48 protein-coding genes (1 of these 48 running past the window's edge) are annotated in these 57,671 nt (G+C 45.7%); 8 read left to right on the top strand and 40 right to left on the bottom strand.

Annotation, left to right across the window (positions count from 1 at the left end; genetic code table 11):
* From AAGC78_RS15530 to AAGC78_RS15495, 8 genes are all read right to left on the bottom strand, one after another.
* On the bottom strand, window positions 1–1,136 hold the 5' portion of the coding sequence (locus AAGC78_RS15530; protein WP_435785013.1) for a tetratricopeptide repeat protein. 124 nt of this gene lie to the left of the window's left edge; 1,136 of the gene's 1,260 nt are visible here — the first part of the coding sequence; its start codon is at window positions 1,134–1,136; its stop codon lies off the left edge, out of view.
* A 51-nt stretch (window positions 1,137–1,187) separates the two neighbouring features.
* The gene (locus AAGC78_RS15525) at window positions 1,188–1,610 is read right to left on the bottom strand and encodes an ExbD/TolR family protein (RefSeq protein WP_435785012.1); all 423 of its coding nucleotides are present in this window, start codon (window positions 1,608–1,610) and stop codon (window positions 1,188–1,190) included.
* A gap of 29 nt (window positions 1,611–1,639) precedes the next feature.
* A complete protein-coding gene (locus AAGC78_RS15520; protein WP_435785011.1) occupies window positions 1,640–2,059 on the bottom strand; it encodes an ExbD/TolR family protein in 420 nt (139 codons plus the stop codon).
* 83 nt (window positions 2,060–2,142) lie between these two features.
* Window positions 2,143–3,108 (bottom strand): MotA/TolQ/ExbB proton channel family protein, encoded by a 966-nt coding sequence (locus tag AAGC78_RS15515; protein ID WP_435785010.1) that lies wholly within the window; start codon window positions 3,106–3,108, stop codon window positions 2,143–2,145.
* 91 nt (window positions 3,109–3,199) lie between these two features.
* The gene (locus AAGC78_RS15510; protein ID WP_435785009.1) at window positions 3,200–3,820 is read right to left on the bottom strand and encodes an energy transducer TonB; all 621 of its coding nucleotides are present in this window, start codon (window positions 3,818–3,820) and stop codon (window positions 3,200–3,202) included.
* 757 nt (window positions 3,821–4,577) lie between these two features.
* Complete coding sequence (locus AAGC78_RS15505) at window positions 4,578–5,354, bottom strand: ferredoxin--NADP reductase (protein ID WP_435785008.1); 777 nt, start codon at window positions 5,352–5,354, stop codon at window positions 4,578–4,580.
* A 23-nt stretch (window positions 5,355–5,377) separates the two neighbouring features.
* Window positions 5,378–6,310: an electron transfer flavoprotein subunit alpha/FixB family protein gene (locus AAGC78_RS15500; RefSeq protein ID WP_435785007.1), complete on the bottom strand. Its 933-nt coding sequence runs from the start codon at window positions 6,308–6,310 to the stop codon at window positions 5,378–5,380.
* Complete coding sequence (locus AAGC78_RS15495) at window positions 6,307–7,056, bottom strand: electron transfer flavoprotein subunit beta/FixA family protein (protein ID WP_435785006.1); 750 nt, start codon at window positions 7,054–7,056, stop codon at window positions 6,307–6,309. The genes AAGC78_RS15500 and AAGC78_RS15495 overlap by 4 nt, the downstream gene beginning before the upstream one ends.
* A 109-nt stretch (window positions 7,057–7,165) precedes the next feature.
* Between AAGC78_RS15495 and AAGC78_RS15490 the strand changes: the two genes are divergently transcribed.
* Together AAGC78_RS15490 and AAGC78_RS15485 are read left to right on the top strand one after the other, a co-directional pair.
* Entirely contained in the window at window positions 7,166–8,092 is a 927-nt protein-coding gene (locus tag AAGC78_RS15490; protein WP_435785005.1) for a LysR family transcriptional regulator, read from the top strand.
* A 7-nt stretch (window positions 8,093–8,099) separates the two neighbouring features.
* Window positions 8,100–9,752 (top strand): 4Fe-4S dicluster domain-containing protein, encoded by a 1,653-nt coding sequence (locus AAGC78_RS15485; RefSeq protein WP_435785004.1) that lies wholly within the window; start codon window positions 8,100–8,102, stop codon window positions 9,750–9,752.
* A gap of 62 nt (window positions 9,753–9,814) precedes the next feature.
* Here the strand turns inward: AAGC78_RS15485 and msrA are convergent, their stop codons facing one another.
* The 7 genes from msrA to AAGC78_RS15450 form a co-directional block, all read right to left on the bottom strand.
* Window positions 9,815–10,456, bottom strand: coding sequence for a peptide-methionine (S)-S-oxide reductase MsrA (gene msrA, locus AAGC78_RS15480; protein ID WP_435785003.1), 642 nt, complete (start codon window positions 10,454–10,456; stop codon window positions 9,815–9,817).
* 55 nt (window positions 10,457–10,511) lie between these two features.
* Window positions 10,512–11,594: a protease SohB gene (gene sohB, locus AAGC78_RS15475; RefSeq protein ID WP_435785002.1), complete on the bottom strand. Its 1,083-nt coding sequence runs from the start codon at window positions 11,592–11,594 to the stop codon at window positions 10,512–10,514.
* A 45-nt stretch (window positions 11,595–11,639) separates the two neighbouring features.
* Window positions 11,640–12,293 (bottom strand): cation/multidrug efflux pump, encoded by a 654-nt coding sequence (locus AAGC78_RS15470; protein WP_435785001.1) that lies wholly within the window; start codon window positions 12,291–12,293, stop codon window positions 11,640–11,642.
* 27 nt (window positions 12,294–12,320) lie between these two features.
* The gene (nudC, locus tag AAGC78_RS15465; RefSeq protein WP_435785000.1) at window positions 12,321–13,196 is read right to left on the bottom strand and encodes an NAD(+) diphosphatase; all 876 of its coding nucleotides are present in this window, start codon (window positions 13,194–13,196) and stop codon (window positions 12,321–12,323) included.
* A gap of 2 nt (window positions 13,197–13,198) precedes the next feature.
* Window positions 13,199–14,905, bottom strand: a complete 1,707-nt coding sequence (locus AAGC78_RS15460) for a pilus assembly protein (RefSeq protein ID WP_435784999.1) — start codon at window positions 14,903–14,905, stop codon at window positions 13,199–13,201.
* A 209-nt stretch (window positions 14,906–15,114) separates the two neighbouring features.
* Window positions 15,115–15,828: a DNA polymerase III subunit epsilon gene (gene dnaQ, locus AAGC78_RS15455; protein ID WP_435784998.1), complete on the bottom strand. Its 714-nt coding sequence runs from the start codon at window positions 15,826–15,828 to the stop codon at window positions 15,115–15,117.
* Between the two features lie 18 nt (window positions 15,829–15,846).
* Window positions 15,847–16,728, bottom strand: coding sequence for a methyltransferase domain-containing protein (locus AAGC78_RS15450; protein ID WP_435784997.1), 882 nt, complete (start codon window positions 16,726–16,728; stop codon window positions 15,847–15,849).
* A 137-nt stretch (window positions 16,729–16,865) separates the two neighbouring features.
* Here AAGC78_RS15450 and gloB point away from each other — a divergent pair, with 137 nt between their 5' ends.
* Both gloB and AAGC78_RS15440 read left to right on the top strand, forming a co-directional pair.
* On the top strand, window positions 16,866–17,657 hold the full coding sequence (gene gloB / locus AAGC78_RS15445) for a hydroxyacylglutathione hydrolase (protein WP_435784996.1): 792 nt from the start codon (window positions 16,866–16,868) through the stop codon (window positions 17,655–17,657).
* A gap of 290 nt (window positions 17,658–17,947) precedes the next feature.
* Entirely contained in the window at window positions 17,948–19,501 is a 1,554-nt protein-coding gene (locus tag AAGC78_RS15440) for a LysM peptidoglycan-binding domain-containing protein (protein WP_435784995.1), read from the top strand.
* A gap of 58 nt (window positions 19,502–19,559) precedes the next feature.
* Here the strand turns inward: AAGC78_RS15440 and ypfJ are convergent, their stop codons facing one another.
* Entirely contained in the window at window positions 19,560–20,447 is an 888-nt protein-coding gene (gene ypfJ / locus AAGC78_RS15435; protein WP_435784994.1) for a KPN_02809 family neutral zinc metallopeptidase, read from the bottom strand.
* Window positions 20,448–20,725: 278 nt separating this feature from the next.
* Between ypfJ and pgm the strand changes: the two genes are divergently transcribed.
* A complete protein-coding gene (gene pgm / locus AAGC78_RS15430; RefSeq protein ID WP_435784993.1) occupies window positions 20,726–22,366 on the top strand; it encodes a phosphoglucomutase (alpha-D-glucose-1,6-bisphosphate-dependent) in 1,641 nt (546 codons plus the stop codon).
* Window positions 22,367–22,458: 92 nt separating this feature from the next.
* On the opposite strand, the gene AAGC78_RS15425 is transcribed toward pgm, so the two are convergent.
* Both AAGC78_RS15425 and AAGC78_RS15420 read right to left on the bottom strand, forming a co-directional pair.
* Window positions 22,459–23,316, bottom strand: a complete 858-nt coding sequence (locus AAGC78_RS15425) for a pirin family protein (protein ID WP_435784992.1) — start codon at window positions 23,314–23,316, stop codon at window positions 22,459–22,461.
* A 52-nt stretch (window positions 23,317–23,368) separates the two neighbouring features.
* The gene (locus AAGC78_RS15420; RefSeq protein ID WP_435784991.1) at window positions 23,369–24,271 is read right to left on the bottom strand and encodes a LysR family transcriptional regulator; all 903 of its coding nucleotides are present in this window, start codon (window positions 24,269–24,271) and stop codon (window positions 23,369–23,371) included.
* A 139-nt stretch (window positions 24,272–24,410) separates the two neighbouring features.
* Between AAGC78_RS15420 and AAGC78_RS15415 the strand changes: the two genes are divergently transcribed.
* Window positions 24,411–25,442 carry a zinc-binding alcohol dehydrogenase family protein gene (locus AAGC78_RS15415; protein WP_435784990.1) on the top strand — a complete coding sequence of 344 codons (1,032 nt, stop codon included), beginning with the start codon at window positions 24,411–24,413 and terminating at the stop codon, window positions 25,440–25,442.
* Window positions 25,443–25,460: 18 nt separating this feature from the next.
* On the opposite strand, the gene AAGC78_RS15410 is transcribed toward AAGC78_RS15415, so the two are convergent.
* The 8 genes from AAGC78_RS15410 to AAGC78_RS15375 all read right to left on the bottom strand — a co-directional run bounded on the left by AAGC78_RS15410 (window position 25,461) and on the right by AAGC78_RS15375 (window position 33,013).
* Window positions 25,461–25,859 (bottom strand): OsmC family protein, encoded by a 399-nt coding sequence (locus tag AAGC78_RS15410; RefSeq protein WP_435784989.1) that lies wholly within the window; start codon window positions 25,857–25,859, stop codon window positions 25,461–25,463.
* Window positions 25,860–25,877: 18 nt separating this feature from the next.
* A complete protein-coding gene (locus AAGC78_RS15405; RefSeq protein ID WP_435784988.1) occupies window positions 25,878–26,210 on the bottom strand; it encodes a glutaredoxin family protein in 333 nt (110 codons plus the stop codon).
* Window positions 26,211–26,213: 3 nt separating this feature from the next.
* Entirely contained in the window at window positions 26,214–26,693 is a 480-nt protein-coding gene (locus AAGC78_RS15400) for a pilin (protein ID WP_435784987.1), read from the bottom strand.
* An 18-nt stretch (window positions 26,694–26,711) separates the two neighbouring features.
* A complete protein-coding gene (locus AAGC78_RS15395) occupies window positions 26,712–26,966 on the bottom strand; it encodes a GNAT family N-acetyltransferase (protein ID WP_435784986.1) in 255 nt (84 codons plus the stop codon).
* A gap of 102 nt (window positions 26,967–27,068) precedes the next feature.
* Window positions 27,069–28,472: a 30S ribosomal protein S12 methylthiotransferase RimO gene (gene rimO / locus AAGC78_RS15390; protein WP_435784985.1), complete on the bottom strand. Its 1,404-nt coding sequence runs from the start codon at window positions 28,470–28,472 to the stop codon at window positions 27,069–27,071.
* Window positions 28,473–28,640: 168 nt separating this feature from the next.
* A complete protein-coding gene (locus tag AAGC78_RS15385; RefSeq protein ID WP_435784984.1) occupies window positions 28,641–30,563 on the bottom strand; it encodes a methyl-accepting chemotaxis protein in 1,923 nt (640 codons plus the stop codon).
* Window positions 30,564–30,753: 190 nt separating this feature from the next.
* Window positions 30,754–31,701 (bottom strand): hypothetical protein, encoded by a 948-nt coding sequence (locus AAGC78_RS15380; RefSeq protein ID WP_435784983.1) that lies wholly within the window; start codon window positions 31,699–31,701, stop codon window positions 30,754–30,756.
* 136 nt (window positions 31,702–31,837) lie between these two features.
* On the bottom strand, window positions 31,838–33,013 hold the full coding sequence (locus tag AAGC78_RS15375) for a MalY/PatB family protein (RefSeq protein ID WP_435784982.1): 1,176 nt from the start codon (window positions 33,011–33,013) through the stop codon (window positions 31,838–31,840).
* 121 nt (window positions 33,014–33,134) lie between these two features.
* Between AAGC78_RS15375 and AAGC78_RS15370 the strand changes: the two genes are divergently transcribed.
* A complete protein-coding gene (locus AAGC78_RS15370; protein WP_435784981.1) occupies window positions 33,135–34,091 on the top strand; it encodes a substrate-binding periplasmic protein in 957 nt (318 codons plus the stop codon).
* A gap of 84 nt (window positions 34,092–34,175) precedes the next feature.
* Here AAGC78_RS15370 and AAGC78_RS15365 read toward each other — a convergent pair whose 3' ends face one another.
* The 3 genes from AAGC78_RS15365 to AAGC78_RS15355 all read right to left on the bottom strand — a co-directional run bounded on the left by AAGC78_RS15365 (window position 34,176) and on the right by AAGC78_RS15355 (window position 39,455).
* Window positions 34,176–35,816: a PQQ-binding-like beta-propeller repeat protein gene (locus tag AAGC78_RS15365; RefSeq protein ID WP_435784980.1), complete on the bottom strand. Its 1,641-nt coding sequence runs from the start codon at window positions 35,814–35,816 to the stop codon at window positions 34,176–34,178.
* Window positions 35,817–36,337: 521 nt separating this feature from the next.
* Window positions 36,338–38,512 carry a 5-histidylcysteine sulfoxide synthase gene (gene ovoA, locus AAGC78_RS15360; RefSeq protein ID WP_435784979.1) on the bottom strand — a complete coding sequence of 725 codons (2,175 nt, stop codon included), beginning with the start codon at window positions 38,510–38,512 and terminating at the stop codon, window positions 36,338–36,340.
* A gap of 88 nt (window positions 38,513–38,600) precedes the next feature.
* A complete protein-coding gene (locus tag AAGC78_RS15355) occupies window positions 38,601–39,455 on the bottom strand; it encodes an ATP-binding protein (protein ID WP_435784978.1) in 855 nt (284 codons plus the stop codon).
* Window positions 39,456–39,577: 122 nt separating this feature from the next.
* Between AAGC78_RS15355 and AAGC78_RS15350 the strand changes: the two genes are divergently transcribed.
* Window positions 39,578–40,255, top strand: coding sequence for a response regulator (locus AAGC78_RS15350; RefSeq protein ID WP_435784977.1), 678 nt, complete (start codon window positions 39,578–39,580; stop codon window positions 40,253–40,255).
* A gap of 24 nt (window positions 40,256–40,279) precedes the next feature.
* Here AAGC78_RS15350 and AAGC78_RS15345 read toward each other — a convergent pair whose 3' ends face one another.
* From AAGC78_RS15345 to AAGC78_RS15295, 11 genes are all read right to left on the bottom strand, one after another.
* Window positions 40,280–43,936 (bottom strand): ATP-binding protein, encoded by a 3,657-nt coding sequence (locus AAGC78_RS15345; RefSeq protein WP_435784976.1) that lies wholly within the window; start codon window positions 43,934–43,936, stop codon window positions 40,280–40,282.
* Window positions 43,937–43,938: 2 nt separating this feature from the next.
* Window positions 43,939–44,694, bottom strand: a complete 756-nt coding sequence (locus AAGC78_RS15340; protein ID WP_435784975.1) for a DUF4194 domain-containing protein — start codon at window positions 44,692–44,694, stop codon at window positions 43,939–43,941.
* Window positions 44,687–46,195: a Wadjet anti-phage system protein JetA family protein gene (locus AAGC78_RS15335; protein WP_435784974.1), complete on the bottom strand. Its 1,509-nt coding sequence runs from the start codon at window positions 46,193–46,195 to the stop codon at window positions 44,687–44,689. Before AAGC78_RS15335 ends, AAGC78_RS15340 begins: the two co-directional genes overlap by 8 nt.
* Window positions 46,196–46,257: 62 nt before the next feature.
* The gene (gene hemB / locus AAGC78_RS15330) at window positions 46,258–47,241 is read right to left on the bottom strand and encodes a porphobilinogen synthase (RefSeq protein ID WP_435784973.1); all 984 of its coding nucleotides are present in this window, start codon (window positions 47,239–47,241) and stop codon (window positions 46,258–46,260) included.
* A 64-nt stretch (window positions 47,242–47,305) separates the two neighbouring features.
* Window positions 47,306–47,731, bottom strand: coding sequence for a hypothetical protein (locus tag AAGC78_RS15325; protein ID WP_435784972.1), 426 nt, complete (start codon window positions 47,729–47,731; stop codon window positions 47,306–47,308).
* Between the two features lie 51 nt (window positions 47,732–47,782).
* Entirely contained in the window at window positions 47,783–48,394 is a 612-nt protein-coding gene (locus AAGC78_RS15320; protein ID WP_435784971.1) for a hypothetical protein, read from the bottom strand.
* Window positions 48,395–50,437: an NAD-dependent DNA ligase LigA gene (gene ligA, locus AAGC78_RS15315; RefSeq protein ID WP_435784970.1), complete on the bottom strand. Its 2,043-nt coding sequence runs from the start codon at window positions 50,435–50,437 to the stop codon at window positions 48,395–48,397. It lies immediately after the preceding gene.
* Window positions 50,438–50,540: 103 nt separating this feature from the next.
* On the bottom strand, window positions 50,541–51,749 hold the full coding sequence (gene zipA / locus AAGC78_RS15310) for a cell division protein ZipA (protein ID WP_435784969.1): 1,209 nt from the start codon (window positions 51,747–51,749) through the stop codon (window positions 50,541–50,543).
* A gap of 28 nt (window positions 51,750–51,777) precedes the next feature.
* Window positions 51,778–55,287: a chromosome segregation protein SMC gene (smc, locus tag AAGC78_RS15305; protein ID WP_435784968.1), complete on the bottom strand. Its 3,510-nt coding sequence runs from the start codon at window positions 55,285–55,287 to the stop codon at window positions 51,778–51,780.
* A 288-nt stretch (window positions 55,288–55,575) separates the two neighbouring features.
* Entirely contained in the window at window positions 55,576–56,856 is a 1,281-nt protein-coding gene (gene ccmI, locus AAGC78_RS15300) for a c-type cytochrome biogenesis protein CcmI (RefSeq protein WP_435784967.1), read from the bottom strand.
* Window positions 56,856–57,383: a cytochrome c-type biogenesis protein gene (locus tag AAGC78_RS15295; RefSeq protein ID WP_435784966.1), complete on the bottom strand. Its 528-nt coding sequence runs from the start codon at window positions 57,381–57,383 to the stop codon at window positions 56,856–56,858. Before AAGC78_RS15295 ends, ccmI begins: the two co-directional genes overlap by 1 nt.
* Between the last annotated feature and the right edge of the window lie 288 nt (window positions 57,384–57,671).

Below are 57,671 nucleotides of genomic sequence, written 5' to 3'. Positions count from 1 at the left end.
CCCAAATTGATATTTACGTCATCCTGAATCTTGATGCCACCTTTTGCCAACCCTTTAGTGAAGGCATTAACAGCATTTTGAAATTGACCGTGACCAAGGTAGGCTTCGCCCATTTTCACAAGAGCTTCACCATTTGGCTTAGCCAATGCTTCTTTTTCAAGTGCTGGCAACAAGGCTACGTCTTCTGCAGCTTGCTTCTTTGCAAGAGCCAAAAGCTTAACTTCGCGATCTTTAGTTGCACTAACACCCAACTTACCTTTTGCAAAACCATCCTCAAGGAAGAATTTAGCATCGCCCGGGTTAGTAGTTGCGAGAGCAAGTTCAGCTACTTCTACATATTCACTTTCACCCATCAAGCCTCTTGCATGCAATAAACGCAAATACATAATGATTTGACGATCACTGAAAGATGAGTCTGAAGCGTATTTAAACATGTTTGACCAATATTGGTCAGATGGATAATTTGCAAGCAAACTCTCCAAAGTAGTAACAATTTCCTTATTTTTGTCTTGATTGTATTGGGCGCTCAACAAAAGCTTCAACCAATCTTCTTTTGCAGCAGTACCTTTAGCCTTTCCAGCATTAATCAACGCTTGAGTAGCTTGTTCTGACTTTGCAAAATTATTTTGCAAATAATATGCTTCCGCAACCTGACGCATCACTTCAAGATCATTTGGGCTTTCTTTCAAATAACGCTCACTATACTGGATAGTTTTAGGGTAATTTTTCAAAGAAAAGTACAACTGGGAGATGGTCAATAAACGCTTCGGTACTTCTTCAGCTTTGAACTGATTAGCTGCCAACATCGTTTCATAAGTTGATGCCGCACCTGCATAATCTTTGAGATTCATCATGCAGTACGCAAGCATTTCATTAATAATTGCGTCTTCAGCGGGGGTTTTTCCAGGAATTGCTGCTGCTTCTTTGGTCTGGGCAAGAGCCTCTTTCCATTTTTTTGCAGCCATCAATTCTCTTGCTTTTTTCAGTGGCTTACCCACTTTTGCACTCACTTGTTGAGTTTCAGCTGCCTTGGCTGCATAAGCAGGCACAGAGCCGGAAACTGAAACAACAGCGTATGAACAAACGCTAATTAAGCCAACCTGCAAAAAAGTGCGAAAATGCTTAGTAACTTGCATAAACATATTATCCGTTGAAGTAACTATTAACAAAATCGGAAGCAATATTGCTTACTCGAATTTTTCGTTGCCTATAATGCCGATATTATCCAAACCTAAACGCTGTGCAGTCGCAAGAACCTGAGCAACAACATTATATTTTGCCAATTTATGCGGCTTCAAATGAATCTCTGGTCTCGGCTCGGTTTGAGCTGCATGAGTCATATAGCTTCTCAGCATCTCACCATCGCGAACCACATTACCATCCCAACGAATAACACCGTCAAAATCGATTTCGATAGAGACAATTACAGGTTTTTCAGTCGAAGGCGGCGTATTGTGGACTGGCAAATCCATTTTCACTGCGTGAGTCTGAACTGGCAGTGTGATAATTAACATAACAATCAGAACAAGCATCACGTCGATGAGTGGAGTGGTGTTCATCTCCACCATTACTTCATCATCACCTGACGAATTACCAACATTCATACCCATATTATCACCTCAGGTATTAAGAGTTCGAATTAACGGGTAGGTTCAGTAATAAAACCTATTTTACTAATACCAGCGCGCTGACAATACAAAACCAGGCGACCTACGTGCTCGTAACGACCATTTAAATCACCACGAATATGAACCTCTGGCTGAGGCTTCATCATCGTAATAGTTTTCAGCTGAGCAAGTAGTGCAGCTTTATCGGATAACCGAGAGTCATTCCAATAATATTCACCCTCTTTTGTGACGGCGATTACAATGTTTTCTGGCTTGGTTATTGTAGGCGTGTTGGAAACATTAGGCAGCTCTACCGGAACCGTCTTGATTACAACTGGAATAGTAATCAAGAAGATAATCAACATAACCAACATAACATCTACAAGCGGAGTTGTATTGATCGTTGAGTTGAGCTGGTCGTCACCATCACCAGACGATATATTCATGCCCATGATATGGCTCGCTTTATTTGAGTTACTTGCTGCACTCAAGCTTAAAAAGTTGAGCGCAGCAAAAAAATTAAATCAAAATATAATTAATCGTTCTGACCGCCACGCACGCCCATAGTCAATTGGGCATGAATATCAGCAGAGAAGGTGCGCAGATTATCAACAATCACTCTATTACGACGTACCAGCCAGTTGTAACCAAGTACCGCAGGTACCGCTACACCCAGACCGATTGCAGTCATGATGAGAGCCTCACCCACTGGACCAGCAACCTTATCAATACTCGCCTGACCAGACAGACCGATTGCGATAAGTGCGTTATAAATACCCCATACGGTACCAAACAGACCCACGAATGGAGATGTTGAACCAATGGTTGCCAAAACAGATAGACCGGTTTGCAATTGAGCAGTAACACGTTCTACTGAGCGTTGCAGCTGAACCCCCATCCACTCAGGGAAATCAATTTTATCGCCCTGACGTGATGCATGTTGTTTAGCAGCCAGAATGCCGTCTTCAGCAACAGAGCGGAAAGCGCTGTTAGCTTTGTAAGTATTCAAACCGTCGTTCAGATCTTTAGAATCCCAGAACTTACGAGTCAATTTAGCTTGATTCAACAAAACTTGTTGTTGAATCAACTTGGTCACCAAAACATACCAAGTTGCAGCTGACATGATCACCATAATGATCAAAGTACCACGTGCAACAGGGTCACCTTGTGCCCACAATTCTTTCAGACCGAAACCATGCGCAGCTTCTGCAGTAGCAGATTCTGCAGCAGACGCTGCGTTAGATGCGTCATCAACAGGAGTATCAACTGCAGCTGGATCAACTTGATCAGTAGGAAGTGAACCATCAACAGAAGCATTTGGATCAACTGGTGCAGCGCCATCTACCGGAGCAGAACCGTCAGGAGCAACAGATGCATCCTGAGTAACTGCCGCTGGATCAGTTGCAGTCGCATCCTGAGCAAAAGAAGAAGTGGCAAATGTTTGCGCACCTACAAGCAGCGCAAGCTGTAAAACAAAAAATGAGGAAATCTTTGCTTTCATTTTTAATATCCTAGTGTTGAACATAATTTTTTTGATAATTTCAGAGCAAGCCCTGTAACTACCAGGTCTAAAATTGCAATCAGCCTAAAAGTTATCGACCTTTTTCGTCTGAAATTTTGAAACGGAAATTCATGCGATACCAACATGCAGTAGGCTTATCGCCAATCATACAAGGTTCAAATCTCCAAGAACGAATTGCATGTTTAAGAGCCGCTTCATCCAAACGCTCGAAGCCACTTGAAACCGCAACCTTACCTTCCTGAACCTTACCGTTTTCACCCAAATAAAGTGACAAACCAACCAAACCTTCTTCACCCAAACGCAACGATGATGATGGATATGGAGGACGACTCAATCCCTTTTTGGGGATGCGAGGCGGCGTCGCTTTAGGAGCTTCAACTACTGGAGCCTGTTTAGTAACAGTAATCGCATTAGTATTAGCTGGAGCAGCTTCTGCAGTGAATTCGATATCCGGCGGAGGAACAAAATCCGGTGGTGGAGGAACGAATTCCGGTGGTGGTGGTGGTGGTGCTTCTTCTGGAGGAGGTGCTTCTTCTTCAATAATTTTTGCATCGATTTGCTGCTTGACTATGTCCATAGGATCATGGTTCAAACCCACCATCAATGCATAAATTACGACCAAGTGAAACACCACAACAGTGATTACACCACTAGCTTTTTCGACAGCACTTTTTTCTGGTTTATATGACATAGCTTGCACATCATCTTGTAAGTTAAAAAAACTAAATTAAGCCACTCAATCCCGTACAAAACTTCCGTACGAGTGCAACAACTAGTTTTGTTTATGCACTTTTGACGCCACTTTTACACTTTTTATATAGCAATAGACATATGAATTATGTGCCTTGCTTTTTAAAGCTATTTCCTTGAAAACAAAGAATAAATCCGTGCTTTATTATTTAGCTATCAGCGCCGCGAAGCCTACAATGAAGCGCTTCAATTAGCGAAGATAAACTACTAGCAAAAGTTTAAATTTTACGAAATATTTACAGTTCATTTTTATAGCCGCCTCTTCATTAAGTCGAGACATCAATAAACCAAACAGTAACAACATCAACATAAAAGCAATTATTTCAGTTATAAAAGTATAAAAACTTGCTATGTTGAGCAACATTCTATGACTTATTTTGCGCCAAGTACGTTAATAATTCGTAAAGCCTTCCAGCAAATTCAAGCAAGTTTTGGTCGCTTTTCAGCCAAAAGATTGGTTTTTGATCGAGCAAGGCCACTTGTGATGGGCTAATGCAGCAATTGATATAATCAAGTCTCTGTTTAAGCTCGATTACATTCAAGCGACCGGATTAAATAGCAATAAGAAATGAAATGCAAGAATTGATAGCCACCTAAATCAACAGATGGCTATCAGAGGGATAGCAAAAGAAAATGAAGTGTTAAAAACCGAAAAGACCTATAAAAAATTTCGGTTTTTACAAAAGGTACAATTTGAATTATTTTTCAACAAACGCACGTTCAATAACATAATCGCCAGCGATTCCAATGCGTGGGGAAACTTTCAAGCCCGCTGCATCCAGGATCGCACAAGTGTCATCCAGCATTCCAGGGCTACCGCACAGCATTGCGCGATCAGTTTCAGGATTCAGAGGCGGCAAGCCTATATCACTCAGCAATTTGCCACTCTGAAGCAAATCAGTCAGTCGCCCTTGGTTTTCAAATGCTTCACGAGTCACGGTTGGGTAATAAATTAACTTGGCTCGAGCATCTTCACCTAAAAATTCGTTTTCCAATAATTCTTTTGTTATGAAGTCACGATAAGCCAAATCATCAACCTTACGCACACCATGAACAACAATTACTTTTTCAAATTTTTCGTAAGTTTCAGGATCCTGAATCAAACTGATAAATGGAGCCAACCCTGTTCCAGTAGACAATAAAAATAAATTTTTACCTGGGTTTAAATCCGACAACAGCAAGGTGCCAGTTGGCTTACGACCAACCAAAATAGGATCACCTACTTTAACGTGTTGCAAAAGTGATGTGAGCGGACCATTAGGAACCTTGATGCTAAAAAACTCCAAGTGTTCGTCGTAATTAGGGCTTGCAATACTGTATGCGCGCAACAAAGGCTTATCATTTACGGTCAAGCCAATCATTACAAACTGGCCATTTTCAAAACGGAATGACTCATCGCGTGTAGTTGTAAAGCTGAACAAGCTATCGTTCCAGTGTTTTACTGTGAGAATTTTTTGCGTATTAAATGCGCTCATGGTTAAAAAATTTCCTTGGTTAATTAACGTTGCTGCAACGCGCTGTTTAGCGCTGGCAATGCTGTAAATAAATCGGCAACCAACCCATAGTCGGCATGCTTGAAAATGGGAGCATCGGGATCGTGGTTAATAGCAACTATTATCTTGCTGTCTTTGATTCCTGCCAGATGCTGCATAGCACCAGAAATTCCAACAGCGATGTACAGCTCTGGGGCAATAATAGTGCCCGTCTGCCCTACTTGCATATCGTTAGCCGCAAAACCTGCATCTACACATGCACGGGTTGCGCCCACAGCAGCTTCAAGATGTTCTGCAATTGGATTTAACAATTCATCGAATTGCTCGCCAAGACTACGCCCACCGGCAATAACAATGCGCGCCGAGTTTAACTCTGGTCGATCTGAATGATTAAGTGCTTCACTCACCCAACTACTAATACCGCGTGATGCAGGAACAGTAACTGATACTAATTCCGCATTACCACCACGCTCAGCAGCACGAAACGCTGTTGCACGAACAGTAACAATCTGCACCTGTTCGTTGTTTTGAATAGTCGACATTATGTTGCCCGCAAAGCTTGGGCGCACATATGTTGCAGGTGCCTGAATTTCCACTACATCAGTGATTGGTGCAATATCAAGGCGTGCAGCAAGGCTTGGGATCAAGCTTTTGCCGAAAACACTGTGCGCTGCAAGAATTACGCTGTATTCGCCAGCAATGCTGAGCCCCAGATCGAGCACATCCTCAACCAGCGGGTGCTGTAAGTGCTCGGCCTTTGCCACTAAAACACGACGAACGCCTGCTATCTGAGCTGCTTCAGTTGCTGCTGGCTCGACATTGTTGCCATAAACCAACAGATCAATAGGAAGATTCCATGCAGCAGCGGCGGCTACAGTATGTAAGGTTGATGGACGCAATGCCTTACCATCCTGCTCGGCAAAAATTAAAATGCTCATACCAACACCTCTGCTTCACGCAATCTTTCAACTAGTTCCTGCACGCTGGATAACTGAATAGCTCCCGGTCTCTGGGCTGGCTCATTTGCTTTCACCATATTGAAGCGCGGAGACAAATCAACACCTAAATCAGCAGCACCCAGTGATTCAATCGGCTTTTTCTTGGCCATCATCAAGTTAGGTAGCTTGATAAAGCGCGGCTCGTTCAGACGCAAATCAGAAGTAACAACAGCAGGCAGTTTGAGGCTAACAGTTTGTGTTCCCTTATCAACTTCGCGGGTTACCTCAATGCGATTATCATTAAGGGCAATAGCAGAAGCAAAGGTACCGATACCTGCGCCCAACAGGGCTGCCAGCATCTGGCCTGTTTGGCCGTAGTCCTCACCAACAGCTTGTTTACCCAAAAAGATCAGACTTGGCTGTTCGCGATTCACCACTTCCTTTAGTATTTTTGCAACACTTAGTGGTTGCAATGAAACATCAACCTCAATGTGCAACGCGCGATCTGCGCCCAGCGCGTAAGCGTGGCGCAAGCTATCTTTAACATCCGCCGCACCTATGGCAACAGCCAGAATTTCCGTAACCTGCCCGCGCTCTTTGAGGCGCACAGCCTCTTCGAGTGAAATCTCGTCAAAAGGGTTGATGGCTTTTTTGACATTCGCCAGATCCACCTGCCCTGTATCTGCATCGATATTGGGTTTTACATTGTGGTCGATGGTGTGTTTGACCGCGACAAGAACCTTCACCTTGAGCCTCCGCTATGTACATTCGACATTGAACTTGATGACCATTGTACTAATGGTTAGTATATTTGTTAAATTAATAATTTATATTTTCCATATTCACAAAACAGATATGCGATATACATTACGCCAACTAGAGATTTTCGTCGCCATCGCCCGCTCCGGCAATGTGTCCAGAGCGGCTGAATGGGTATCCCTTTCGCAATCTGCCGCGAGTACCGCATTGGCTGAATTGGAAAAGCAATTTGATTGCCAACTCTTTGATCGCAATGGAAAAGTGCTTAAACTTAACGCCCTTGGGAAGACCCTGCTCCCTATTGCCAGCGGCTTGTTAGCCCAAGCGAGTGAGCTTGAGCAATTGCTTGAGGGTAAATCCGCACTGGGAGATATCAATGTCGGAGCAACACTCACCATTGGTAACTATTTGGCAATTATGATTATTAGTGAGTTTATGCAGCACCATGTTGACTGCCATATCTCACTGCAGGTGAAAAACACCAATGCAATACTCCAACAGGTTGCAGGATACGAACTGGATCTGGGGCTTATCGAGGGAAGTTGCCATCATCCTGATCTGATTGCCGAACCCTGGATTGATGATGATCTTGCGGTGTTTTGTGCCCCATCACATCCGCTCGCAAAATCAAGCTCTGCAACTATGGAGGAGCTTATAGCGGCAACCTGGATTTTGCGCGAACAAGGTTCAGGAACCCGGGAGACATTTGATCAAGCTATGCGTCACCATTTGACCGGCTTGAATATTCGCCTTGAGCTTGAACATACCGAAGCAATTAAACGCGCAGTGGAATCAGGCCTTGGCATCGGCTGCATTTCACGCTTGGCATTACGCGATGCGTTTCGCCGCGGTAGCTTGATTGAAATAAAAACACCAATGCTGGATTTACGCCGGCAATTTATGTTTGTGTGGCACAAGAGCCGCTATAGAACACCATCGGTAATCGCCTTTCTCGACTATTGCCGAAAATTGACTGTGAACCTTAAACGCAGCGACGATATTAACCTACCGAATATAGCCTGAGCCTGTTATGACCCAACGAGACCAAATGAACTACGACGTAGTAATTGTCGGTGCCGGCCCTGCAGGGCTTTCTGCCGCAATTCGTCTGAAGCAACTTGCAGCAGAGCAATCTCGCGACATTAGCGTTTGCGTGTTAGAAAAAGCCGCTGAAGTCGGTGCACATATTTTATCTGGGGCGGTAATTGACCCTGTTGCGCTCACTGAGCTAATACCAGATTGGAAAAACAAAAATGCACCCGTAAAAACGGAAGTGAAAAAAGATAAATTCCTATTTTTAACAGAAAAAAATAATTACACAATTCCTGAATTTTTAATGCCACCCATGATGAACAATCATGGCAACTACATTATCAGTCTTGGCAAGCTGTGCCGCTGGTTAGCCACTCAGGCAGAAGAATTGGGAGTTGATTTATTTCCCGGCTTTAATGGTAGCGAAATATTGTATGCAGAAGACGGTAGCGTGAAAGGCGTTGCCACCGGCGACATGGGCATAGCGCGCGATGGCAGCCACAAAAATACCTTTTCCGCAGGAATTGAACTTCTCGCGAGCTATACCTTAATCGCCGAAGGAACACGCGGCTCACTTGCAAAATCGATTGAACAAAAATTCAATTTACGCGCAAACGCTGAACCTCAAAAATACGGTTTGGGCTTTAAAGAAATTTGGAAAATTGACCCACAACTTCACAGCGAAGGCTCAGTGTTGCATACACAAGGCTGGCCATTGGACAACCAAACTGGCGGCGGTGGATTTTTGTATCACCTTGAAGACAATAAAATTGCCTTGGGCTTTGTGGTTCATTTGAATTATAAAAATCCATATTTGAATCCATTCGAAGAGTTCCAACGTTTCAAAACCCACCCTACCATTCAGCCACTGCTGACTAACGCCCAGCGTCTCGCTTATGGAGCGCGTACAATCAACGAAGGTGGTGTGCAATCCTTACCTGAACTGGTTTTTCCAGGCGGAGCATTAATTGGCTGCTCTGCAGGATTCGTGAATGTGCCCAAAATAAAGGGCTCTCACAATGCGATGAAATCCGGCATGCTTGCCGCTGAAACAATTTTCGATGCGCTCGCAAAAGAACAATATGAACCACTACTGACGGCTTACCCGGAAAAAGTTCGCGCATCCTGGTTATGGAAAGATTTATATGCAGTGCGAAATATTAAACCAGCGCTTTCAGCATGGGGAAATATTGTGGGAACCCTGTACAGCAGTGTCGATATGTGGGCTCACTCGCTTGGCATCACTCTACCTTGGACGCTAAAGCATAAGCGCGCGGATCATGAAACCTTGATACCAGCACAACAAGCAACACCCATTACCTACCCGGCACCGGATGGAAAAATCACCTTTGATCGCCTGTCATCAATTTATTTATCCAACCTTGACCATGATGAAAATCAGCCGATTCATTTAACACTTGCTAATGCTGATATTCCAATCACAAATAACCTCGCCATTTATGCTGCACCCGAGCAGCGTTATTGTCCGGCTGGTGTTTATGAGATTGTTCAGAAGGATGACAGCAGCAAGCTACAAATTAATGCAGCTAACTGCGTACACTGTAAGGCGTGCGATATTAAAGATCCTTTGCAAAATATCACTTGGGTTCCACCGCAAGGTGGTAGTGGCCCCTACTACGAAGCCATGTAACTTTGGCTTTCAAAAAGCAAGGTTTCAACCCAAGGAAAGTAAATTTCTAGTTCTATACGAAACTAAAAATCATCTGCGTAACAAACCCCGGTGCCGCCTAGCCCGCAGTAGCCACCGGGGTTTTTATGCAAATACTGTTGATGGTAGGTTTCAGCATAATAAAACTCATCAGCTGGTAAAATTTCTGTTGTTATTTCACCGATATTTTTTTCATTTAACGCGAGCTGATAGGCAGCTCGAGTTTGCTCCGCCAACTGCTGTTGCGCCTCATTAAAATAATAAATCCCTGAGCGATATTGTGTACCGCGATCATTTCCCTGCCTCATGCCTTGGGTTGGATTGTGTGCTTCCCAAAACACTTTTAATAATTTTTCCAGCGATGTTTCCGCAGGATTAAACACCACCAAAACCACTTCGTTGTGCCCTGTTAAACCACTACACACTTCTTCATAGGTAGGATTCGGGGTATATCCCGCAGAATAACCAACTGCTGTGGTATACACACCCGGTTGTTGCCAGAACTTACGCTCCGCGCCCCAAAAACACCCCAAACCAAGCACAATTTGCTCGCTGCCTTCAGGGAAGGGCGGCTTAATCGGTACCTTTTTTACTGCATGCTGATTGTCAACCTGCAAAGCATCAGCCCTGCCCTTCAGTGCTTGCTCAGGTGCAGGCATTTGGAGTTTTGTAGTAGAAAAAATCATAAATTGCTCCAGATGTAGCTAGAAATAAAAACGGTGCCATTAGGCACCGTTGCAACTAAAACCAGCGGCTTATATTAAGCCGTTCCCACCAGGTCATTAATAGCCGGTCAACAGCTGCTTGTGCTGCAAAACCTAACTTCTCAGCAAGGGATTTTTTGTAGGTAAATTCAACCTCATAGATGTCCGCATTCTCGGCTTGAGCAAAAAGATACTCATCGCTTGTTTGCAGTTCATCAATCAATTTAACATCGATAGCACGTCGACCGAACCAGACTTCTCCGGTTGCGACTGCAACAACATCAACTTGCGGGCGATGCTCGCTCACAAACTCTTTGAAGAGCACATGAGTATCTTCCAGCTCTTCTACAAATTTTGCGCGGCCTTTCTCTGTATTCTCACCAAACATAGTGACGGTGCGCTTGTATTCGCCGGCAGTAAACATCTCATAGTCGATATCATTTTTCTTTAATATCTTATGAAAGTTTGGCAGCTGGGCAACAACACCAATAGAACCGAGAATTGCAAAAGGCGCAGCAACAATTTTATTGGCCACACACGCCATCATATAGCCACCACTGGCCGCGACCTTATCAACGCAAACAGTAAGTGGAATATTTTTATTGGTAATTCGTGCCAGTTGGCTTGATGCCAAACCATAGCTATGCACCATGCCACCACCGCTCTCTACTTTCACCACAACTTCATCAGTGGGTTTGGCAAGCGTTAGCACTGTGCTAATTTCTTCACGCAAAGATTCAACTTCAGATGCTTTTATATCACCGTAGAAATCGAGCACAAATACTCTTTTCTTTTCGGGTGCTTCAGCGGCGGAGTCATTGTCGCCTATTGTTTTCGCAACATCTTTAGCCGCTTTTTTCTTCTGTGCTTTTTCTTCTTTTAGACGTTTCTTTTCGGCTTTCTCGTATTCTTTATATTCTTCATCATCCAGCATTGCATCACGAAGCGAGTCGCGCAAATGATCAAACTTTTCATTCAGTTTGGTGACTTCAATATGACCTTTATCAGATTTTTTATTGCGCCCGCCCACAGATACAGCAACTACCACAACAACTAGAATAGCCACAACGAAAGTAATCGTTTTGGCAAGAAATAAACCGTAATTTGTTAAAAATTCCAAAGGGTAAACTCCGTACTACTTTAATGAAATAAACAAGCAAAAGAATCAGTTAAACTCGGCTACTGCTTCGCGACCAGCAGCATTGATCGGACGAGCAACCAAGCCTGTATTGGATAAACTAATTTCAAACAGTGCGCCATCTTTCATCGGCAAATAGGTAGCCGATCCGTAGACCGCATCGATAACGGGAACCCAGTCGGGATTGGAGTTAAAAATCTTCCAAATGTCGACGCCATACAAACTGCTGTGCACGCTGTGTGCTGTGCGTTTGCCCGTGGTTTCCTGCTCGATATCGTAATAGCGGCCGCTCAAGCGCTCAAGCCTGAAAGCAGGCTTAATGCCAAAACTTGCGAGATAGCCCTGCCACTTGACGATGCGCGCATCTAATTGCCATTGATCGCCACGAAGCTCCACACGCTGCTCTTTACCGTCTTTATCGGCGAGCACTGCAAAATAATGCTGATCTTCGATTTTGTCGAAGTTAATCGTGGCAACCACTTGCTCTTGCAAAACTTGCTTGTAACTGAAGACATCAAATGCAGTCAATGCAACCAAGGCGCCGACAGCCAGTAACGCCAAACCAAAAAGCCCGCGGCAAAAACCGACAAACCAGGAATTCTGCCACAAAAAGCGCCCTGCTTTGTACGCGATATAGAGAGCGATAAGGGCAATAAAAATGGCCAGTAAGGTAAAAATCATAACTTTCCTACCTGCATTAACAGCTTGTTATTGTTTATGGTGAGGGTTGATTTGGCGCAAATGCTCTACGTAGTGAGCTATCAATTGACCCGCTACAGTAGCTTTTGCTGGCACCTGAGGCAACTGATCGTAGCGGAACCATTTCGCATCCACAATTTCAGTGGGATCGATTTTGATCTCGCCAGCTTCATATTCAGCAAAAAAGCCTAACATCAATTGATTAGGAAACGGCCACGGTTGACTGCGAAAGTATTCCAGCTTACCAACACTAACCCCAACCTCTTCCATGATCTCACGCTTGATACAATCTTCCACACTCTCCCCAACTTCCACAAAACCGGCAAGCGTGGTGTACATCACGCGCGACGCGCGGTGATGATGAGCCAGCAATAATTCTTCACCACGAGCAACCAGGACGATCATACAGGGCGAAATACGAGGGTAAAAGCGCAGTTCACAGGAGCTGCATACCTTGGCCCGGTCGATTTGATCCTGCATCGTTGGTTGCCCGCAGCGGCCACAAAAACGATGATCATAAAACCATTGGGCGACCTGCAGTGCACGACCAGCCAATTGAAACGCATCTACAGAGAGTATTTCCAATTGCGAGCGCAAACCCAACCACTGATGATTAGCAGGCAATTCGCCCTGCTCAAGCACCCTCACCCATAAATCATCACCAGCCAATACACCCAAATAATGTTCGCTGCTAATGGGCAGATTTAATTCAGCTGCCCCAGAATCATCTGCAATAAACAGCTGCCCTTGAGCATCGCACAACAATTGATCGCAGCGGTAAGACTGTGTGGCACCCACAATAATAAAACGCCGGTTGCGTGAAGCAACCGGCGTTACAGAAGAGGCGTGGAATTCAAACGAGGATAAATCAAAACCAGCCGACATAATTAGACGTTGTACCCCAGCGCCTGCAGGCTTTCTTCCGCTATTTGTAACACACTGGTATCGGCAGCTTTATCCAATTTAATCGCATCAAGATAATATTCGAGACTGATAACCGCATCGGCAAAAGTTTCAAGCAAATGTTGAACTGCAGGGTGCTGATCGGAAGCTAACAAATCTTCATCGACAAAACGCATACAACCTGCCAATACATTTGCAGCGCGAGTCAGCCCTAACAAAAACATTCCTCCGCGCACCGAGTCCAAAATACCGGTGATATTGCGGATATGGCCTTTATCGTAATTGGATTCTGCAAACGCAGTAAGCGCGCGCTTGACCATCGATAAGCCAGCTTCGGCTTCATCGATAACAATTTTTTCTGCCTCGGCAATTTGGTTATTCGCCATAGCAGCATCACGCGAAAGCGCATTGATTTGCGCAACTTTTTCATCGGAAAGGTTGGCATTGTTGAGCCCTGCGATAGTGCTCTCAACATACAAAAGAGTATCTGCAACCACTAATAATTCGTCAGGTGTGACAGGTGTGTGATTCGATTGCCATACCGCTATTTTTTCAATTTCCTGTTTTAGGCTATTACTTGGCGCAACCAGGCCAACAATCGATAAAATATCGGCAACCTTCTTCAAGGTTTCTAATAATTCAGGTGATTCGCTTAGCAGCTCAGCGCCACCCTGTGCAGCACGTTCGAGGATATTTTTTGTGCTGTGCAATTCATCGGTCAACACCGCCACCATCGAGCTAATGGTGTTAGCGCTCGGACCATTGAGGAATTCCATTTCGCGGGCAAGTTCTGCCTCGGTGTACGCTAATGACTGAACGTCATATGCAGACAATACCGCTTTCGACAATTCTTGTTCTGAATGAGAAAGTGCAAGTAGATATAGCAACTCTTTTTGGAGTGTTGCATCAACTTCACGCGTTAAAACGGCGCGCCCTTCAAATTGAAAACGTTTTATTTCACGCTCGATTGCACTGAATAGCATTTTGCGACTTTTGGTGAGGCGCATATTTTTTTCAGCCATGGCCGTCAGTACTGCGCTGCTCAACCACCAAAAGTTACTGAGCGTGGATCCGGTGGCGGCATTATCCAAACGTTGTAGGGCGCGAGTCATCATTCCCAAAGATGCTTTTGGCTGCACATTTTTTAAAACATTCAGCAAAGCAGTTTGATACATGTGACGCAAGCGGCGAACTAAAACGGTTAGATCTTCCGGTAATTGTTGGTTGGCAGCCTTGGGGGCACGATTGGCTTTTACAGTAGCAAGCGGATAAAAATAACTCTCTGGCAACAGCGCTGCTTTGCGCGCGAGACGCAGTTCATTGATGTGCGGAATTAATAACATCGCCATACTGCGAGCGGTTTGTGTGCAATATTCCAAGTAGCGCGGCAAGATGAAGAAACTGGAGGTAAGCAGTTCTAATTTCGCGTCGGTCTTTTCATCATCACCCAAGGTGATATCCGTGATATGGGTAACCAGCTCATCGGCGAGTAAATCGACGCCTTTTAATTGAATCAGACTGAGAATACCGCGAATTTGTTTGATGCCATCTATGCAGTTTTGTAGCAGCTCGCCGTTGTTGCGATCCTGCGCGAATTGCTCAAGTCGGATAGCCGACTGCTCAATGGTGGCAACCAGTTCATCCTGAACCATCTTAAGGGAAGCGAGATTTAAGGTTTCTGTTGTGCTCACAATAACATCCTGGCGTTGTTCTTAATGGATTGGGGCAAAGGCGCACCACGGGCCCAGCCAAACAGTACATACAAGTCACACTGACTCTATACCATGTTTGAGGTTATTTCACCGCCGTCGGGCAAATAAGCAGCATCAAGCACGGGAGTTGCCACACATCTCTCACTTGTACATTTTTCATCTGTGCGTTTTTTATTCTTGTTCTTGTCTTACTGGCGCAACCAAACGCAGTTATCACCACTGCTTTTGGCAATAGCGCCAAGCTTTTGCTCATGCCTTTCAAGCTCTTCTGCCGTAGCGGTAATCACCGGCAACGGCGTGCGACTTGCGGATAAACGGCGGATCTCGTTTTGACCTCCACCATCTTCGCTCTTGGATTGATTGCCGCCAAGCGACAAAGCCGTTTGTCCGCCCGTCATTAATAGATAGACGTCGGCCAAAATCTCGGCATCGAGCAATGCGCCGTGCAACTCACGTTGGGAGTTATCTACACCGTAACGCTTACAGAGCGCATCCAGATTGTTCTTTTGCCCGGGATGCTTGGCTCGCGCCATTAACAAGGTATCAATCACATGGCAGCGGTCGCTGATGCTGCCAAACCCGGGGCGCAGCATATTCATTTCATAATTGATGAAGCCGATATCAAACGCCGCGTTATGGATGATCAAATCAGCATCGCCAACGAACTGGATAAATTCATCGGCAATTCGGGCGAATACCGGCTTATCTGCCAGCATTGCGTTACTGATACCGTGCACGGCTTGCGCACCCGCATCAATTTCACGCTCCGGCTTTATGTACTGATGGTAATGCCGACCCGTCAAACGGCGGTTAACCAACTCGACACAACCAATCTCGATGATCCGGTGCCCTTGGGAGGTTTCAAGACCGGTGGTTTCAGTATCCAGAACAATTTGACGCATCTTCTAAACTCTTGAAATTTAAACTCTATTGTAATGCGTAGTGATAAAAGGCGAGCGCATACGCAGATAAGATCGCAAGCCGGGTGCAGGGCCAAGAATTCGCGTTACCGCCATACCAGGTAACGGGCGATACTTCTGCCACGCCGGCTTGATGGGTGTTAACGGAATATGGTCTTTGCGCGCGACCACCATGTAAAACCCGCCCCATGGCGAGTGCAGCCTTTTACTCCAGCGCTCTATCCATTGCAAATGTTTAATCGCATTTTCCTGCGGCAATGGCGGACGAAAAAAGCCTTTGTAAATCGCAACCGGCTCCATATCCAGCAAGGTCAACCAGTCCAGCAAACGCCCCAAGCGCAAATATTGGAAGCGCCAGCGCGCTTTAGACTTAAAGATACGCGCAAGACTTGTACAAATCCCCCAGGGACTCCAAGGATTAAATCCGACCACGATAATATGACCACGGGGAATCAGAATCCGTGTGGTCTCGCGCAGCAGGTGGTGTGGGCTTTGGCTGTAATCAAGGCTGTGATGCAAAACCACTGCATCAATGGATTCGCTACCCAACGGCAAATGATTAAAGTCCACTAACGCACTCAACCGCTGGTTTTGCTCAACTTGCGGATGTAATACAAAACGATGGGAAATCCGGCTCTCTTCGGTTAAATCAATACGTCCGCTTACACCCAGCTGCAACAAGTGATAACCAAACACTGTCTGAAGCCCATCGGCAACAGCTTCTTTTTCCTCCTTGAGCAAAGCATTACCCAAAGGCGACTCAAACCACTCGGTTAGATCGGCAATAGACTCGCGCATCGGCAATACGCCGAAGCGCTTTTTCCAGAGCGAGGAAAAACGAATAAACAGTCGATGCGGTGCTTTTATCAGCTTGCGGTGCATTTTTTGCCCTCATCACCCAATATCAGCGTCTTTAAATAAGGATCTTTCCAATCTAGCACAAGAGGCAGGGACAAATTAGCATTAAAACATCTGTGCAGAGCAGCGTAGAATAACGCAGAATTCAGAGAGGTTTGGCCGTGCTAACGATTACCCCTATTCCCGCGCTTGATAGCAATTACTTTTGGGTGATCCAACCAACAACAGATAGACCTGATGTCTACGTCGTTGATCCCGGCGATGCAGCGCCGGTTATCGATTTCCTGATCCGCAACCAACTACGTCTCGCCGCGATTATTGTCACCCACCGTCATCACGACCATACCGATGGTATCGCCGATATTCTTGAATGCTGGCCAGTACCCGTTTATGGCCCCAAATCAGAACGGATCCCCTCAGTTTCTCACCCACTTGCCGACGGAGATCTACTGCAATTAGATGGACTGGAGCTTCATGTGATAGGCGTTCCCGGGCATACATGGGAACACATCGCCTACTTCTACTCCGGTTCACAAGCACCACATCCACTGCTGTTTTGTGGTGATGCCCTATTCGCAGGAGGATGCGGGCGACGTTTTGATGGCACCGCTGAAATTATGTGGGACTCGCTGCAAAAGCTGGCCGCACTACCGGACGATACCCGAATCTACTGCGCCCATGAGTACACCCTTACAAATCTCGAATTCGCCCAAGCAGTAGAACCTGACAACACCGAGCTTAGCCATCGACTTGCCCAGGTAAAAGACCTTCGCGCGCGCAACCAAATAACCCTTCCCTCAACTATTTTGTTGGAAAAACGAACAAATCCCTTTCTTCGCTGTCAACAACCTGGCATCAAAGTCTTCACAGAAGCAACAACCAGGCGCCAAATGAACTCTGACGCTGAAGTATTTGGTGCCTTACGCCTGATCAAAGATACCTGGCCGAATTAAAGAACTCCCGATTACATCAAATGGGATAAACACAGAATTCAAAGCCCCGACCAGCTCTCAGCAAGGCTGTGAACGGCTGCCCTTATTCCACATTAAGCGTTGACCCATGCGACGGCACCACCTAGAATCCGAGATCTGCAGCCCCCAAGGAGGGCGGAGGTAATCACTAATAGCCGTTATTTTAATTAAAAAATAGGATAAAAATCCTAATTCGTAAGAATAACGATAGCAAAACTCAACCGGATTTTTCAGCCTGACAAACTGGAAAAATAACCCTGAAAAGTGACCCTATGAATCTTCAACACCGAGCATCGCGACTGCCGTTGTGCATTTTAGTAGCCGGATTTATTGCTTTGGCTGGCTGTAGCACGCTAAAGAAAGATGACGAGCCAACTGCCGCAGCTAACACCATTGAACCTGCAGCCCCCACCGAAGAAACTGAATTGGGGGCAAAACTGCGTGAACATACCGGCGATTACGGAAATTTGTGGGAAGAAATCGCTGACGGATACGGATTGCCCGATATCCATGACAGTAAAGTTGATAAAAACCTTCGTTGGCTATCCAACAACCAGCGCTACCTTGATCGCATTACCGAACAAAGCAGACCTTATCTTTTTTACGTAGCTAACGAGCTGCGTGAAAATGGCATTCCTATGGAGATGGCCTTACTTCCAATTGTTGAAAGTGCCTACGATCCATTTGCAATGTCACCCAGCAAGGCCGGTGGCTTTTGGCAATTCATGCCGCAAACCGCGCGCAATTTTGGCCTGAAGCAAAACAACTGGTATGACGGCCGCCGCGATATTGTTGCCTCAACCGATGCGGCTGTTCGCTATCTGAAACGCTTGAATACTATGTTTGATGGCGATTGGCTGCTGACCGTGGCGGCATACAACGCCGGTGAAGGCACCATCCGACGCGCAATTGAAAAAAATCGCAAACAAGGCAAAGGCACCGATTTCTGGTCACTCCCACTTTCACAGCAAACCCAGTCTTACGTTCCGCAATTGCTCGCGCTATCCAAAGTAGTAGCCGACCCGGATAAATACGATCTTGAACTCAATGAAATTCCGAACAACCCCTACTTCACCACCGTGAATGTCGATTCAACTATCGACCTTGCACAAGCTGCGCGCATGGCTGATATAGATCCAAAAGAATTGCGTAACCTCAATGCTGGTTACAGCAGATGGACTACTGATCCAACCGGCCCACATCAATTATTAGTTCCCGTTGCCGATGCGGCACAATTCACCCTTAACCTCGACAAACTACCCAAAGTTGAGCCGGTAAAAATTGCGGGCGATTACAAAGTAAAATCGGGTGATACCCTTGGCGCGATTGCCAAACGTTTTGGAACCAGCGTCGCTGCAATTCAATCGGCCAACAATCTTAAGTCTGCGCAATTAAAAGTCGGTCAAAGCTTAAGCATCCCGGGCCAAGCACCATTAAGTTCTCCTTACGCAATGCAAGCAGAGCAAGAAATTGCCCAGCGCAAACAAAAAAATACCGGAACCTATTACACCATCAAATCAGGTGATAGCTTTTGGACTATCGCAAAACAACACGATACCAGCGTTAACAATTTGCTGAAGTGGAATGATTTGCCTGCTAACGCAAAATTAAAACCCGGACAAAAATTGTTGGTAGTCAATAAAACTGCTGTGCAACCTGTCGATAACAAAATCACCTATCAAATTAAGAATGGCGATACCCTGCACAAAATCGCACACAAATTTGATGTATCCAAAAAAGATATTTTGAGCTGGAATAAAGTAAAGGATGAAAGCTACATTCATCCCGGCCAAGAGCTGACCATTTATCTCACAGCGAAAAACTAACATCACCACCAGAAACAAAAAAGCCAGCAACTGCTGGCTTTTTTGCTTTATAAAAATGCTATTTAAATGTGTCGCACGCTTCTATCTTTCCCTGCTCAAATCCGCGTTTAAACCAAGCCACTCGCTGTTTTGACGTACCGTGAGTGAAACTCTCTGGCCGCACCACTCCGCCCGCTTGCTGCTGTAATTTATCGTCACCAATTGCCGATGCGGCATTTAATGCTTCTTCGATATCACCTTCCTCCAGCATCTGGCGATCTGTATCTGCGTAGTATCCCCAAATTCCCGCATAACAATCAGCCTGCAACTCCTGTTTAACCGATAGCTGGTTCGCTTCTGCTTTGGAGGCACCCTGTTGTGCCTTATTTACCTTGGCAGAAGTTCCTAACAAGGTTTGTACGTGATGCCCTACTTCATGGGCAATCACATAAGCCTGGGCAAAATCGCCGGGCGCACCCAACTTGTTTCTCATATCTTCATAAAATGCGAGATCGATATAAAGCTTATGATCCGCCGGACAATAAAATGGCCCCATTGCCGATTGCGCATACCCACACGCCGAACTCACCGCATTGCGAAACAACACCAACTTCGGTTCTTGATAAGTCAGACCCAGCTTTTTAAATTCCAGATGCCAGGTAGATTCGGTATCCGCCAACACGACCGACACAAAATCCGCCAATTCCTGATCTTTCGCCGACAACTGTTGCTCACCAACAGCCGCACCTTGCGGATTTGTCGCCAGCTGTAATAAATCAACGCCAAGTAATTTGGCACCGAAGTATCCAACCACACCGATCAACAGTAATATCCGGCCCGCTTTTGTGCGTAACAAAAACGGCAGTATCCGCGCAATAACGGCAATCCCGCCCATCGCCATTGAGGGGCCACCGGAGCTGCGCAGATCTTCAACATTATTGCTACGACGCCCATCTTTCCAACGCATACCAATCTCCTCAACTAAACCAACCTGCTATGCGATTTAAACCACGGTATTGTTTACCCGACCTGCAGTAGTCTTCACCCACTCGATGGTGTTTAGAACTGGAAAATATCACTTCCAGACAAAACACTATCGCACCAAACCGCGCTACTATAGCTGCGACAATCAACCAGCGTCGGATCGTTAGATAACAATGCACATCATATTCCGGTGCGACGCATTAAGGCCATATTGGCGACCGCTTATTTCAATAAGTACATCTGCAAAATTCAGGAGTTTTTATGCCTACGAGCCCTTTGGCTGGCCAACTTTTACCCGCAGACTTGTTGGTAGATCTTCCTCAACTGATTGAGGCTTATTACGCCAATAAACCTGATGTCGCGATTCCAGAGCAACGGGTCAGCTTCGGCACTTCCGGACATCGCGGTTCGTCGTTCAAAACCAGTTTCAACGAAAACCATGTTCTTGCGATTACCCAAGCAATTTGCGACTACCGCAAACATGTCGGTATCAACGGCCCACTCTATATCGGTATTGATACACACGCCCTTTCCGAGCCGGCGCAAATCAGCGCAGTAGAAGTGCTTGCCGCCAACGGCATCGACATCATGCTTGCGAAAGACGGCGAATACACACCGACACCCGCTATTTCCCACGCAATCCTTACCTATAACCGTGGCCGCACTTCAGGCTTGGCTGATGGCATTGTGATTACCCCGTCGCACAACCCGCCCGATAATGGCGGCTTTAAATACAATCCACCGAACGGTGGCCCGGCTGATAGCGACATCACCAATTGGATGCAGGCGCGCGCAAATGAGTTGTTGGAAAATAATCTGCGCGATGTAAAACGCATGGACTACCTGCAGGCAATCAAAGCAGCAACCACCCATACCCATGACTACATAGAGCACTACGTCAGAGACTTGATCAACGTGGTGGATATGGACGCAATTCGCGGTGCGAACGTCCATATGGGCGCAGATCCGCTCGGTGGTGCCGGTGTTAATTACTGGAGCGCGATTGCCGATTATTACCAGTTGAATTTGAAAGTACTCAACACCGCGGTCGACAAAACCTTTTCGTTTATGACGGCCGACTGGGACGGAAAAATCCGCATGGACCCATCATCCGCTTACACCATGCAAGGTATGGTTGAGCGTCGCAATTTGTTTGATGTCGCCTTTGCCTGCGATGCAGACCACGACCGCCACGGTATAGTCGCGCCTAGCTGCGGTCTGTTGCCACCCAATCATTACCTTGCCGTCGCAATTGAATATTTATTCCAAAACCGTCCGCAATGGAAAGCAGATACTGCAATTGGAAAAACCGTTGTCAGTAGCGCGATGATTGATAAAGTCGCACAGAAAATTCGCCGTCGCTTGTACGAAGTTCCAGTGGGCTTTAAATGGTTTGCACCCGGCCTATTTGATGGCTCACTCGGTTTTGGTGGCGAAGAAAGCGCAGGCGCTTCCTTCCTGCGTATTGATGGCAGTGTGTGGACTACTGATAAAGACGGCATCATCCCGTCGCTATTAGCGGCGGAAATCAAAGCTAAAACTGGCCGCGATCCCGGCGAGCGCTACAAATTACTCGCGGATGAATTTGGCCATGCTGCTGAAGCGCGTGTAGAGGCACCCGCAAATACTGCGCAGAAAAAAGCGCTGTCTAAATTATCTCCCGAGCAAATCACGTCAACCGAACTCGCTGGCGACAAGATCGAAAACATCTTGACCAATGCACCAGGCAACAACGCTGGTTTTGGCGGAATTAAAGTGATGAGCAGCAACGGGTGGTTTGCGGCGCGCCCATCGGGCACTGAAGAAATTTATAAAATCTATGCCGAAAGTTTTAAAGGTGAAGAGCATTTGCAGCAATTAATTGCAGAAGCACAAGTCATCGTGGATAAAGCAGTTTCGTAATAGATAACCTGCGCAAAAAAGAAATAAAAACGCCCGACACTATCGGGCGTTTTTATTTCTGGGTTTTGGTCTTTCACTGCAAATGAAACGTTCTAACCAACCGTCGGTAGCGGAATCCAATCTGTTTCTCCTGCCACCATCGCAAATCCACCGTTAGTCCAGCGTTCGCCTGCTGCACGCACTTTTTCGCGCGACGATGCCACAAAATTCCACAAAATAAATCTTTCACCCGCAAGCGGCTCTCCACCGAGCAGCATTAAACGCGCGCCGCTGACCGTTGCGATTGTGGCATTTTCATCTAACACCGCCAAATGGAACTCCGACACTTCTTCGCCATTAACCGTCACATTACCGAAGACAACATAAACAGCTAATTCCTGACCGGGGAAGTCGGGAGAGTATTGCGAATCGGCGCCGAGTGCTATATCAAGATAAGTCGTGGGACTTGCAGTTTTGACGGGAGATGTAACACCGAAGGCTTCACCGATAAGCACTTCAACACTCATGGTCGGTAAATTTACCGAAGGAATAACATCTGCCGGATAATGTGCAAATGAAGGTTCGCAATCTTCAACTTCTGTCGGCAACGCCAACCATGTTTGAATACCTTCCACTGTTTTATCCTGCTCGCGCACATCTTCAGGCAAACGTTCCGAGTGCACTATTCCATTGCCTGCCGTCATTAAATTGATTGCACCCGGTTCGACACGCTGATTAAAACCCAAACTATCGCGATGCATCATCGCACCGGTAAATAAATAGGTGACCGTAGCCAAGCCAATATGCGGATGCTGGCGAACATCGCCTGCAGTTGTACCTGCTTCAAAATGTGCAGGCCCCATATGATCAACAAAAATAAAAGGTCCAACACGCTGTTTCAGTCGCGATGGCAGCAAACGTTTTACCGTAAAACCAATTTCCTGCGTGCGCGGGGGAATGATTAAAGTCATGGTGTCATCCTCTGATTTTATTGAAAAAGCCTAACAGGCTTAACTAACACGATTAAAATTGTTGTAGATGTTTTTCAAGATGCGTCAATAAAGCAGTCAATCGAAACGGTTGATATTTCCGCTCTTTATACACCGCGTAAATAGCGGTAGATTGCCCTTCGTATTTTCCATCCAGCAAGGTCACCAATCGACCGTGTTTAATATCATCACGCAAATCGATCGCAGATTTGTAAACCACACCGTGCCCGGCAACACCCCAACGACGAACGACTTCACCGTCATTTGCATTACGATTACCTTGAATCGGAATTTCAACTAATTCGTTGTTGCGATAAAAAATCCAGTGATTATAAGGCCGATCATTGCGATAAAAAGACAAACAATTGTGCTGAGCTAAATCTTCCAGGCAATTTAAAGCTGGCATCACGTTAATATACGCTGGTGAGGCGGCGAGCAAGCGGCGATTATCGCAAAGCTTGCGCGCAATTAACGCTGAGTCACGCAGATCACCGTAACGGATAACAAGATCCAACCCTTCCCTATATAAGTCCTGCATCATGTCGGAAAAGTTCAGCCGCAGACTCACACGCGGATATTGCTGCTGAAACTCGTCAAGGATATTGAGCAACAAATGGCGCCCCAGATCCGACGGCAATCCAATACTGATTTCGCCCGCAACCGATGTTTGCAAATTGCGCAATTCAGACTCTGCATCATCCAAGGCGCCTAAAGCATGCTGTACATAGGGAATAAGACTCTCGCCCGCCGCACTGAGACTAAGGCTGCGTGTAGTGCGCTCCAAAAGACTCACACCCAGGGCCATCTCCAGCCGTTTGATAGCAGCGGAAACAGCGGCGTTGGTAATGTTTAATTGGCGCGCAGCCTCACTCATATTGCCGACATCAGCAACGCGCAAAAACAGTTCCAAATCCTTTAACGAATAGGTTTTACTCACGACAACTCCCGCTGACTGCTGCAATTATCAAAAATTAATTGATAGTTATTAAATCAATATATCCATTATCAAATGTATATCCAAGTCATAAACTAACTCCATGTTGAAATCTTGCCAATCTCTCGTAATGGAGCCACATATGAAAGCAGTCGCACTCAAAGCCTATTTACCAATAAATAACCCCGAATCCTTGCTGGACGTCGAACTGGATACCCCAAGCCCACTAGGGCGGGACTTGTTAATTGCCGTTTCAGCTGTATCGGTCAATCCCGTCGATACCAAGGTCCGCGCCCCAAAAGACAAAATTGAGCCTGCTTATCGTGTGCTGGGATGGGACGCGGTGGGCAGGGTTATATCGACTGGCCCGGATGCGACACTGTTTAAAGTCGGCGACGAGGTTTTCTACGCGGGCAGCATCGCACGCCCGGGAAGCAACAGTGAATTTCAGCTTGTTGACGAGCGTATCGTGGGACGCAAACCTACATCACTCAGCAATGCACAAACTGCCGCCCTTCCCCTTACCGCGATTACCGCATGGGAAGGTTTGTTTGATCGTTTACAAATAGCGCAAAACAAAATTAAAGAAACTGAAGCACCTAAAACATTGTTAATTATTGGTGGTGCAGGCGGTGTAGGTTCAATTGCAATCCAGCTGGCAAAGCAATTGACCAATGTAAATGTGATTGCGACTGCATCGCGCAGCGAATCAATTGATTGGTGTAAATCACTTGGAGCCGATCTAGTGATTGATCATAGAGGATCAATGATTGAACAGTTGCGCGCGCAGCACATTGATTATGTCGATTATATTTTTTGCCTGAACAATACCGACCAACACTGGCAAGCAATGGCAGAGTTGATTAAACCTCAAGGTCACATTTGTTCAATTGTTGAATTAAGTGGTGCAGTAGATTTGAATGCACTAAAAAATAAATCTGTCAGCTTCACCTGGGAACTGATGTTTACCCGTTCACTGTTTGAAACTGACGATATGATCGAACAACATCATTTATTGAATAGAATTGCAGATTTAGTCGATACTGGAGCAATCAAAACCACCCTCAATAAAACATTAAGCCCAATCAATGCAGACAATTTGCGCACGGCACATGCGCAAATTGAATCTGGTAGCACTGTTGGGAAACTCGTATTGGAAGGCTGGTCAAGTTAGTGCAGGTTCATTAACCCACTAAGCTTGATGATGCGTACTAATGTTAATTGTGGCATGAGACAGCAATTTATGGATCGGGCATTTTTCAACGATATCCAACAATTGCTGTTTCTGCTCATCGCTCAAGCTACCCACAAACTGAATATTCAGTGCGAGGTTATACTCGCCTGATTTTTCTTTGCTGCTATCACGTTCAATATCAATATTGATACTTTCCAACGGCATACCGCGACGCTTCGCGAACATAGTCAGCGTAATCGCTGTACAAGCTGCTAATGATGAATCCAGCAAACCGTGCGGATCAGGTGCTGAATCCTCGCCGCCAAGGCTGGTTGCCACATCGGCAAATACATCATGGCTGTCGATGCTAATACGCTGGCGATAAGTTCCGGTTTCGTCTTTTTGTAATTTAATCATTTTTAAACTTGCCCTATTTTATAGCTGTAACAACTTCTTCATTGTGTTTGGATCGTAACCGCGCAACACTTCACCGCGAATGACAATCAAAGGAATTCCACTACCGCGCAGCTTATCGTACTGAGCTTTGCCTTCCTGAGATTTTTCGATGTCGTATTCAACATAGGCAATATTGTGCTGCTTAAAAAACTCGCGTGTCTTTTTGCAGTAACCACACCAATCTGTTGCATATAAGACCACACCTTCAGGATGCCCTGCGGAAAAATCCGGAGGCGGACTAAACTCGTCGCGTAATTTATTCCAGTTTAAAAATATACCTAGCGCAATCAATAGCAACAAATATTTCTTCATCGTTTAAATCCGGCAATTCAAGGGTAAGTCTTTCAACTCCAAATCCGTACGGTTTTCACCTACCGCTTTCATACCCGCAGGCACTGCAGCTTTACCACAAATCCAGGAAATAGGGCTTTCAGGCGACCCCTCTACCATGATCGGTTGAACACTGATAGTTTTGTTTTTAATCGCTGCATGAGCCTTGTTGCCAAAGTGGATATGAAACGCACCATCTTTTAAATCGATGCGATCTACGTAATTACCCAATAATTTTTCGGCAACCGGTATGCCGGCTTCCTGGTTATTCTTTAAAAATATTTGTGCACTTTTATGATAGAAGGCCACCAACTTCTTGTAGTCGTCAATGAGCTCCATCGATTCGATTACTTGTCGGCGCGCAACGGTAGGATCGGGCGACGGCATCGCGAGCAATGCCAATATCGCGATGACGCCAATTACTATCAGCATCTCAATTAATGTAAAACCATTTTTTCTTATCACATTGAATCCTTATCAATATCAACGAATAAACTTTGCCACATACCAGCAGCTAGCGTGCAATTCATAACCCTGCTCTTTCGCCCATGCTAAACCGGCACGCACTAATTTTTCAGCAAGGCCTTTGCCGCGAAACTCGGGCGGCACATAGGTGCTATTAAAATCGACAGCGGCATTTCCCTCGCGGGTAAATAAACGGTAGGACATTACCGCATGACCGCCGTCATTTGCGATCACAAATCGCTGTTGATTGGATAAATGCTGTACATCTGTCATGGAAAACCTCCAGAATTCTTTACCAGTGTATAGGTTAGAGCAAAAAAAAATCCCCCAGTGCCTGCGCAAATGGGGGATTTTTTCGATAAGTGGAGCTTTACCTTACACTTTGGTACCCCAAAGGTCATATTCATCCGAATGCTCGATCAACACATCGACCAGATCACCCGGTTTTACGTCTTCTTCACCATTGAGATAAACGCAGCCATCAATTTCGGGAGCATCAGCGAAACAGCGGCCAATTGCACCCTCCTCGTCCACCTCGTCGATCAACACCTGTAATGTCTGCCCTACCTTTAATTTCAGGCGCTCGGTGGAGATTTTTTGTTGCAACAACATAAAGCGGTCGTAGCGTTCCTGCTTGATGTCATCCGGCACATGATCCGGCAAATCGTTGGCTTTTGCACCCTCAACTGGCGAGTACTGGAAGCAGCCTACGCGATCCAATTGCGCCTCTTCGAGGAAATCGAGCAACTGCTGGAAATCATCTTCCGTTTCACCGGGGAAACCCACAATGAAGGTGGAGCGGATCGTCAGGTTAGGAACCTGTTCACGCCAACTCTTTATACGCTCCAAAGTTCTTTCCACTTGGCCCGGGCGACGCATTTTGCGCAGCAAGGTTGGGCTAGCATGCTGGAACGGGATATCCAGATAAGGCAGCACCTTACCTTGGGCCATCAGCGGGATAATATTGTCCACATGGAGATACGGGTAAACGTAGTGCAAACGCACCCAAACGCCCAACTCACCCAATGCAGCCGCCAATTGGTACATATCGGTTTTAAGTGGGCGACCATCCCAGAAATCGGTGCGGTGTTTGATATCAACGCCGTAAGCAGATGTATCCTGGGAAATCACCAGCAGCTCTTTAACACCAGCCTTTACCAAGCGCTCAGCTTCGCCCATCACTTGGCCGATAGGACGGCTGACCAACTTACCGCGCATATCAGGAATGATGCAAAAACTGCAGGAGTGGTTACAGCCTTCCGATATCTTCAGATAGGCGTAATGGCGCGGAGTTAACTTGATGCCTTGTGGCGGCACCAGATCAGTAAAAGGGTTGTGACGCGGATTAGGCGGTAAATGCTCATGCACTTGTGAGAGCACTTCTTCGTAAGCATGGGCACCGGTAATGCCCAATACATTCGGATGAATCTGGATAATTTCGTCTTTCTTGGCGCCTAAACATCCAGTCACCAACACTTTGCCATTCTCTGCCAGCGCCTCACCAATCGCACCCAAGGATTCCTGTACGGCAGAATCGATAAAGCCGCAGGTATTCACGATCACCATATCGGCATCGTTATAGCTTGGAACAATGTTGTAGCCTTCCGTGCGCAACTGGGTAAGGATTCGCTCGGAATCGACCAGGTTTTTAGGGCAGCCCAAGGACACAAAACCAATGGTATTCCCTTTGTTGCCACCCACTAGCGCCTGATTGGCAAGCGTTTTGGCAGGAGTATCCAGAGTTGTGGTTTGCGAGGGATCGAAGGAGTTTACAGTCATAGTGTCTCGTGCAACTGGAGCAGCTGGAAAAAAGTCGGCGGATTGTACATGAAGTGCGAAAAACTTCCATCCAATATTGGATAAAAAACAACCAGAAAGATGTGGCGCCATATTAAAACAGGCGCCAGTCAGGAATGATTAACAACAACTCGAATAAACTGGCTCGAATCAGGCTTTATAGGTCGAAAGCTGCCGCTGGATTTCTTCCGTCAATTGCGAAACCTCTTCCGCCGAACGCAGTGTTTCCTGCACGCGTTGGTGATTTTTGCCGCTGTTAGTATTGATGCGGGTGATATTGAAATTAATATCCTCCGCGACTTTGCTCTGCTCACGCACAGATGAAGATATCTCTTGATTTAGCCCACTCAAATGAGAAACGGCTGACAACACTTGCTGGATTGATTGGCCCGAATCATCCGCCGCAGCAACGTTTGTATGCACCTGATCTTCTGCCAAGCGCATTTGCGAAAACGCATTCAGGGAGTTGCTCTGGAAACGCTTAACCATTTTATCGACTTCTGCAGTTGATGCCTGGGTACGGCTTGCCAGAGAGCGCACTTCATCAGCCACCACAGCAAAACCGCGCCCCTGCTCACCAGCGCGCGCTGCTTCGATTGCAGCATTCAAGGCAAGTAAATTCGTCTGCTCGGCAATAGAGCGAATAACATTAAGCACTGCGCCAATTTCATTACTGGCATCTGCTAGCGCTTCTATTCCGTGTGCAGCTTGCTCAATATTAGTTGCCAATGCTTGAGTCGAATCTATAGATGTTCTTAAATTGCGATATCCCTGCTCTGAGTCATGTCTCGCCTTGTCTGCAACCTTAGCAACAGTATCGGCATTATTTGCCATTTGTTCAGCAGACGTGCTCATTTCATAGATAGCACTGGCGATATTATTGATGTCCTGGTTTTGCATCACCGCTGATTCATTTGATTGTGCGGCAATTGTTTTCAATTGATTAGCCGATGCAAATAATTTGTTTGTTGCGCCTGCCACCGAATTAATCGTCTTCTGTAAACGATCCATTAAACGATCAAACCCTTTAGCTAACTCAGCCAATTCATCGTGACCTGCCGAATTAAAGCGCAAGGTTAAATCACCTTCACCACTAACAATATCGCGCAAACGCTGAGTTGTTTGATGCAAGGGTTTGATCACAACAGCCTGAATAAGCTGATGAACAATGAATACCATTATCAAGCCACCTAAAAGAGTAATTAGAGCAGTCTTGATAGAAATAGCGGCAACTATTCCGTTAATTTCATCATCGGAATAAGCCGTAACAATCTCGTAATTCCACGGGCCAAATGAGGTTTTTTCCAGCTGCCAGCCGGATACTTTACCGTCAAGAATCGCACGGGCATCATCTTCACTAATATTATCGGAATGCACACGAATTGCCCCAAGGTTATCGCGAATCACCACAAAACCATTGGTTAGCACGCGGCTTTTTTGCACTGCGGTAAAAAGCTCTTTCAAATCCGCTCGATAACCAACATATAAAATACCGATAGTATTGGATGAAGCATCCTTGATTGGCTCATATCCAGTGAGATAAGGATTACCTAAAATATCAACCAAACCATAAAAAGATTTACCCTGCTGAATCTCTTTAATCGCGGCGCCTTGTGGTGCAAGCACAGTACCCACTGCTCGCCCCGTAGGTGTCATTACATTGGTAGAGATACGCACATAGTCAGCACCATCGCGCGAGAAAATTGTTGCGGTGCCGCCCATGATGGTCGTTACTTTATCAACCAGTCCAAATTGATTCCCAATCGCGGCGTTACCCAATAACAGATCAGGCACATCGCGATCATTCACCCGAATTTTTTCACTTTGTGTCGGTTCACCCAGTTGGCCAGCATAATCTTGTAACAGCGCCATGCTGTTCTTTACACGTTCGTCCATAATCGCATCAATAACACCAAGTAAGCGGACCGATTCATCGCTAATGCGCTTGCTCTCGGTAGTTGCTTGATCACGTACAAGCCGACTTTCTATCATGTAGAAAGTAATAGCTGTTACCGCCAAGCCGCCTAAGACAATCGCCACCAAAGCAAACATGAATTTCTTGGTAATTGACATAAAAGAATATCTCGATAGATCCATTCGTTTTCATATTGTCGCCAATATGTACTATTGGGTAATTCTAGCCTGATGTGTGGGTTTTACGAGGGGGAGGCGCCACTTAAGCGGATATCAGGTGATTTTTTAAGATAAACGAGAAAACCAATATCTCAGTTTTCTCGTAAGAAGATATGGAGTTAAGAGTTAATCACATAGGTTTTATATTCACGAAAGCACTATATATGCCCTCGTTATCAAACGCTGCTATTTGAAACTCATAGTCGCCCTCCAGATTATCAAAATAATAGGCGTCGATATAACTGTCGTTAATCATGACGCTTTTATAACGTGTATCTGTTTTGCGTTTATAGCGCAATTCGTAACCACCAAGCTCCGTTATATCAAGAAACTCACCGTTCTCCCGTTGATTCGGAGCCGTCCAATAAACTTGTACCGCTCCATTCACTTGCGCTGAACTTGAAGTCGAGGAGGCTAAAGATGATCGCGATATAGCCGATGAACTTTTAGATGAACTGCTCAAAATCGAACGGGAAGATGATGAGGATGAGGATGAGGATGAAAGCGACGCACTGCTCGGAGCTGAACTCAGAGTCGGTGACGAACTGTCAACTGGGGAAATAATTACTGGTGATTTGCTGCTAGAGGAACTTTTAGACGATACCGGCGCAGGTGTTGTAACACCACCAGAGGACGAACCACCAACCGGAGGAACTTCGACTTGAGGCTGGGAACTGGCTGAAGAAGATGCAGGCTGACCAATTATCGGATCAGATGAAACACTTAATGAGCTTGGAGCTTGAGTTTGACCTGTATTATTAGAACTAGCACCACTACCACCGCCCCCGCCGCCACATGCCACTGTCAAAAGTGGAGCAATGAAAACCATTACTGCTGTTGTTTTACGTATTCGCTTCTGCCAACCAAGACTGGATTTTAACTGGCTGCGATTGATATAACCCAGTTCAATTAATACTTCACCCAATTCCTGTTTGTAATGATCAGGAGCACCATCGTGCGCCGCTTGAAGTCGACGAGTTTGCTGCAGCTCGATTGCTCGTGATAATTGGTCGCGTGAAATTACCGCCCGCTCCACTAATAAATCACCAAGACGTGTAGATTTGTGTTCGCTAATCATAAGTAGCCCCTCGTTAACCGTCTATGGAGTTAAATCGTTCCAATGCAATACTGCTGGAAGGCTTTATTCATCTTTAAATAAAACTTTTCATAACACATAAAACTAAAAAAACATTTCCACATCAGCGCTCTAAGAGTCACTGACGCAACAAATCAATTTCTCCCTTGATACGCGCCAAAGCCTCACTGATCACCGACTGTCGAGTGCCAATATTCATCCGCATGTATCCACTGCCACCTGCACCAAATACATATCCAGAATTCATTCCAACTTTGCACTGATGAATAAAAAAGTCGCGTAATTGTCTGTCATCCATATTTAATTTACGGCAATCCAACCAAAGTAGATAAGTTGCTTCAGGTGCATTGATACTAATTTCGGGAATATTCTCCCTGATAAAATTGACTGCAAAATTCCTCGTAGATTCCAGATAGCGCATTAAGGCATCTAACCATGCATCCCCTTCCCGGTAAGCTGCCTCAAACGCCGTCATACTCAAAGGATTGGTATTACCGACATGCAAACTTTCAAACACAAGACGCATAGCCTTCCGTTGTTCAGCATCGGGAATAATCAGTGCAGACAAACCTAAGCCAGGAATATTAAAGGTTTTATTGGGTGCAATTGTCGTAATGATTTTGTCACCCGGTTGGGCGAGTCGCCCAAGCATCGTATGTTGTACGCCAGAATAAACCAGATCACAGTGGATATCGTCCGAAAGAATGGTTAAATCGTAACGCCGCGCGATATCCAAAACCCGTTGCAACTCAGCCTCGTTCCATACCCGTCCAACAGGATTGTGAGGGGTACACAGCATCAATAGACGCGCGCCCTGCTTTGCGCACATTTCAAGATGATCAAAATCAATTTGGTAACACCCATCCACTTCAATTAAGGGGTTATCGAGCAACTTACGATTATTGGTGGTTACCGCAGAAAAAAATGGAAAGTAGACGGGTGATTGAACAATGACCCCCTCGGATTCTTTTGCGAATGCCTGCACAGCAGCAAAGAGCGAGGGCACAACACCAGGTGCAAATAAAATCCACTCACGTTCGATAGTCCATTGATGACGACGTTGAAACCACTCGATTATCGATTGATAAATGCTTTCCGGATAGAGCGTGTATCCAAACACCGGATGACTGATGCGTTCGTGCAAAGCACGGGTGACACATTCCGGAACCGCAAAATCCATATCCGCAACCCACAAAGGGCTCACATCAGCAGTACCAAAATACTGCTGACGACCATCAAACTTTACTGAGCTAGTATTTTCGCGATCAATAGGAAGGTCAAAATCAAAAGTCATGCAGAAGTCCATTAGAAGAAAATCTAGTCAATTTACACAACCAAAATCCAAGGGTAATGAATAATGATTTTTACCACATTAAGTGGTCAAGTTCTCAAAACTTATGTAAAGCAGGTTTTGTTTGGGCACAAGAGCGCAAGTTCTGGGCGATAATGGGGCACTTTCGGCACTACTACTGCTTGCTATGAAACTATTCCTACAATTTCTTTTTGTTTGCTGTGCCCTACCCGTATATGCAGCAAACACACAAATACCGATAACTACTGTAACGATTCCGTATATGGAGGTAGAGGCTTCCCATCGAGCTTATGCAGATGCTGTGTTGGAAGCAGCCTTGGAAGCGTCCAAAGAAAAATATGGGCCATACCAAATTGTTCAACAGCAGCAGCAAAGTGTCATCAAACGGCAACTACTTGAACTGGAAAAAGGCAATAGCATCTCGGTTGCAGTATCAATGCCCACTCAGGAATGGCTTGAAAAAGCACTACCCGTGCGATTCCCGCTTATGAAGGGTATATCCAGTTATCGTCTTTTTCTCGGTAACAAAATTAACCAACCGCTATTCAATAACATAAAAACATTATCCGACTTGAAAGAGCTGAACATTGGGCAAGGCCCGGGCTGGTCCACCGGAAAAATCCTTGAAGATAATGGTTTTAAAGTGGTTTATGGCGGGCCATATCCAACAATTATCCCTATGCTCGAAGCCAACCGTTTTCCATTATTGATGCGCAGTATCTTTGAAGTACAACCCGAGCTTAATGCATATAAAAAAACCATGCCCAATTTAACCATCGTTGACAACTTCGCCATTTACACTTATTTGCCCATGTACTTTTTTGTTGCCAAAAACCAGCCTCAATTAGCTGAAAGGCTTGAGTATGGTTTAAGAAAAGCACATACAACGGGCAAGTTGGATAAGTTGTTTGATACTTATTTTGCAGATGATCTGAAACTACTAAAAAATAAAAAGCGCAAAATATTTCGATTAGCCAATACAAATATCGACAAATCTTACTTTATCAATGATAAGCCTTATCTGTTAGATCTAATTATTAAACAAGAAGAGCAGAAATAGATGGAGGGTATAAAAACTATTAAGATAAAAACCACTCAGCCGTTGAGTATTTAAACTAACAACAGCTTGAGTGGCCTTAAAAAACTATTTTGAACTCAAGTCAAAGGCAATCAAACTGCCATTACTCTCCCTCGCCCCGACCGCAAGCACAAGTGAACGGCGATCAGTAATAGTTATCATACCTGGCGCATCATATTTCCATACTGAATTTTTAGTATTTAGATCAATTGCATATATCCGAGCATTAGTGCTGACAAAAAGCAGATTCTTTGTAACTACAACATTGCGATGAAAACTATTGTCATCCGTTGCTGGCGGAACCCAGCTCCACAATACTTTCCCTGTTGTTTCATCAATTGCATCTATAGCAACAGGATTATTCTTACCCGCATAAATAATACCCTTACTAACAGCAAAAAATGTTTGATATGAGAATTCCGAAGTCCATTCGTAAGCCCCGCTAGACACATCGAAACTTGATATAACCCTGCTATCATAATGTTCGACATTACTACTTGCCCTGCCGCTAAATCCACCACCACTGAACGCCAACACGTTATTTCTACCACCTAGAACAGGAGCACCGTGATAATCATAATTAGAGTTCCCAAACGGATCAGCAATGCTCTTGTGAATTTTACCGTCCAGCTTATCAATGATCGACAATTTTGCTCCGTCGTGGGTATACACATACTTATCGTCTATCGCAGCAGAATCCATTCCCCAAGAAGTTGTTGGTGATGCAAGCCATAACTGAGCCCCAGTTTCTGCTGAAAATGCAGTTGCCGATCCGCCATAATAACCACCAGTCTGCACCACAAGATCTCCGCTGATCGTTGGAGCTAAATAATGCCCCCATTGAGATGAAAAGTTGGCTTGAAATTGCAATCTATTATCTTGACGATTAATACTCCACAGCTTGGTATTCTCATGCCCAGACGTTGCAATGAACAAACTTTTTTCATTAATTGCAGGTGGATTTAAAGCAGGAATATTGCCGAATGAAACTCTCCATAATTCCGAACCTTTTTTCTCATCCAATGCAATAACTGCAGCATCTCCAAAATAAACATCAGTAGAAACATACACCGCGCCACTGCCAGCAACCGGAGCATTTATTCCACCAATAGGTTCATTGGAAGTATCGCGTTTCCACTCCCATAACTTTGCAAAATTGCCGGTATCAACATAAATAGGAACGTAGCCATTATGTCGCGCATTCGCTTGATGGGTTTGCCATTCAGGAACTTTCGAAATTCGTAAATTAATTTCCAACTCTGCACCCGAGCCGGAAAATTGACTAGTACAAGCTAGTTCCTTGCAAGCAACAAATGAAAGTTTGGAGCTGTAATCTCCCGCAGCGAGCGAATGATTGGTAAAAGTATCAAGCTTAAATTTACCGGCATCAGCTTGCGCCACTACTGATCCAATAGTATTTTTTTGACTGTCAAGCACCTTTATGTAAACAACATTACTTCCAAGATTAGTTGCCGTCCAGTTTCCTTCAAAGCTGACCGGAAACTTATCCCCTTCACTTATATCAATTTCCACTTTGGTTGAAATAATCTGCACGGACACGTTAGGAACAGGAGTCGGATCTGGTTTTTTAGATCCGCCACCGCCACCGCCACCGCCACCGCCACCGCCACCGCCACAACCAACCACTAAACTTGAAATCAGGATGAGGGATAGCCTTTTATACAAACTCATTAACTTAATCTCCATATTTGATTCTTAATCGTTTTCTGCAAAACGGCTTACAAAAAAGCAAGTTACTATACCGTTACGGCAGATAAATTCCTATTGAGATCATATCTCAACTCCATCATCCCTTCGCCCACTTGCTGAACCGACCTCAAGCGCATTACTAGGCTCAATAATTGTCATGGAAAAACTGGCCGGCCCTTTCTGAGTGCGACTGAGCCCATCTGGACAATCAATTCCTACCATTGGCAGCGTCGCTCATCGCACGATGAACCTTTTATATATCACCCTGCAAGAAATAGATATTTTCTACGATGATAGCAATAACGCCAATATGTTTAATGAATTCGGGATAACTGGATTGATTGACGCCTGCTAGCGGAAACAACCAATTCAGAGAGTGATCTTCGGTGGCAATAAAACCACCGAAACTTGCGGCGGTGTAATGCAGGTTTTCATTGTTGTTCCTTAGCCTGATTTTACATCAGACTAAGGATACCAACTTTTTTGGCAGTAACTGTCAGGTAGGCTCAATCAACTATTTAATTAACCCGCTCCCAAAAAGTCACCTCAGAAAGCGTATGCTGGAACTTGCGTTTGGTTTCGCGAATTACGAATGGAATTTCCTCCTGTCCGCGCACCAAACGAAAATGCTCGCCTAATTGGGCGTTCAATCCGTCCAGTGTTGTGAAGCTTTCACCATCCTTTTTAAACCCTCCCACCCAATCCTCACGCGGCGTATGCTCGGCCAACCATGTGTAAGGTGATGCCAACATGAGGATTCCACCCACATTCAGGCGTTCGTGGATTGAGGTAAGGAATTTTGCGGGGTTGTAGAGGCGATCAATAAGATTGGCTGCGAGAATAAAATCGTAACCTGTAAATATTGGCTTAAGATTACACGCATCGCCTTGGGAGAAATCAACTTTGTTTTTGGTTTCTGATAAATCCAAATCAGCGAGTGAGCGCGATTTATAAGAGACAAGCTCCCCCTCATCGGCCAAGGTGTAACGAAGGGTATCGCCACTCGCAAGTTGCACGCCGAGATTGATAAAGCGCGCAGAAAAATCTATGCCGGTCACTTTATCGAAGTGACGAGCCAACTCAAACGTGGCACGACCAGTTGCACAACCCAAGTCTAATGCTTTGCGTCTCGGTTTATCGACAAGAACCTCGGCTGCCAAATCAACAAGTGCTTTGGAAAAATTGGGCACGCCAAAATATTCGTCACCGTAGTGAAATTCAGCGTATTCCGACACTAGTTTGTCGGTTTCATAATGGGAACTGGGCACAGGTTTTATTTCTCCGGAAACAACATAGCGGAAACCCGCGTGTTGAAAAAAATGGCGACGGAATGCGTAGCGCGATGAACGCAAACTTTCATTACCGCAGGAAATCCAGGAGCCGCCTTTAATTAAATTGTGGCGCTCGTCGAATGTTGGTGTAGTGAAGTCATCATAAATGGCGTGAACTTCAAAGCCTTCAAATGGGTAAATGGGTGTTTCAGTCCATTGCCACACATTCCCTACTACATCGTAAAAATCGCCGTGTGCAAATTGAGTTATCGGACATGACGATGCGCCATGATCAAGCTGGATATTTGCATGTGCAGGCTGTTCACTGATATCACTTAATCCAGCTGTGTCATATAAACGATACCATTCATCTTCGGTTGGTAATCGCACTGGTTTTCCAGTTTCCGATTTTTTCCAATTACAAAACGCTTTGGCTTCATGGTAGTTAACCTCCACCGGCCAATCCCATGGCATGGCAACCTCTTCAGTCATCAGCCGCAAAAACCAACCGTTAGTTTTTTTCACCCAAAATGTCGGGTGCTGTGCTTTGGTAAAGGCAAGCCAACCTTTTCCTTCTTCTTCCCAGTTGTGGGAATTTAAATAACCACCTGCTTCTACAAATTGCAAAAACTCCTGGTTGCTCACCAAAAATTTTGCTGCATCAAATGCAGGTACTTGGGCTTCATGATTTCCATACTCATTATCCCACCCGTAAAACGAATCGGATTTCTCTTTACCCAAACGCACCTGCCCTGCACTTACTTTTATCAGCTCGTTTTGTGGAGCCACTCCGGTCGCGCGATTCGGCTCCCACTCAGGAGATTTTTTAACGAACTCCAATTTATGCTGGCGAATTAAAACAGAGGATGTTTCAAGATGGATACGCTCATGTTCAATTCCCATAATGATCGCCCACCAGGGATTATTCCAATCCACCGGCATTTGTAGCGGAGCATTATCGATCAAATCCAACACTAAAGCGCGCACCTGATCGCGATAGATTTTCACCTCTGCTGGTGTCGGCCACTGATAGTTGGAATCATTGAGATCATCCCAACTCATTTCATCCACACCTACCGCAAATATTGATTCAAAGCGCTGATTGACGCGCTCATTAATCATGCGGGTCAGCAATAATTTATTGACGAAAAAAGTCGCCGTATGTCCGTAATAAAAAATAAGCGGGTGGCGCAGGCTTATCGATTTAGTGTAAAACGCTTGATCGCTTGCAAGACATTCAAACAGGGATTCATAGCGATCGAAGGTACTGACAAAATAATTGCGCAACACCTTCCGAAATTCAGGTTCATCTATGTCGCGCAGATTCGGTGTGCGAGTAAAAAGTGGATTGATGTCGTCAGCCAAATTAACCTGTAATTCCAAAGGCGCTTTGCGCAAGCTGGTTTGCCCTGAATGCATCATTAAACTCCTGAATTAGTTCCTATTGGTAAGGTGACCTGCAGCATGTTGCATGAGCTTGATTAGCGCCAATGTATTACAACAATCGACTTTATTGGCTACGGCCAACGTAATCTTTTGCAAATTGCCATGCAACACGACCACTGCGTGCACCACGAGTTCTATGCCATAACAACGCCGCCTGCTCCGTCGATTCACTCCACTGCCCACCTAAATGAGTCACCCAATGATGGGCTGCAGCGAGATAGTCGTCTTGTGAGAATGGGTAAAAGCTCAACCACAAACCAAATCGCTCCGATAGGGAAACCTTTTCCTCGATAGCATCATTGGGGCGAACCTCGCCGTCTTCATAGCTAACATCCAAATTTTCGCGCATCTTTTGCGGTAATAAATGACGGCGGTTACTGGTGGCATAGAACAACATATTCGCACTGGGAGCAGAAATAGATCCATCCAGCACCGATTTCAGCGCTTTATAGCTAATTTCACCTTCTTCAAATGAGAGATCATCACAAAAAATGATGAACTTTTCGGTTCGCTCGCCCACCAAATCAACAATATCGGCCAGGGACAACAGATCCGTTTTGTCTACTTCAATGATTTTTAGTCCTTGATCGGCAAATTCGGTCCACACCGCCTTGATGAGCGTGGATTTACCTGTCCCGCGCGCACCAGTCAGCAGCACGTTATTGGCTTCTTTACCGGCCACAAATTGCCCGGTATTACGCACAATGGACTGTTTTTGCGTGTCGATATTCTTTAGGGCATCCAAACTGATGCGGTGCGGGTGCTTTACTGCTTGGAGATAACCGCCACCACTCGTTAAGGTACGCCAACGGAACGCGCTGGCACTCCAGTCGGTATCTGGTCGCTTTGCGGGCAATATTGACTCAACGCGCTCAACTAATTGTTCAAGGCGGGAAATGAATTGATCTAATTGGGACACAACAAAATTCCTTAAAATCAGTTTCGGCGAAACGGGAAGTCTGGACTATATTGTAAGAAGCTACTTTTCTCCAGACCTGTCCGGCGGCATAGGTCGATAACGCAAATACGCATAGGTTTTTTATGTTCAGTAAGCAAGAACTTCAGGTAATTGGCCAAACATTACTCCAGCGACGGGACTGGCTCACCAAAAATATCAATAAACCTGAACTAGCGAATTCCAAAGCCCAAAACGAAAGAACCCTGCAATCGATTGAATCGTCATTATCCAAGATAAGCGCGCAATTACGTGACAGTAGTGGTGAAGAAGTCCACCGTGAGCAAGTAAACCACTACATATCCCAACCAACCGTATCCCCTATTCGCCAAGCGGCCTTGGCGCGCAGACAGGAATTGGTGCCAGGGCAAATACGGGTGCTATTAGTAGATGATGATCAAGTGATCTGCGAATTGGTTGCTGCCTACTTACAAGCCGCCGGGATTCACCTGATCGACTTTGCCAATGACGGTATGCGCGGCATTAGCATGATGTACGAAGCCAATCCGATTTATGATTTAGTGTTGTGTGATTGGAATATGCCAAGTAAATCGGGGATTGAAGTACACAGCGCGATGCGCGCGGCAGAACGCTATATGGCGACGGTGTTTATGCTGGTGACGGCAGTGAGCGAAGCCAAACAAATCCGCTCGGCGATTGAAGATGGAGTTGACGATTACGTAGTTAAACCGATTGAACAAGACAAGTTGCTGAAAAAGATTGCGCGATTTTTTCCGCACATCAAACCTGGTGATGCGAACTGATTGTTCGCATCACCAATCGCTACTCTAACCTTCCACTTCAACCATAAAATCCAACGCCGCTTGCTGGCGAATTGCTTTGCGATGATTGGCCATCAGTTTCTTGATTTTTTCCTGATCACACACCTGACGGTCCAACATTACACGACTTTTCAACTCGCCCACCGGCTCCGCAGTGGGGCATTTGCTGAACACAAACTGGTTGGAGATTAAATCCATAAACGGACCGGATTTACTGCTCGGCATGATGAACAGCAATTGCAAACCTAGACTTTCCGTTAAATAGTTGATTACTTCGCGTGAGCGATGCTCATCCATTTTCGAGAAAGCTTCGTCTACCAACACCATGCGTAAATGGCTATTACCTTCATTGAAACGGAATGCCGAGGTGATTGCCGCACTGCGAATAATATAAGCAGGCGTTTCCAATTGCCCGCCAGAACCAGTACCGTATTGACTCAGTGCAATTGGCGCCTTACCTTCCGGCTCTTTGTAAATTTCGTAGCGACGATAATTGCGATAGTCAGCAATGCGCGTTAACTCACGCAGCGCCTTTTGCTCATCTTCATCGAGCAACATCGTCATCAAACGTTCACGCACGCGCTGGTGTTTTTCCTCCAGCTTCATATTAAAAAGAGTTTCACCCTCATCAAGGCTCGGGCTATCTATTACTGCCTTAAAGAACTGCCAATACTCTTTAAACTCCGGCACCCATCCCCAATCGAAACGGAAACGTTCGCGGTCAGCACCAAAACGGTGATGTTCCAATTCTTTATTTAACTCTTCGAGAATTTTTTTACCGTCATTGATCGCCTGATAAATGGAATGGCAGAGATTGGTCACAAAGGCGTTATTAAAACTTTCACGCAGGGATTCAATTTCCTGATGGCGCTGGGCGAGGATGTGGTTTTTATCGCGATTATAAAGCGCGTCGAATTGGCGTCGCATATCGCAAATCACTTTGAAGTTAGCACTACCCAAATCATCGTTGTAATCAATATCAAATAAAATGGCATCGCTGGTCGAACAAAATTGATTATGCAACATAGCTGCTTGCTGAAGACGATGCAGAATCGTTTTAAGCTCGGCATTTACCGTTGCCAAATTTGATTCAAAATATTGCGCTGAATGCTGGCCGATTGTTTCATCTGCAGCCTGCAGGCGCACATCTGCATCAAACTCAGGCCAAAATGCGGTAATCCCTTGCACATTAGCTTCACAAGTATCAGCTTGGTAAAGGGTTTTATCTTGTTCGGCATCCAGCTTATGGCAAAGGTTATCGGCCAGCTTTAATTCTGCACGGCAATCTACCTGTGCATTATTCAACCGGGCATATTCCTGATTCTGCTCTTGCAAACGCTCCTGCAGCTCTTGCAGTTCGGCTTCCAACGCTTTGGTATCACTTAAATCCAATTGCTGCAATTTAGAATCAATTGCCTGGATTTTAGTTTGCGCTGCAAGCATTGACTGCAAAGTTTCGGAATAGACCAGCGGCTTAAGCTTATCAATCGCCAGCAATAGCTCTTGCGTTTCTTCGGCATAGGCTGTTGCTGCTTGCCATTCACTAACCAACGCGTGAAATTCATTGCGTTTTGCATCGAGTGCGCGCTCGCGTGCACCTTGGCCAAACACTAATTCAGAGTCGGCCATATCACAGCGGAACATCGCATAGTTACCCGAGCCCATTGCATCTTTGGTGATGCCACGGCGGGTATTTTTCAGCTCTTTTGCATTATCCACACGCTGCACATTGCCATAACTTGCTTTGATGTAAGCTTCGGCAGTTGCGTGCGAAAAACTCATTACTTGAATAATAGAATTTGCAGATGAGTCACTACTCTTATCCAAATCCTTACGCGCTTTTTCACCTTGAATGATGCGGGCACGATTGCCTTGCCCTGCCATGTTACGCACTATCGCAATTGCCTCAGCTTCATATTGAGACTCGACGATAATGCCGAACCGAGCAGCGCCGACATAACCTTCAATAGCAGCTTGCCACTCGCGATCAACAACATCCACGTAATCGCACAGCACCCGCGCATCAGCTTTGGGACATTGAGCTGCAATTGCGTCCAAAGCAGCGCGCACGAATCCGGGATAACTCACCTGACGCGATTCAAGTGTTTGAATTTCGCGGCGCTTAACTTCGGTTTGTTTTTGCAAACGCTCCGCTTGTGATTTTCTTTTGTCGCGCTCTTGCGCCAATTGATCGCGCAAATTCATGCGCACCACACTACCATTGGTTTCAAGATCGAATAAATTAGCAACAAAGGTATTGTGATGCTTTTGCAGCTCAAGCACTTTTGCCAACTGCGGCTCAAGCGGACTTACTTCGATAAGATCACGGTTTAATAACTGATGTATGTCGAGAGTGTCAGTCTCGCTGCAGAGATTTTTTACCAGGTTAGCCAAGCCAGAATCTTTTAATGCAGGCAATTCGACAGCAATTGAGGTTTGACGCAGCGCTTGGGCAAACTGCTGCGCAGCATCAAGGTTAGTTTGCAATTGCTGATGTTGTTTGCGTAGCTCTGGCACTTGCAACTGGATCTGCTTTTCTTGCGTATGCTTTTCCTGTTCCAGCTGATCTTTGTCACGCAATGCAGGCACGCCTAAACGACGTGCAGTAGCAGCCAAAATCAATTGATTGATTTCATCGCGGCGAGCTTCACAAGCAGCCAGTGTCTGTTGATGGCTTAACGAGTTTTCACGCAGCAACTGCTGCTTGTGTTTCGCTTCAAGATACAGGGCTTGCGAATCTGTATAACGGCGCTTGGCAACCGAATACTGCAATACCTGTTGTTCCAGCCAATTCGCAATAAAGTTATCGGACTGTTGGCGCCCCTGCGCCATACGCTCGATTCCCTGGCGCAAAGTGCGCGCATCCGCTTCCATCGTATGGATGCGTTTTAACATGGTAGAAACGGTGCGAATTGCTTCACCTAAATCGCGATATTCAAGAATTTCATTCGCGACAAACTCATCGATACCTTTGATAGGTTTATAAGCCATGAAACGCGAGAAGGCGCGCGCAGCATTCATGGATTCACGTTCGGAAATCGCGTCCTTCTTGCCACGCAAGATACCGTATAAACGGCACAAGTAAGATTTCTTTTTATCGTACTTCTCAACTTGTTGCTGACCGTATTGATGGCGCAACCCAGCATACAATTTATCTAAAGGAACCACATATTTATGGGTTTTCTCTTCCTTCAGCAAATCTTTTAAACCAAGCTCCACATCATTCAGAATATAAAACTGGGTATCATCCAGACGCGCCACTTTTTGTAGTGAGGCGCCCTGCCCGGTGGTTTCTAAAAATGCACGCATTCCAATCAGTGCCGTAAATGGTTCACTGTTCTCACCTTGAGTCGGGTGGAATACTGCAGCAAGATAACCATCACAACCTTGAGGCCGCGAATAGGCACCATCGTCGCAACCCAAAACATAGGACGCGAGTGTACGCACCAATTTCCCGCCACGACCACGCTGGCTGGATTCATCTTGCCCCGGGTTAAAATGGAACAAGTTATCGTGCGCGGCGGTCATGATCGTCTGAATCGCGTCCGCAGCTGTTGTTTTACCGGAGCCATTGCCGCCCGAAAACAAATTGATCGGACCGAAATCAAATTCGGTATTGGGCACATTGCCCCAATTAACATAGATAAATTTTTTGAGGTACATAACTATTCTTCAGCCGCAAAAAGCGAGCGATTTAAATGCGGTGCGGATTTACGCAATTTCGGGGCATCAATATCATCGTTAGCTTCATCTGTTTCTTCATCCACCAATAACAAATTATCGGCAAGATGATTCCGAATTTGCTCAAGCCATTCATTATTAACAAGGTTGATAATCAACGGACGAATTTTTATCCAGCTCTCACCTGAATCTATATCCGACTCGGCAAAAAAATTAATAAGGCGAAGCTGACGAAGACGTTTGAACGCTTGGCGACGCTCGCCAAGGTTCTCCGGTAAGCTGCGGCGCAACAGGCTTTTCATCGCCATCGCAATCGCCTCCAACGATAAAGTAGCGCAACCTTGCTCATCAATGCTGCCCTCGCGCAGAGCCTTGTCGTACTCCGCACGCAACACTAATACTAAAGCAACTTCATGCTGGCTCAACCGGCTGCGCAAACCAGCATTGAATGGCTCATCGCTTTCATCATCCATGCCTGGCAAGCGTGCGCCGGGAGGTAAAATTCGCACAAAACGAAAATGACTATCATGCTGAAAGCGAACACCCATCAGACTTAAGTAGTCATTCACTAATTCATGGACGCGCACAAAACGATCGTAGAGTTCCGCTTCCACTTGACTGTCATCGCGACAAAGAACGCCGTAGTCCAACAATCGCTGTACCAGCTCGCGCCAGTTATCCAGCGTGAGGTTGTGCTTTACCAGTTGCTCTTGCAGCAATGAACTTAATTGATCACTCATTTTCAACACCATCGTCGATCAAGCTGATAACAAACTCGTCGCGCTGTTTAAAATACTTATCACTATTAACTAATGGCTGAGCATGTAGCCATTCGGCATTTTGGGAAATTGCAAAACGATAGCGGGACGACAGGTTGGCAGCAGCTCCAACTTCAACGGCATGAGATAAATTCAATAACTCCTGCATGTTCTTTGCCTGTAGCTCGCTACTTTTTATCTCGCCTTTTTGTACCAAGGCCGCATGCACATAATCACGCAAACTGCTGGACTGCAGAATGAAAGCTTTATCGAGCGCTTGCTGCACAAAAATAGCTTTCTGGGCTTCAGCATCCAATGCTTTATCCTCATCCAACATTGAACGGACAACCTGAATATTACGCGGCGCACGCAGCTGAATTTGGGCAGGATCAATAAAGCCCATTTGAATACTGGCAATCGCTTCACCCTGCTCAAGCAACACCTGATCCTGTTGCTCTGCTGTCAAATTACCGAGTGATCGGTAAATATCCATCAAATCATCTTGCCCACGACTGTTAATGTAACTGAGCTGACGAATGATAATATCGGCGCGCTGTGTAAAGGTGTTCAACGCGCGCCGCAACGCAGGAAGCATAATGTCGCACGCATTTTTTAGGCGTGAATCAATTGTTTGAAGCAATGTTTCCAGCAACGAAATACCTGGAACTACTTTTTGCGGCAATGCTTTGCGCAGACGAATCTCCATCACCGCCCGCCAATCTTTTGCAGCAGTTTCGGCATCACCTAAACCGTATTTACGTTTGCGCCTAATCTTGGTGATGATATCGGATATTTGATCGCGGTATTTTTCAACACTGTCGGCGGACAAACGTACTTCCAGATCAGGTTTAAATACAGTTTCCATAAAATCAAAGAATTCATCGCTGGCTTGCTGGATTAGCTGACGCGATTCAACTTCGCGCACCAGCTGCCGCTTGCGCTCCTCCAGTTCTGCAATCACATCGGTAAAATCACTGATGATTCGCTCGGAATACTCGTAAGCATCCAATAAATCATTGATTTCACCTTGATCATAAAACGCTTGCAAACTATTGCGGGTGTTGCGCGTGTTGCGATTACGCGTGCGAAATTGATTCGCGTCATTGTCTGCAAAAGGCTGGGTAAACAAGCGTCCCATGCGACTAAAACCATAGCTGCTCTGCAAACTGGTTTCGTCTACTTGCTTTTCAAGCCAACCATTTTCAATAAGGCGATTGATTATAAAACTGGCGAGATCACGCTGGGTTTTAAAACGCCCCTCGTTTGAATCATCTGCATCGCTGTTATCCGCATCCAGAATTGGCGCGCGGGCAATGGCTTCTTTGAAAATATCGACCACCTGCTCACGGTTCATGGCGTGGCCATAATCGCGCAAATCGGTGTAGAGGCGTTGATACAAAAGGCGCAAGCACTCCGCCACCAACTCACGGTACTTACCAGTGAGCGGGTTGAAAAAATGCTGGCGGGAATCGCTAAAAAACATCGGGAATTTTCACAAGAATAAAACGAATTAAATGAGCTGGGTGTACGGCACGGTTTTTATAATTATGTGGGTAACCATTCAGCCAGTTTTTCCGCGTAATAGGTGATGATTAAATCAGCACCTGCGCGCTTAAACGCAGTCATTGTTTCCAGCACAATCGCCTTTTCATCGATCACACCGGCAGCAGCGCCCGCCTTAATCATCGCGTACTCACCACTCACATGGTAAACAGCCAGTGGTCGCGCAGAATTAGCGCGAATATGTGCAAGCACATCAAGGTAGGCGATACCTGGCTTCACCATTAAAATATCTGCACCCTCGGCTTCATCCTGCATAGATTCAGCCAGCGCTTCACGTGCATTGGCGGGGTCCATCTGATAAGTGTTACGCGAGCCTTTAAAGCTACTATCAACTGCATCCCGGAATGGGCCGTAGAACGCAGAGGCGAATTTTGTGGAGTAAGACATTACCGGAATATGAGTAAAACCGGCCGAATCCAAAGCTTCGCGAATCGCACTGATCATCCCGTCCATCATGCCTGAGGGCGCAATCATATCCACACCGGCTTGCGCTGCAAGCACAACTTGCTTTTGTAAATTCGCAAGCGTTTCATCATTATCAACATCATTGTTGGTAACAACACCACAATGGCCATGATCGGTATATTCACAGAAACAATTGTCACTGATTACCAGCATTTCCGGTTGCGCCTGCTTTGCAGTGCGAATCATACGCGCCAACAAACCATGTTCACACCAGGTATCCGAACCCTCTTCATCTTTATGGGTAGAAACACCAAAAAGAATAACGGCTTTAATGCCTTTGCTCCATGCACGATTCACCAGTTCAGCAAGCTGTGATTCGGGGTAGCGATACACATCAGGCATAGATTTAATTTCTACCGGAGCAGTAATTCCTTCTTCAATAAAAATAGGCAGAATAAAATCGCTCATGCGCAAATGGGTTTCGCGTACCAATTCGCGTAGCGCGCCGGTTTTACGCAAGCGACGAAAACGAAAAGCCGGAGTTGTCAGAGGGATTTGCATATATACGTGCCTATTAAAACATGCCAATTAAAACAGCTATCAAAATTTAAAATACTATCGAAAATTACAACCCTAGCGAACCTTCGTGGCTCCATTCACAACGAACACGCATATCGCCAGATCCTGGCTTGTGATAGTTGCCGTTCGCTTCCCAAGTAAAAGTGTGAGTACCCGATAATTCAGTTTCAAGATGAACCGTTGCCGAAACCCAGTACATTCTGCTCAGCAGCGATTCAAACTGGGCGATCCATTGATCCCACTCATATTCAACTGCTTTGTAGGATGCACCAAAATGCATAACTTCGGTTTGATAATTAAAAAATGGCGAATCTGCACTCGGAATAGAAAACATTTCCTGACTAAGAAAAGGCCATTCATCCGCATGCGGCAATGACAACATTGCATCGCGATTTACACGAATACGCTCAGATTCTGCCATCGACGGTGATACATCCTTAATACAACCGTACACAATTGACTCTTGATCCATACCTACTCCGATATTAATAATCGACGTAAATCTCTATTTATTCCAGTGGTGCTAAAACGGCCACCACCAACTGCCTTTGAATCGCTCTTCACAACGCTGCAATTGATTTTCATATTGCTGCGCCCTACTTTCTACTTTTCGCGCGGTATTCATTAACCAGTTTTTTTGACGATAAGTACCGCGATTATATCCACCATGACCGTCATGATAAGCAAGGTACAGGTTGTAACTATCACTCAAACCAATTCTGCTGCGCTTTTGGCTTTGCTTGTTGTACCAACCAATAAAATCTATGGCATCGCCAAAATTATCGCGCCGGGCAAAACTACTGCCGCCTTGATCCTGATATTCATTCCACACTGCGTTTTTCGCTTGCGGATAACCAAATGCATCGCTCTTACGCGGCCCAGGGAAAATCCACAGAATTTTCGTACGCGGCGTACGCGCATTGTGCTTGAACATCGACTCCTGATACATGATCGACATCATAACCGGGACCGGAGAACCCCAACGCTTTTCGGCTTTTTTGGCATCCTTGTACCAGGATGTTTTCTCATCAAAAATATCACACAGATTATTGGGATTAGAGGGCGGTAAAGTGGAGCAACCAGCCATCACCAATAGCGACCCGAGCAAAATAAATTTACAGAGGGAATACAACATTTAGAACTCACGCCCATGTTCACGTAACAATGCGATTAAACTGGCCTCATCCATTACCTTTAGCCCCAGCTCTTCAGCTTTCGCCAGTTTTGAACCAGCACCGGGACCAGCAACGACGTAATCTGTTTTAGCTGAAACACTACCGGCGACCTTAGCTCCCAATGCAAGTAGGTGACCTTTTGCATCATCGCGTGATAATGTCTCCAGTGTTCCCGTTAACACGTAGGTCAGACCATTTAATGGCAGCTCATCAGGGCTCGCGACCTCAATGTCAGCCCACTGAATACCGGCAGCTCTCAATGCTGCCACAGCATTTCGGTTGGATTCTTGTTCAAAAAACTCTGCCACGAAATGAGCAACCACTGGGCCGACATCAGGAACTAATTGCAATCGTTCTTGATCGGCAGCCGACAACAACTCAAAACTACCAAAGTAATTGGCAAAATTACGCGCAGTCGCCTCGCCCACTTCACGAATACCCAAGGCATAAATAAATTTAGCCAAGGTCGTTTTTTTAGAGTGCTCCAGAGCAGCCAAAATATTATCGGCTGATTTATCGCCCATACGCTCCATGGCCGACAATTGCTCTCGCGTCAGCGAATACAAATCAGCAAGATTATTCACCAAGCCCAGATCAACCAGTTGCTCAACAAGCTTATCGCCAAGCCCTTCAACATTCATCGCCTTACGCGATGCAAAATGTTTAATCGCCTCTTTGCGTTGCGCCGCACAAACCAAACCACCAGAACAGCGAGCAACTGCCTCATCAGCAACTGTCTCGACCGGCGAATTACAAACCGGACAATGTTCCGGAAAAAGAATATCGCGCGCATCTGCTGGGCGCTTGGCTTCCACCACCTGTACAATTTGTGGAATGACATCCCCTGCACGGCGAATAATTACGGTATCGCCAATTTTAATTCCCAAGCGATTAATCTCATCGCGATTGTGCAAAGTTGCATTTGAAACGGTGACCCCACCGACAAACACAGGTTGCAAACGAGCCACTGGTGTAACTGCGCCAGTTCTACCAACCTGGAACTCAACATCAAGTAACGTAGTTGATTCTTCTTGTGCAGGAAATTTATAGGCAATTGCCCAGCGCGGCGCACGGGAAATAAAACCTAACTGATCTTGCAACTGACGCGAATTGACTTTAAAAACGATACCGTCGATCTCATACGGAAGAGTATTTCGTATTGCTAATATGTCGTGTGTGTACTCAATACATTGTTGAATATTTTTAGCTGTAATTGTTTTACGATTTGTAAGAAACCCCCAGCATTTTAACTTTTCCAAGTTCTCAGTATGATTATCCGTTAATCCGTCACCTTCAAAAACACCAACGTTATAAGCGCACAACTTTAGATATCTTGTATTGGCTATCTTAGGATCTAACTGTCTCAATGATCCTGCTGCTGCATTTCTAGGATTCACAAAAGGTTTTTCTGAACGCATTAATGCCTGCTCATTTTGTGAAGCCCAAAACCGTTTCGGCATATAAACTTCACCACGAACTTCTAAAACCTTTGGAAAATCATTACCCAGAAGTTTTAATGGAACAGTTTTAATTGTCCTAACATTGTGCGTTATATCCTCTCCGTTAAACCCATCACCTCGTGTTGCACCACGCACCAACAATCCGTCAACATATAACAAACTAACTGCAATACCATCTAACTTTAATTCACATGCATATTCGATTTCTTCAGAAGTTTTTAACCGATCCCAAATGCGCTGATTAAAAGCCAACAAATCTTCATCACTAAACGCATTATCAAGTGAGAGCATGGGCATTTCATGAACAACAGTCTGAAATGACGAAATAGGCTCCGCACCAACACGTTGTGTCGGCGAATCGGGAGTAATTGAATCTGGATATTGTTCTTCAAGTGCGCGCAGTCGCTGCATCAAGCGATCATATTCCGCATCAGTAACTTGTGGATCATCCAACGCGTAATATCGATAATTATGCTGATGAATTTCCTGACGTAGCTGTTCGATTTCTGGCGGAAAATTATCAAATAAAGAGAGAGTAGACATGAAAAAATTACCTTATGATTCGGGCTTGGTGCGAGGCGCGATTCATGCCTTAGCTTGCGGATTTCTGACACATCCCTGTGTCAAATAAAACGGTGTTAAATAATCAGCGCGGAGGGCGACGGAATAAACGCATACGTTCAAAATCGCGAATACGCTGACGGCAATGCTCCAAGGTTTGACGAGTCATCACACTTCGCTGCTCATCTTTCAGCTCACCGCCAAGCGTGTCAGCAATTGCACGCGCCGTATCAGCCATTAAATCAAATGATTGCATTGAGTCAGCATTAATGGGCAGTGTCATAAACAAACTAACACCCGGCGTTTCAAACTCATCCATTGCATCCAGATCAAAAGTGCCCGGCTTCACCATGTTCGCCATGCTAAACAGTAAAGCGCCCTCGCCTTTGGTATCACTGTGACGATGGAAAATATCCATGCTGCCGTAGCGCATACCACATTTCAAAATAATATCGAGCAGATCACCGCCGTTGAACATCTCACCTTTGTGAGCCATAACATTGATGATCAAAACTTCTTCCGGCTCAGCCGGTTGTTTTTCGGCAAGGTTATTTTGTTGCGCTGAAGAAGCTCCTGATCCCTGCTCATCATATTCATCATCAAGCTCGTCGCGCTCGTCATACTCTTCTGATGTATATTCTTCATCATCGCGATCATAATCTTCATCGTAGTTATCAAGATCTTCCTGCTCTTCAGCATAAGTCTCGTCATCAAGCTCATCCTGCTCTTGATCTGCGATCAATTCACGCTCATAGGGATGATCATCGCGCTCGTAATCCTCACCCTCATAACTATCATCTTGACGATCATCATAATCATCAAACTCCTCATCACGAGAAGCCGAAAAACTTGGCTCGATACGTTCGCTTACAACACTTGAACCATCTCTGGAATCCTCAACAGATTCCATCAACATCGGAACTGATTGACCAAGATTCAAGCTAGCTTGTTGAGGTTCACGATGGGCTCGCGGAGCAACAATAGGTTCCTCCGCCTCAGAGCGAGAATGCTTATCCAAATAAGACTTTGCTTGCGCCTTTTTCTCAATACTGGGAACACGAACAGAAGGATCGCGCTGACCGATAACACGCGCACCACCGTTGGGCAACTCACTGGTGTAGCTTGGAGTTTCCGTAGGTTCATCATCGTATTCAGCTTGCTGTTTTAAGCTCTTCTTTAACGAACGCGATACCTTAATATTGCCATTGCGCTCATTGCGCTTACGTCTGATCCCATCTGCCAATACCAGCAAGATAAGCAAAGTACCAATGATGATGACCCAATCTTTCCACATAAGGTTATCCGTATTAATTAGTTCAATGTTAAACCGCAGCTAATTCTGCAGCTTCGTCCACATCTACTGTTACCAAACGTGAAACACCCGGTTCATGCATGGTAACGCCTAACAATTGGTGTGCCATTTCCATCGCATTTTTATTATGCGTAATGTAAATAAATTGCACTTGTGCCGACATTTCCTCAACCATACGCGCGTAACGGCCAACGTTAGCATCATCGAGCGGAGCATCAACTTCGTCGAGCATACAGAAAGGTGCCGGATTCAAACGGAATATCGAAAACACCAATGCAATTGCAGTCAGGGCTTTCTCGCCGCCCGATAGCAAATGAATTGTGCTGTTACGCTTGCCCGGTGGGCGCGCCATAATAGTAATGCCGGTATCCAACAATTCTTCGCCAGTTAATTCCAGATAAGCGTGGCCACCGCCGAACACCTTGGGGAATAACTCTTGCAAACTTTTGTTTACCTGGTCGAAAGTTTCTTTAAAGCGTGTGCGCGTTTCACGGTCAATGCGTTTAATTGCATTTTCCAGAGTCTCCAATGCTTCCATTAAATCGGCATTTTGTGCATCGAGATAATTTTTGCGCTCGGATTCTGTTTTGTATTCGTCAATTGCCGCGAGGTTAATCGGACCAAGGCGGGAGATTCTGCCCGCAAGGCTTTCCAATTCTTCCTCTAGCGGTTTCACCTCGGTACCTTCCGGCATTTCGGCCAAAATAATATCGAGATTTAATTCGTCTTCCTGCATTTGCTCAACAATGCCTGCGCGCTGCACTTCAAACATTTGTGCAGCCAAACGTTCCTGTTCCAAATGCGCACGAACCGCTTGCACTTCTTGCTCTGCTCGTCCACGAGCCTGTTCGGAATTGCGTAACTCATGCTCTACAGTTTCCAATGCTCTCCGCGCCTCTGTTAAAGAAGATTCAACGGAAAGACGTTTGGATAAGCTGGCTTCCAACTCCAATTTATATTCTTCAACCGGATCGCGATTATCAGCGATACTTGCGATCAGTTGTTCGCGACGCTCTTGCAAGCGTGACGTTTGCTCACGCAAACGGCCAATCCCTAAACGAATAGAATCCAACTGCGTTTTTACAGATTGGTAGCGCATGGCAATTTCATGCGCTTTATCTTTATCGTGACGCGCGCGTTGACGAGCAGTATCCAAGCCTGTGCGAATATCATCGCGCTGCTGCAGCAAGGATTCACGCAAGTCGGTATCTTGCTCCATCATTTCGATGGCTTCGCTCAAAATCATCCGCGCTTCTGACAAATGCTCGGCTTCTTGCTCCATTTGTTCACGGGCTTCACGGATTTCGTTATCCGCGCGCTCGCGACGCATATTCATTTGCTCAATACGAACTTGTTTTGCACTTAATTGTGAACGCAATTCGCCGTACTTACGGCTCTCGTCATCAACTTGGCGACGCAAAGCTTCACGATCTTGCTCTAAGCGTTTGATTGCTGCGCGCCCTTCTTCCAGTTGAGCATTAAGTGTTTCGATATTTTCTTCTGCACTTGCAATCGCCGCGGCCAATTCTTCCAATTCATGACGGCGAGCAATAACACCAGAGCTTGCATCAGTATCGCGAGTTACACGAACCCAGTGCGGACTTAACCAAATTCCATCGCGAGTAATAACCGATTCATTCGCAGCGAGCTGTTTGCGCAGCGCAAGTGCAGCAGATAATTCATCGGCGATATAGATGCCAGCAAGTAAGCCCTGTGCATCCCAACCTGCAGTTACCTTGTCACTCAGCAATGCAGCTTTAGTTGATGATGGTGCGGAGGATTTAGCATTGGTATCAAACAATACCAATTCACCTTGCTTAAGATTTTCCAGCAGGCTAGTAACAGCATCAACCTGATCAACACATACTGCTTGCAAGGCGTTGCCTAATACAGTTTCAAGCGCCTTATCCCAACCATCGGCGACACTAATAGTGTCTGCCAAACGCGCCTTATTGGTTAACTCATTGCTAGATAACCATTGCGTAACAGCTTTGTTCTTTTCACCCATTGCAGCCTGCTGCAATGCCTCAAGTGATGCATGACGGCCACGCATTTTTTGCAGCTGGCTGCGCGCCTGATCCAATTCGTTTACAAAACGGTTGTTGTCATTGCGCGTGCTATCTAGCTGTTCAACAAATGAATCCAGCTGCGTACGCTTTTCATCGGCAACCAGATCCAACTCAGCGAGTTGCTCGGTTAATTCGTGAATCGATTCGTCTTCCGCACCATCTTGCAGATTAGTTTTTTCTTCACGCAATTTTTCAATTCGTTGCAGCAAGCGCTGTTGCACTTGTTCCAAATGCTGGATACGTGACTGCTGTACTTCTGCACGCTGACGCGGCTCGGACGCACGCTGGTTAAAACTATCCCAGTCATTTTGCCAACGCTGCATAGCTTCTTCGGCATCAATCAATGACTCGCCGGAGGTTTCCTCTGCGGCTTTAACCAATTCCAACTCGGGCTCAAGCTCAAGCAGCTCTTCTTCCCAAGCTTCGGTCTTTTGCGTATCGATTAATAAATTTTCTTCCGCTTCTTTGCTGTCGCGACTGGTCTGATCCAGATCCGTTTGCAGTTGGCGCGCACGCTCACTGGCATGCTGAATACTCTGCTCAAGACGTGCGATTTCAGCACCGATCGCATAATAGCGACCTTGAACTTCATTAAATTTATCGCCCAGCTCAGTATATTGGCTGCGGTATTTTTCGATTTGAGTGTCTTTGTTGACCTGATCAGTTACAAAAGATTCCATCCGTAACTCAAGGTCACGAATACCAGCCTGCTTGGCTTTGGCTTGCAAATCCAACTGCTGATATTTCAATGCTTGCAACTGGGCTTTTAATAAGCGCTCTTCTTTTTTGTATTCTGCGTATTTTTCAGCTGCCTGCGCCTGACGTTGCAAGCGCGACAATTGACGCTCCAACTCATCGCGAATATCAGTCAAGCGCTCCAAGTTTTCCTGCGTGCGGCGCATACGGCTTTCGGTATCGCGACGACGCTCTTTGTATTTGGAAATACCGGCAGCTTCTTCGATATAAACGCGGAGATCTTCCGGTTTTGCTTCGATAAGCTTGGAGATCATGCCCTGTTCGATAATCGCGTAACTGCGCGGACCAAGGCCGGTGCCAAGGAAGATATCGGTGATGTCGCGACGACGACATTTGGTGCCATTGAGGTAATAGCTGTTATCGCCATCGCGGGAAACTTTACGTTTGATACTGATTTCGGTGAAGGCGGCATATTCGCCAACGAGGGTGGCATCCGAGTTGTCGAACACCAATTCAATAGAAGCTTGACCGACCGGCTTACGGCCACTGGAACCGTTAAAAATAACGTCGGTCATGTTTTCGCCGCGCAAGTTCTTGGCGGAGGATTCCCCCATTACCCAGCGCACGGCGTCAATAATATTGGATTTCCCGCAGCCATTTGGGCCAACGACAGCGCACAGGTTGCTGGGGAAGTTGACCGTAGTCGGATCAACAAACGATTTAAAGCCAGCCAGCTTGATGCACTTTAACCGCATAGGTCCATATCACTCATATTTCATCAGGCTTATGGAGTTTGGATGCCCTACCCAAACCGGCCTGTTCTATAAATAAATCGCCGGCAACCACACATTGCCTAGCTGTTTGATTTCGTTGATTTTTTTGACTGTTATTAAAAATCCTAAAGTCACCAAAAAAACCTGTAAGGGCGGGATTCTACACATTTGTGTGCTGCTTTACACCCGCCACCACAAGCAAAAGCGACAACGCCCATTTGACCGAACAAAATTCAACCAAAAATAGCAAGTGCAGGAATCGATTGACGCTTACTGGCTTATTTTTTCATCGATTTTAACGCCAATATCAGCCGGAAGTGAGCGCATATCCAGCGGGCCAAAACTCCCCTGCCAGTCACCAACCTCTGCGGCAGCCGTACCGTTTTGTGAGATTCTTGCCACCACCTCAACATTATCGATTGAGCCCAAACTCATCGCCGGTGTCATAGCCATAGCCTCAGTCAACAATACGCGCTTGGGCAGCTCAGATACTTGTACGCGCGCAATTGCCAGAGGCATTTTTGCCCCTTGCCACGCCCGGGCATAAACAAACACAACTTGATCCGGCTTGGCATCAACCCCTTCAGCCAAACTCACATTAATACTTAATTGGCGACCAGACCGTGCAGCCGCAAGAGACTCTTCAGTACCGCCCTCGGCAAAATACAGGGTTGCAGCTCGTTCGATACCAGCCATTAATGCCTGGCTGCCTGCGGAATCCGGGCCAGTTAATTTAACCGTGCGTTCCCAGTATTTAATGGCATTGACGTAATCCTTTTTGCCGAAGGCATCGATTCCAGCTAAACCGAGAGCCATGGTGTTATCAGGCTCCTTGACTAGCACCTTTTCAACCAGATCGCTGATTGCAGGATTCATCTTACTTTCGTCGCGCAAGAACATCGCTTGAGCAAGCTCCGCCATGACCATGGCTGATTCACTATCGCGTTGCAGCACCTGCTGATAGGCGTTAACGGCCTGACCAAAATCATTCAAATCCATCTGAATACGCGCCAAGAAAAACCAGTACTGCAACTGATCAGGATTATCTGCCAAACGCGCCTCGATCAAGCGTGCCATTTCACGTGCACGTACAGGGTCAGGATTGCGACCGGCCATATAATCTTCATTATCCAGCTTTTGTTTGAGTTCCTGCGCCGCACGAATTTCTACATCTGCACTGCTGCCCAAGTGTTGATAGAGCCCCCAACTCACCGCCACAACTAAAAGTGCAATGACACTCAGCGTCTTAACACCAGCACTCAGAGTACGAGTCTGTTGAGCTGCACGAATATCAGCCTCATCCTCCAGCAACGCACGCTCTTGCTCCAACTTTAATTGATCAAATTGAGCCTGATCGATACGACCAGAAGCCAATTGCGCATTTAGCTCTGCAATGTGTTCATGAAATAGCCGCACGTTTTCATCAAGACGCTCGGCAATAACTTCGCTTGATTGACCATTCTGTTGTTTGCCATAACGCACTAACGGCCAAAAAATAAATATCAATGCCACCACACACAGGAGCGCAGCCCCTACCCACAAGGACATCATTATTTTTTCTCCTGACTGGAATTTCTTTCTGATTTTTCAGCGGCTGCTTTATCTGCCGAAGAGTTAAGCAAATTTGCCAAGCGCGCCTGTTCAACCGAAGACAGCACCGAGCTTTCTTCTACATCAACACGACGACGTTTACGCACTATAAGAAGAAGCATCACAATGCCTATAAGCAACAACGCGATAGGTGCTCCCCAAAGCAAGATAGTGGCGGGCGATAAACGCGGGCGGTATAAAATAAACTCGCCGTAGCGTTCCACCATGAAATCCACGATTTCTTTATCCGATCTACCATCTTTAATCATGAAATCAAGCTCACGACGCAAATCCATTGCGATAGGAGAATTAGTACCGGCGAGATTCTGGTTCGGACATTTAGGGCAGCGCATTTCATCAATAAATGTTTGATAGCGCTGGCGATCAACATCATTATCAAACTCATGAACTTCGATGGCTGCAAAACTGGATAAAGAAATAAGCAATAATCCGATGCAAGTGCAAAGTCTTATTAGAATTGCGCACATAAATATGCTTCCGCGTATTGAATAGAAATTTTGCGCGAGTATAACAACTCATAAGCGAGAGCGGGAAACTTTGCCACCAAGACCAAAAACTGATCACAAGTGTTTGTTTCGCAACCATTTTTTAGTTTTTTTTCGATTTTTTTATAAATCTGTTAAAAAAAGGTTGACCCATAGTTTTACATGATTAGAATACGCGCCACCAACAAGGTGAACGCTGAAAAGCGTGAAATCTTGGGCGGTTAGCTCAGTTGGTAGAGCAATGCCCTTACAAGGCATGGGTCACAAGTT

Source organism: Cellvibrio sp., from assembly GCF_039207905.1.
Taxonomy (GTDB): domain Bacteria; phylum Pseudomonadota; class Gammaproteobacteria; order Pseudomonadales; family Cellvibrionaceae; genus Cellvibrio.
The sequence above is the reverse complement of the archived record's forward strand: the minus strand, read 5'-3'. Positions and strand labels throughout refer to the sequence as shown.

Bases quoted from the DNA above. Each gene is read 5' to 3' on its own strand.
- AAGC78_RS15525 (WP_435785012.1), bottom strand. From the start codon at position 1,610: ATGGGTATGAATGTTGGTAATTCGTCAGGTGATGATGAAGTAATGGTG.
- AAGC78_RS15520 (WP_435785011.1), bottom strand. From the start codon at position 2,059: ATGGGCATGAATATATCGTCTGGTGATGGTGACGACCAGCTCAACTCA.
- AAGC78_RS15515 (WP_435785010.1), bottom strand. From the start codon at position 3,108: ATGAAAGCAAAGATTTCCTCATTTTTTGTTTTACAGCTTGCGCTGCTT.
- AAGC78_RS15510 (WP_435785009.1), bottom strand. From the start codon at position 3,820: ATGTCATATAAACCAGAAAAAAGTGCTGTCGAAAAAGCTAGTGGTGTA.
- AAGC78_RS15505 (WP_435785008.1), bottom strand. From the start codon at position 5,354: ATGAGCGCATTTAATACGCAAAAAATTCTCACAGTAAAACACTGGAAC.
- AAGC78_RS15500 (WP_435785007.1), bottom strand. From the start codon at position 6,310: ATGAGCATTTTAATTTTTGCCGAGCAGGATGGTAAGGCATTGCGTCCA.
- AAGC78_RS15490 (WP_435785005.1), top strand. From the start codon at position 7,166: ATGCGATATACATTACGCCAACTAGAGATTTTCGTCGCCATCGCCCGC.
- AAGC78_RS15485 (WP_435785004.1), top strand. From the start codon at position 8,100: ATGACCCAACGAGACCAAATGAACTACGACGTAGTAATTGTCGGTGCC.
- msrA (WP_435785003.1), bottom strand. From the start codon at position 10,456: ATGATTTTTTCTACTACAAAACTCCAAATGCCTGCACCTGAGCAAGCA.
- AAGC78_RS15470 (WP_435785001.1), bottom strand. From the start codon at position 12,293: ATGATTTTTACCTTACTGGCCATTTTTATTGCCCTTATCGCTCTCTAT.
- nudC (WP_435785000.1), bottom strand. From the start codon at position 13,196: ATGTCGGCTGGTTTTGATTTATCCTCGTTTGAATTCCACGCCTCTTCT.
- dnaQ (WP_435784998.1), bottom strand. From the start codon at position 15,828: ATGCGTCAAATTGTTCTGGATACTGAAACCACCGGTCTTGAAACCTCC.
- AAGC78_RS15450 (WP_435784997.1), bottom strand. From the start codon at position 16,728: ATGCACCGCAAGCTGATAAAAGCACCGCATCGACTGTTTATTCGTTTT.
- AAGC78_RS15440 (WP_435784995.1), top strand. From the start codon at position 17,948: ATGAATCTTCAACACCGAGCATCGCGACTGCCGTTGTGCATTTTAGTA.
- ypfJ (WP_435784994.1), bottom strand. From the start codon at position 20,447: ATGCGTTGGAAAGATGGGCGTCGTAGCAATAATGTTGAAGATCTGCGC.
- pgm (WP_435784993.1), top strand. From the start codon at position 20,726: ATGCCTACGAGCCCTTTGGCTGGCCAACTTTTACCCGCAGACTTGTTG.
- AAGC78_RS15425 (WP_435784992.1), bottom strand. From the start codon at position 23,316: ATGACTTTAATCATTCCCCCGCGCACGCAGGAAATTGGTTTTACGGTA.
- AAGC78_RS15415 (WP_435784990.1), top strand. From the start codon at position 24,411: ATGAAAGCAGTCGCACTCAAAGCCTATTTACCAATAAATAACCCCGAA.
- AAGC78_RS15410 (WP_435784989.1), bottom strand. From the start codon at position 25,859: ATGATTAAATTACAAAAAGACGAAACCGGAACTTATCGCCAGCGTATT.
- AAGC78_RS15405 (WP_435784988.1), bottom strand. From the start codon at position 26,210: ATGAAGAAATATTTGTTGCTATTGATTGCGCTAGGTATATTTTTAAAC.
- AAGC78_RS15395 (WP_435784986.1), bottom strand. From the start codon at position 26,966: ATGACAGATGTACAGCATTTATCCAATCAACAGCGATTTGTGATCGCA.
- rimO (WP_435784985.1), bottom strand. From the start codon at position 28,472: ATGACTGTAAACTCCTTCGATCCCTCGCAAACCACAACTCTGGATACT.
- AAGC78_RS15385 (WP_435784984.1), bottom strand. From the start codon at position 30,563: ATGTCAATTACCAAGAAATTCATGTTTGCTTTGGTGGCGATTGTCTTA.
- AAGC78_RS15380 (WP_435784983.1), bottom strand. From the start codon at position 31,701: ATGATTAGCGAACACAAATCTACACGTCTTGGTGATTTATTAGTGGAG.
- AAGC78_RS15375 (WP_435784982.1), bottom strand. From the start codon at position 33,013: ATGACTTTTGATTTTGACCTTCCTATTGATCGCGAAAATACTAGCTCA.
- AAGC78_RS15365 (WP_435784980.1), bottom strand. From the start codon at position 35,816: ATGGAGATTAAGTTAATGAGTTTGTATAAAAGGCTATCCCTCATCCTG.
- ovoA (WP_435784979.1), bottom strand. From the start codon at position 38,512: ATGATGCATTCAGGGCAAACCAGCTTGCGCAAAGCGCCTTTGGAATTA.
- AAGC78_RS15350 (WP_435784977.1), top strand. From the start codon at position 39,578: ATGTTCAGTAAGCAAGAACTTCAGGTAATTGGCCAAACATTACTCCAG.
- AAGC78_RS15345 (WP_435784976.1), bottom strand. From the start codon at position 43,936: ATGTACCTCAAAAAATTTATCTATGTTAATTGGGGCAATGTGCCCAAT.
- AAGC78_RS15340 (WP_435784975.1), bottom strand. From the start codon at position 44,694: ATGAGTGATCAATTAAGTTCATTGCTGCAAGAGCAACTGGTAAAGCAC.
- AAGC78_RS15335 (WP_435784974.1), bottom strand. From the start codon at position 46,195: ATGTTTTTTAGCGATTCCCGCCAGCATTTTTTCAACCCGCTCACTGGT.
- hemB (WP_435784973.1), bottom strand. From the start codon at position 47,241: ATGCAAATCCCTCTGACAACTCCGGCTTTTCGTTTTCGTCGCTTGCGT.
- AAGC78_RS15325 (WP_435784972.1), bottom strand. From the start codon at position 47,731: ATGGATCAAGAGTCAATTGTGTACGGTTGTATTAAGGATGTATCACCG.
- AAGC78_RS15320 (WP_435784971.1), bottom strand. From the start codon at position 48,394: ATGTTGTATTCCCTCTGTAAATTTATTTTGCTCGGGTCGCTATTGGTG.
- ligA (WP_435784970.1), bottom strand. From the start codon at position 50,437: ATGTCTACTCTCTCTTTATTTGATAATTTTCCGCCAGAAATCGAACAG.
- zipA (WP_435784969.1), bottom strand. From the start codon at position 51,749: ATGTGGAAAGATTGGGTCATCATCATTGGTACTTTGCTTATCTTGCTG.
- smc (WP_435784968.1), bottom strand. From the start codon at position 55,287: ATGCGGTTAAAGTGCATCAAGCTGGCTGGCTTTAAATCGTTTGTTGAT.
- ccmI (WP_435784967.1), bottom strand. From the start codon at position 56,856: ATGATGTCCTTGTGGGTAGGGGCTGCGCTCCTGTGTGTGGTGGCATTG.
- AAGC78_RS15295 (WP_435784966.1), bottom strand. From the start codon at position 57,383: ATGTGCGCAATTCTAATAAGACTTTGCACTTGCATCGGATTATTGCTT.